The sequence below is a fragment of the Amycolatopsis sp. NPDC034160 genome, from assembly GCF_055575355.1.
This window is the reverse complement of sequence record NZ_JBVISU010000001.1, coordinates 598,875-654,268: the sequence shown is the minus strand read 5'-3', so window position 1 is coordinate 654,268 and position 55,394 is coordinate 598,875. Positions and strand designations below refer to the sequence as shown.

Genomic DNA, 55,394 nt, shown 5'->3' with positions numbered 1-55,394 from the left:
CAGAAACCCGCCGGAGGAACCGGTCGTCATGATGACTTCCTGCGGGCTCACGTCGACCGAATAGGTGCGGTTGTAGTGCGCCGCCACGGCTTCGCGCAGATCGAGGATGCCGAGTTGCTCGGTGTAGCCGAGAGTGTGGTCCTTCAAGGCCCGCTGGGCGGCTTCGAGCACCGGCCGCGGGGCGGGCGCGGACGGCTGACCCGCGACCAGCGGGACCAGGTCGCCGTGGCTGCGCTGCCGTGCCTGCGCGGCCGAAAGGACGTCCATGACATGGAACGGCGGGACGTCGGAACGGGCGGCGGGACCAGGAAAAGACATGGGGTGAGGCTAACCCGCCTTCGCGATGAGAACCGCGAAGCCGTCGAGGAGACGCTGAAGGCCGAACTCGAAGAGCGTGTCGAGGTCGAAGTCGAACGGGGCACGCATGACGACGTTGGTGAAGTTCGGGAACCGGCCACCGGAGACCAGATCCCAGAGGATCGGCTCGTGTTCGGCGAGCCAGTCGTCGGCCGTGCGCGCGGTGCCGGCTTCGGACTCCGCTTCGGCCTCGAGATTGAGGGCCGTGCCGCGGACGTGGTTGAAGATCGTGATGTGCGCGTACATGATCGTCGACGACGGGAGGCCGTGGCCGTCGAGGGCGCGGGTGGCCCAGTCGGCGTGGTGGAGCAGGTTCGGCAGCGGCTGCGGACGGGTGACCGAAAGCGCCTGCGCGAGCCATGGATGACGGCGGAACAACGCCCATTGGGCCCTGGCCATCAGCTCAAGTCGCGCCCGCCACCCAGACGGCGGGTCGGGCGGGAAACGGACTTCGCCGAGCGCGACGTCGGCCATCTCCATGATCAGGTCGTCCTTCGCGGAGACATGGCGATAAAGCGCCATCGTCGCGACACCGAGACCGGACGCGACGCGGCGCATGGAGAGCGCGCGGATGCCCTCGGCGTCGGCGATCCGGATCGCGGCCTTCACCACTCGCTCGCGTGACAACTCCGCTTCGGTCCTCGGCGCGGCCTTCTGAGCACGGCTCGCGACGACCGTGCCGGTACCGGGTTTGGCGATGACCAGGCCGTCGCGTTTGAGGGCGGCGAGCACCTTTGTCGCGGTCGCCATCGCGACACCCCACTCGGCGATGATCTGCCGCGTCGACGGGATCTTTTGGCCCTCGCGCAGCTCGCCGGTGACGATCCGGCGCCGGATCTCGGCGGCGATCCGCAAGTAGGGCGGATCGGTCATGGTCGACTCCTTGCCATAGTGCGCTTCACTCGCCGCGCACCCCATTTCAGTCGGCGCACTAGCCCTAGTGCACTAGTGCATCGGAGCGTGTAGGCGTCTTTTCCTGGAGATTCGTCGCAGCGATCATACGTTGTACGCAGTGCTTCAAACAGCGTACACAGGGGAGCTGACATGCAGCAGGTGCTGATTTCGGGGGCGGGAATCGCCGGGACGACGCTGGCGTACTGGCTTCGGCGACACGGCTTCGCGCCGACAGTCGTCGAACGGGCGCCCGCGCCACGCGTCGGCGGACACGCTGTGGACATCCGCGGCACGGCGCTCGGCGTCGTCGAACGGATGGGCGTACTCGGGCGGCTCCGGGAGCTGAGCACGGACATGCGCGGGATGTCGTTCGTGAACGCGGCGGGGAAGACACTGGTGAAGGTCACCGAGCACACGCTGACCGGGGGGCTCACCGACAGCGAAGACATCGAGATCCTGCGGGACGACCTGACCGGCGTGCTGGCTTCGGTCGCCCAGGAAGGCGTCGAGTACGTCTACGGCGACTGGATCACCGGAATCGCGCAGCGTCCCGACGGAGTGCGAGTCGCTTTCGCCAACGGCGAGGCACGGGACTTCGATCTCGTGATCGGCGCGGACGGGCAGCACTCGACCGTGCGTTCACTGGTTTTCGGGGCGGAGAAAGAGTTCTCACACCACCTGGACACCTATCTGGCGGTGTTCACCGTGCCGAACTTCCTCGAGCTGGACCACTGGCAGACCTTCCACATGACACCGGGGAAACTCGCCGGCCTCTACAGCGCGCGAGGGAACACAGAGGCGCGCGCGATGCTCGGCTTCCAGTCGCCGGAACTCGATTTCGACCGGCATGACCTTGACCAGCAACGAAAACTCATCGCCGACCGGTTTCTCGGCCAGGGCTGGGAAGTACCGAGGCTGGTGCGGGAAATGGCTTCGAGTGAGCTGTACTTCGATTCGATGACACAGATTCGGATGGACCGGTCTTCCGACGGGCGAGTCGCATTGGTCGGCGACGCGGGCTACGGACCTTCACCACTTTCGGGACAGGGCACGAGTTTGGCGCTGGTCGGGGCTTACGTGCTGGCGGGTTCACTTGCTGTCCACAGTGACCATCGCGCCGCTTTCGCTTCGTATGAGAGGGAAATGCGACCCTTTGTGCTGCGGAACCAGGCACTGGCCGCGTTGAACCAGCGGAAGCAGACGCGGTTCGCGCAGTGGAAACAGATCCAATCGATGCGGATGCTGCCGTACTTGCCGTTCCGGGACCGGGTGATGAAGGCGGTGATGCGGCCGTTGACGGAGGCTTCGAACGCGTTGGTACTAAAGGAATATCCGTGAGTGGCAATCCGTGTTCTATTGAGGGTTAAGACAAAAGCGGCGTTTCCGTGAAGGCTTCCGGTGAGGAGTGGGCTGGGTTGGTCGTGAGTGGCGATTCGGGTTCTAACCCGAATCGCCACCCACGACCACCTGGACCGACGGCCTACCGCCGCCCTCCCGCCCAAGTACCGGGGGAAGGCGTGAAGGTCGAGTTGCCTCGGCTGAGCCGAGGGAAGAGGGAGGGGCGAATGGGTCCCTTAGTAGCCCTGGTACCCGCCACCGCCGGCCATGGATTTCAGACCCGGGTGACCTTCGAACCCGCCGTACCGCGAGAACGTGTACCGCACGCCCGCGATGATGTTGTCGACCGGGTTGTAGATGTCGTCGTGCCCGGGAAGCTTGTGCGCGTTGAAGGTCGGGTCGATGCACTGCATCAGCCCCTTGGACGGGGTGCCCTTCGCCGCGTTGGAGTCCCAGTTGTTGATGGCGTTGGGGTTGCCACCGGACTCCTTCTCGATGATCGTCCAGATCTTTTGGATATCCGCCTCGGTCACCGGGATCCCGGCGGCCTGCAGGATCTTGATGGCCTCTTGGATCCACTGCTGGACGTTGCCGGGCGGCGTCGTCGACGGCGGACCGCCGCTCGGCCCGAGGCCGCCCCCACCGCCACCGCCGCCGCCTCCTCCTCCACCGCCGCCACCGCCGGTGTGGAGACCGCCGGTGCGCTTGGGGACGGTGCCGTCCTTGCCGGGCATCGGCACCTTCGAGTAGCCGCCCTCGATGTCCTTCTTCATCAGCTCTTGCGACTTCTGGATCATCTGATTGGCCTGATCGAGCAGGCCCTTGACCCGGGTGTCCGCGTCGCTGGTGATCTTGTTGATGTCGGTTTTGGCCTTCTGGATGATCTCCGCCGCCGACGGACTCGGCGCCGGTTTGTGATCCTTCTCGGCCTGCGCGGCGGCCTGGATCGCCGCGTTCTTGTCCGTCTCCGCCTGGGTGTTCCGTTTGTTGATCGCTTCTTCAGCGCCCTTGTAGGCGTCAGCGACCTGGGTCTTGATGTTGCCGAGATCGGTGTGGACACGATCGAGGTCGTCGACGACCTTCCCCAATTGGGCCTCGACGTTCTGGCCCGCCTTGGTGATCGACTTGACGTAATCGAAGAAGGCGTCCGCGGCGGGACCGACCCAAACGCCGCTGTTCAGCGCTTCGGTCGAACGCGAGAGCGCCGCGCTGTGGTCACCCGCGTTGTCGGCGGCCGTCTTGAACTGCTTCGAGGCATTCTGAATGGCGGCCAGGTTCACCTTGGCGACCTGGTCGGCCTTCCTGACGAGTCCATCCCAGCCGTCCGGCGTGCCGGCGCCGACGTTGTTCAAACCCACTGCTCAAGCCCCCTTGGTAGCCGGCCCCCAGGCCTGGCGGATCGTCACAGGTCTCCGTGCACCTTCAGGTTGTCCACGTGGACCGCTTCGGTCTCCTTGATCAACCCCGCCGCCTTGCGGAGCACGAAGGCCGTGGCCTCCATCAACTGACCGGCCGAATCGAATTCGTTGTGGACCCCTTGTTTGAACTTGCCGACGGCGCCCTGCGCGTCACCGTGCTCGTCCACTCCGCCGAAGGGGTTTTCCTTCTCGTCATCCATCCCGGTGACGCCTTCTTTGGTCTTCTCGAACTCGTCCTTGAGCTTCTCCACCTGACCGGCGGCGATCCCCATCGACTCCGGGTCGTACACAGGCACGGTTCGTCATCCCCTTCAACGGAAAAGTCGTATCCGTCCGATCAGACGCGCAGCCGATCAGGACGGTTCCCGCGCATACTGTAAGACCTCGACAGCGGGCCGTGTGCGTGTCCACGCCAACTTCCACCCGCCGATATCGACCTCGCGAAACAGTCGAACCGGACAAGTCAGAAATCGGCGACTTCCCGGATCCGCGTCGCCAGTAGCTGGTTGTCCGCCGGGGTGATGGTCGCCCAATCCCGCCCGTCGCGGTTGCGCGCGACCTGGAACAGGTAGCGTCCCGCGTCCGTGTCGTAGAAGGCGACCACGCTGTCCGCGCGGCGAGGGCGGCCGTCGCGGCCCGCGCGTTCGACGCCGAACTGGCCGCGTGCCTCCTGGCCGAGCAGCATGCCCGCCACTTCCTGGGCTTGCCACAGCGGGACGTCCAGGTCTTCCAGGGCGGTGACCAGTGCTTTCGCGTCGCCGCGGGCGGCGGCGTCGGCGTCGCGGAGGACGTCGTGCGGGATGCTGATCGACTGGCCGACGCCGGGGGCGAGATCACCCGCGACCGAGACGGCGGCCTCGGCGAGGGAGCTTTCGCGGGCGGGGATCAGCCACACCTGGCCGGAGTCGATGACGCCGAGCAGCGCCTGGTTGCCGACGCTGACGGCCTGTCCCTTGATCTCGCGGTCGGTCCACACCCAGATGTCGATCGCGACCCGGGGGTGCGCGAACAGGTTCAGCATGTCGACCAGCTCGCCCGACGCCTGGTGTCCCCGCGCGAGGCCTCGCGCGCGCAGGGATTCCCAGGCTTCTTCGATCAGTGCGGCCCGCTCCGTATGGGTCGTTCCGGGGCTCGGCACGTCGAGTGCGACATGACGGCGGGGCAGCCGTTCGGCTTCCCAGAGCATCTCGAACTCGAGTGCGGACAGCACGAGGCTGCCGGTGTTGTTCGGCACAGGTTCAGCGCGCTTCCCGGTTGCCGTGCTCACCGATCACGTCGGGCGAAACCATGCGCTCGTCGGTGAACAGATCCTTGTCGTCGACGCCGAAGCGGCGGATGTGTTCCGCGTCTTCTTCGACGTCCTGGGTGGCCGCGCGCTCCATGAACTTCGGCTCGGTCTTCGGCTGCTTCGCGCCGATCTTCTCCGAACGCCGCATGGCCTCCTCTTCGGGAAGCTCGCCGATCGGCAGCTGACGGGTCGGTTTGCCGCCGCCTTCCTGCCGCGGACGGCGATCGCGTTCCTTGTCCCCGCTCAGCGCGCCACCGGCGACACCGGCGCCGAGCGCGGCGGCACCGGCACCCAGGTCGCCGGCGGCCGGACCGGTGATCTTCGGGACGGCGGGGAAGCCGCGGCCGGCCTCGTTGCCGGCGGCCAGCGGCGCCTGCGGGCCGGAGCCGACCGAGCGGCCCTTGCCGAGCGCCTGGTCACCGCCGCCCACACCACCGCCGACGCCACCGAAGACGCCGGGGCCGGAGCTGGAGCCGGGGCCCTTGCCGAGGGCGCCGTCGACACCGGGACCGGTGCCGAACGACTTGCCCGGCGGCAGTGCCGACGTGGAGCTGCTGTTCGGCGGCAAGCTGCCGGTGGACTGGCCCGGCGGAACATACGTGGAGCCCGGAGGCAGGTTCGGCGCACCCGGCGGAACGAACGGCGGGGAAGAGGGCGAGCCGGTGCCCGGGTACGACGGCCTGCCCTGTTCGGGCTGCGGACCGGGCCGGTTCGGGGTCACCCAGCCGCCACCGGGGACGGGTGCGGGCCGCGAGGTGCCGGAGGGCGTCGTCGTGGCCGCGGCCGCGGGGGCCGTGGCACCGCCGTGCGGTACGGAGGCACCGGTCTTCCTGGCCACTCCGCCGCCACCGACGGCGACACCGTAGGCGGGAGTCGGCGCGTCGTACGAAGGCGCCTTCGGGTTGCTGATGGGCTGCGCGACCGGCGGCGGCACGTACTTCGACTCGACGGCGGCCGACGCGGGCCGGACGCTGCCGTCCGGGGTCAGCTCGGTGGCCGTACCCGCGAGGTCGAGCGTGCCGGAACCGCCACCGACCCCGGCCGCGGTCGTGTTCTGGGTCAGGTTCATCGACTGAGGGTCGGCCAGCGTGTCGGTCGACAGCAGGTTCTCGCCACTTGTCTTGGCGTAGTCGTTCAACGCCTCCTGCGCCTGTGCGCGCGCGTTGCTCGCCGCGTTGACGCTCTTGGCGTGGTCGGTCTCGAAGCCGATGAGGCTCAGCACGACGTCGCCGAGGGTCAACCCGCCCGCGCCCTTCCGGACCACTTCCGGATCCGGGAGCTTGTGCAGTGTCCGGTTGAAGGACTCACCCTGGGCGAAGATCATCTCCGCGGAGTGCGAGACCTTCGTGTTCGCGTCCTGGGAGAAGCCTGCCTGCTCGGTGAACACCTGGCCGGCGGCGCCACCCGCTTCGCTCTGCCATTCCACGCCGAGCTTGCCCAGCTCGTCACGCAACGTCTTGTCGGTGTCGGCGAGCGCGGACGCGACGGCCTTCAGCGCGTCGACGGCGGTGCCGATGCTGCCGGTGCCGTCGCCGCTGCGGAAGCGCTCGATCTCGGTCGCGATCCCGGTGTCGGTGTAGCCGTCGAACCGGAGATCGCGGAGCTTGCCCGCGAGGTCGGAAACGTTCACGGCGCCCTCCCTAGTTGCGTGCTTTTAAGGTCTGCAAAGCCAGATCGGCCGCCTGCGCGGACATCTCGCACAGCTGCGGCATGGTGAAGGCACCGGCGGTGACGGTGATGGCCCGCGCCGCCAGCGTCTGTCCTCGAGCGACCCCCACGAGCGTCTCGCAGTCGCCCGGTTTCCCGGCGTCGCGATAGCTCGTGATGGCGGGAAACCCGCCGATCGCCTTCGGTTCGGTCGTCATGCTGTTCTTGCGGCGCTCGCCGGTGATCCACTCTTCCACGTCCGCGGTGACCGTGCGGACGTAATAGGTGTGGAAGGGCTCCACCGCGTCCGAGTCGAAGACACAGGTCGGGCCGTCGATCGGTTCCGCGGCCGCGCGCGGTTTGCTGTTGATCTTGAGCTGGTCGAGCTGCGGAGCGGCCAGCAGGGCGCACGGATCGACACCTTGCAGGCTCAGCTCGGCGGGCCTGGTGGGAAGTGCGGACGCTTTGGCGTCCCGGGTGGCCGAAGCCAGCGCCGGTTCGTTGGGAAAGGCCTGCCCGCCCGCGTCCGTGGTGCAGCCGGCCAGCGCCAAGGTCAGCACCCCGCCGAACACCAGAACCCGGCCCTCACGCCGGGTGCGCACCGCGGTCCCCGAACGCCGCGGCCTTGTCGGCGTCGCTGGTCTTGTACTCCTTCGCCGCCGTGCGGAGCTGCTTGACCAGCCCCCGCAGTCCGGCGACATACGCCCGGACCTGCGCGGCGTACGAGGCGTCGCCGTCGGCCACGAGCTCGTTCCAGACGCTGGTCGCGTGCACGCTCACGGTGTCGTTGGCCGGGGTGTCGATCCGCAGCTGGTCAAGTCGCGTCAAAAGCTTGTCCTGCAGTGCGTCGACCTGCTCTTCGACGATCTTCGCCACTTCGAGCAGTTTCGACGGATCGACTCTGATGTCGGCCACCGACGGCGGCGCCGGAACCGCCGACGCGAGGTCTTGGACCTTGCTCGATGCTGCCATTCCCCACCCCTTGGACATTGCGCACGGTGACCGTTCGTCCTGCCTGAGGCTACCAACGCGGATGTATCGGCTGCCTAAGCTTTGCAGGAAATACCGGGTTGGACGCGCCCGGGAGCGAAACGGTTCCGCCGGAAATTCACGAGACCGGGGTGGCGATCTCTCCCTTGGCGGCGAGCAGGGCGATGTCGGTGCGGTGGTGCGAGCCGGCCAGGTGGACCTTCTCGACCGTCGCGTAGGCGTGCTTGCGAGCGGCCTTCAGGTTCTTGCCGGTGCCGACGACCGAGAGGACGCGACCGCCGGAGGAGACCACGGCGCCGTCGTCGCGGCGGCGGGTACCGGCGTGCAGCACGCCTTCGATCTCGCCACCGGTGATGACATCGCCTGTCCTCGGCTTGCCGGGGTAGCCGTCGGCGGCGATGACGACGGTGACCGCCGCGCCGGAGTCCCAGTCCAGCGGCGGCAGCTCGGCGAGCTTGCCGGTCGCCGTCGCGTGCAGGACCTTGCCGAGCGGGCTGCGCAGCAGCGCGAGGACGACCTGGGTCTCCGGGTCGCCGAAGCGGCAGTTGAACTCGATGACCTGCGGACCCTCGGAAGTCAGCGCGAGACCGGCGTAGAGCAGGCCGGAGAAGGTGGCGCCGCGGTTGTCGAGTTCGTCGACCACGGGCTGGACGATTCGCGCGACGACGTCGTCGACCAGGTCCTTCGGTGCCCACGGCAGCGGCGCGTAGGCACCCATGCCGCCGGTGTTCGGGCCCGCGTCGCCGTCGCCGACGCGCTTGAAGTCCTGCGCGGGCAGCAGCGGAACGACCGTACGGCCGTCGACGAAACAGAAGAGTGAGGCTTCCGGGCCATCCAAAAAGGACTCCAGGAGCACCGGGTGACCACCGTCGAGCAGCATCAGCGCGTGCTTGCGCGCGACGTCGACGTCCGTGGTGACCACGACGCCCTTGCCCGCGGCGAGACCGTCGTCCTTGACCACCCAGGTGGGGCCGAAGCGAGCGAGCGCGGCGTCGAGGCGGGCCGGGTTGTCGACCACCTCGCAGTGCGCCGTCGGCACGTTGGCGACCGCCATGACGTCCTTCGCGAACGCCTTCGAGCCCTCGATCCGGGCGGCGGACGCGGACGGGCCGAAGCAGGCGATGCCCGCCTTCCGGACCGCGTCGGCGACCCCGGCCACGAGCGGAACCTCCGGGCCGACCACCACCAGGTCCGCCTGCCACTGCTTGGCGAGGGCGGCGACCGATTCGGGGTCAGCCGCCTCCACACCGAGCTGCTCGGCCACCGAAGAGGTGCCGGCATTGCCCGGAGCGCAAGCCAGTGCGGTGACGGAAGGGTCTTCCGCGACCGCGAGGACAAGTGCATGCTCACGGGCGCCGGACCCGATTACCAGTACGCGCACGACGCACAGGGTAACCGTGCCGGTGAGCTACGAAGACGTCGCCGTCCTCGAGCGGGTGGTTCCATCCGGCGTTCACCCGGCGGTCAGCGCTCCGCCGGTCCCTCTTCGCCGCCTGGACGCCTCCTGCGTCAAGGGTTGCGCGGTACCCCGAGTTCAAGCGAAAGAGGTTATCCACCATGCGAAAGCGCCTGGGCGTGCTCGCCCTGTCCGGACTCGCCGTACTCAGCGTCACAGGGCTGGCCGGCGCCGCCGAGCCGAGCGTCCAAGATGTGTCGGCGTCGGCGAAGGGCCACGATGGGCCGGTGATCGTCGGACACCGCGGCGCCCCCGGTTACCGCCCGGAACACACGCTCGCCTCGTATGAGCTCGCCTACCGCCAGGGCGTCGACTGGGTCGACGTCGACCTCGTGCCCACGAAGGACGGCCAGCTGGTCGCGCGGCACGAGAACGAGATCGGCGGGACCACCGACGTCGCGAAGCACCCCGAGTTCGCGAACCGGAAGACGACGAAGGTCATCGACGGCACGTCGTTCACCGGCTGGTTCACCGAGGACTTCACCCTCGCCGAGCTGAAGACCCTGCGCGCGACCGAGCGGATCCCGCAGCTGCGGCCGAACAACAGGATCTACGACGGCCGCTACCAGATCGCCACCTACCAGGAGGTGCTCGACCTGACGCGCCGCCTTGGCCGCGAACTGCGCCGTGAGCTGGGGACCTACCCGGAGATCAAGCACTCGACGTACTTCTCCTCGATCAAGAACCCGACCGAGCCGAAGCTGGTCGAGCTGCTCAAGCGCAACGGGCTCAACCACCCGAAGGCACCGGTGATCATCCAGTCGTTCGAGGTGTCGAACCTGATCGCGCTTTCGCGGCAGGTGCGGGTGCCGCTGCTGCAGCTGACCTCGGCGACCGGCGCTCCGGCCGACTTCGTCGCGAAGGGTGACCCGCGGACATACGCCGACCTCGTCACGCCCGCGGGCCTGAAGGAGATCTCGAAGTACGCGGACTACCTGGGGCCGGAGAAGGCGCAGGTCATTCCGGTGGTGAACGGTGCGCTGGGGCAGCCGACCCGGCTTGTCACCGACGCGCACCAGGCCGGACTGAAGGTCGGGCCGTACACGTTCCGCAACGAGAACAACTTCCTGCCGCAGAACCTGCGCTCGTCGGCGAACCTCGCCGAGTACGGCAACGCGTTCGCCGAGCAGGAAGCGTTCCTCAAGGCGGGCGTCGACGGGTACTTCGCCGACCACCCGGACACGGCGCTGGAAGCCGTGAAGGCGTTCCAGGGGCGCTGAGCCTCTCTCGCCGAAGTGTCATGAGGGGTCCCCATCGGACAAATTTCGTCCGATGGGGACCCCTCATGACATCCGGGGGCACTTCCTGACGGGACCTTGACACCTGCAGGTCGGCGGGCCTAATTTCGGCGGATCTCAATGGTCTGTCCGCATACCTTTTAAGTGGGTGCCCGATGGATGTCCCAGCCAAGCAGGCCGCCGACCCCGCCGACGAAGACAGTGCCCGGCTCCACCAACTCGGCTACGCGCAGGAACTCCGGCGCACGATGTCGACCTTCTCCAACTTCGCCGTCTCGTTCACGATCATCTCGATCCTCTCCGGCTGCCTGACCCTCTACGGGTTCGGCATGAAGACCGGCGGTCCCGCGGCGATGATCTGGGGCTGGCCACTGGTCGGCCTGTTCGTCGTCCTCGTCGGTCTGGGCATGGCCGAAGTCTGCTCCAGCTATCCGACGGCGGGCGGGCTCTACTACTGGGCCGCGAAACTCGCCCCGCGCAACGGCGCGGCTTGGGCGTGGTTCACCGGCTGGTTCAACCTCATCGGGCAGATCGCGGTCACGGCGGGCATCGACTTCGGCGCGGCGCTGTTCCTCAACGCCTTCCTGGACCTGCAGTTCGGCTTCGAGGCGACGCCGGGCAACACGATCCTGTTGCTGGCGATCATTCTGCTGATCCACGGCCTGCTGAACACCTTCGGCGTCAAGATCGTGGCGCTGCTGAACACCGTCAGCGTGTGGTGGCATCTGGCGGGCGTGCTGGTCATCGTCGGGGTGCTGATCATCGTGCCCGAGAAACACCAGGACGCGTCGTTCGTCTTCGGCGAATTCGTGAACAACACCGGCTGGGCTTCCCCGGTCTACGTCTTCTTACTGGGTCTGCTGCTCGCGCAGTACACACTCACCGGGTACGACGCCTCCGCGCATATGACCGAGGAGACCAAGAACGCGGCGAAGGCCGGGCCTCGCGGCATCATCAACTCGATCCTCGTCTCGCTGGTCGCCGGCTGGGTACTGCTGATCGGCCTCACCTTCGCCATCCAGGACTACGAAGGCGCCATCGGTTCCGAAACCGGGGTGCCGCCCGCGCAGATCTTCATCGACGCGACCGGTGCGACGACCGGCAAGTTCCTGTTGCTGATCTGCATCGGCGCGCAGTTGTTCTGCGGAATGGCGTCGGTGACGGCGACTCGCGGATGATCTACGCCTTCGCCCGTGACGGTGCGATCCCGGGCTCGAAGTTCTGGCACCGCATCAACAAGCGGACCCAGACCCCGACCAACGCGGTCTGGCTGGCGGCGGGCGGCGCGCTCCTGCTCGCCCTGCCGTACCTGTGGAGCCAAACCGCCTACGCGGCGGTGACTTCGATCGCCGTCGTCGGTCTCTATGTCGCCTACGTGATCCCGGTGTTCCTGCGGGTGCGCAAGGGTGACGACTTCGAGCCCGGCCCGTGGACCCTCGGCCGCTGGGGGAAGCCGATCGGCATCGTCGCGACCATCTGGGTCTGCTTCATCTTCGTGCTGTTCATGCTCCCGCAGGGATCACCGATCACCATCGACAGTTTCAACTACACGCCGATCGCCTTCCTCGTCGTACTCGGTGGTGCGGCCGTGTGGTGGTTCGCTTCGGCACGCAAGTGGTTCACCGGCCCGAAGGTGCAGGGTTCCGAGGAAGAACTCGCCGCCGTGGAACGGGAACTCAAGGAACTGGGGTAGCGGGCTCCTGGGCGCGGCCGACGCGGACTCCGGTCACCGCGGCCGCGCCCAGCCCGCCGACCGCGGCGAAGGCGTAGAAGCCCCAGGGGTACGCGATCCCCGCGCTCAGCAAAGCGCCGCCGAGGATCGGGCCGCAAATCGCGCCGATCCGGCCGACCCCCGCCGCCCAGCCGATTCCGGTGGCTCGCATGGCGGCCGGGTACGTCTTGCCGATGTAGGCGTACACGAGGACCTGCGCGCTGAACACGAAACCACCGGTGAGGAACACGGCGACGTACAGCCCGACCGCGGGCAGCTTCACGCTCAGCAGGGCAAGGAAGACCGCCGCCCCGAGGAACCAGGAGATCACCGACGGCCGCACGCCGACCTTGTCCGCCACCCGGCCGGCGACGAGCAGACCGGCGACGCCGCCGAGGTTCAGCGTGAGCAGCAGGCCGAGCGCCGCACCGAGCGGATATCCGGCCTGACGCATGATCTCCGGCAGCCACGTGTTGAGCCCGTAGACCAGCAGCAGTCCCATGAACGACGTCACCCAGAACGCGATGGTGGCCCGCAGGAGGCCGCCGCGGAACAACCCGCCGACGACCTCCACCGCGGACTTCTCCTGCGTTTCCCGCGCCCGCTCGAAGGACTCGGATTCGGGCAGGTACTTGATCATCAGCGGTACCAGCACGAGCGCGGGCAACGCACCGGCGACGAACATCGCGCGCCAGCCGAGCGGCTGGATCAGCCAGATGCCGAGCAGGGCGGTGAGCACCGCGCCGACGTGATAGCCGGTCATCACCGTGGTGGTCGCACTGCCGCCCTTGCCTTTGCGGGCGTACTCGGTGACGAGCGCGATCGCCGTCGGAAGACAACCGCCCAAACCCAGCCCGGCGAGGAAGCGGAACAGCCCGAAGAAGAACGCCGATGGCGCGATCGCGCAGAGCGCGGTGCACGCCGAGAAGGCGGCGACCGCGATGATCAGCGCCTTCCTCCTGCCGATGACGTCGGTGATCGTGCCGATCGCCATCGCGCCGATCATCATGCCGATCAGGCCGAACGTCGAGATCACCGACGCCGTGCCCGGGGTCAGCCCCCAGACGTGGTCACGGAGCAGCGCGGGCAGCACCGTGCCGAGGACGACCAGGTCGAATCCGTCGAGCAGAACCGCCGTCCAGGCGAGCGGGACCACCCACGAACGGGCCGGGACAGGGGACATGGAGACCTCCAGCTGTGTTCGCAATGCGCACGAGTATGCACAATCCGAACGCTGTGAGCAAGGCCACTGGATAGTTCAGTGCTTCACGAGGTCCCCGAGCACGCGCCAAGTGCGGAGCCGCTCTTCCGAATTCCGGATGCCGGACTGGGTCGCGACGACCTCGGTCGCCCCGGCGTCGAAGTACCGGCGGATCTCGGCGGCGACGGTCTCCTCGTCCCCCGCGATCACCAGCTCCCCAGCGGAATCCACGCCCTGCGCGTCGAAGATGGCGCGGTAGGAAGGGATGTCGCGGAAGAACGCGTACTGCCGGTCGACGATGGCGCGGACGGCGCCGGGATCGTCGGTCACGACCACCGGCGCCATCGCGATGATCCGCGGCGCCGGACGACCGGCGGCGGCCTTGGTGATCTCCGGGACGATCAGTTCGGAAAGCGCCTTGGGTCCGGCGAGGAACGGGATCGTGCCGTCGGCGAGTTCGCCGGTCACGCGCAGCGCCTGCCGTCCCATCGCGGCGATGATCACCGGGATGTCCGAAGCCCCCGCGACAGAGAGCGAAGCCGCGAAGCCCTTGGCATGCGCCCGGACAGTCTCGCCGTGGAAGTCGACTTCGCCACCGTCGAGCACCTGACGGAGGATCGTGAGGTACTCGCGAAGGTGTTTGATCGGCGACGGGAACTCGATGCCGTACGCCGGTTCGAGCCAGTTCTTCGCGCCGGTTCCGAGTCCGAGGACGAACCGGCCCCCGGTGGCGGCCTGCGCCGTCTGCGCGAGCCCGGTGATCAGCAAGGGATGCCGCGGATAGATCGGGACGACGCCGGTCCCGACGGTGATTCCCGGGACGGCGCGGCCCGCGAGAGCCGCGACGGTGATCGCGTCGTGCTCCATCTGCTGGGAGAACCAGACTGACGTCAGACCGGCTTCGGCGGCTTGACCGGTCTGCGTGACGAGCTCGTCGACGATGTTGACGGCGTTGGCGGTATCCCCGGACGGGAGGGCGACTCCAAGGGTCATGTTCAACGCTAACCGCGCTGTCGAAAGGATATTTCGCCGTTCACCGGTTGGGATCACGCGCGCGATCTCCGCGTTTGGCGGACCCTGGGCGCTGTCCGACCCCCGACCATGGAGAAGCCGATGTCGCTGACCGATGTCATCGAAGGAACCAAAACCGCCGTCGACGCCGACCCGCGCAACGCCGCCGTTTCGTTCAGTGTCGCCAACGCGTTGAAACCCGGGACCGCGACGCAGGTGGACGTCCGCGTGCGCGACCACTCGCTTACCGTCGACGAACCCGCCGCGCTGGGCGGCACCGACACCTCGGCCAACCCGGTCGAATACGCGCTCGCCGCGCTCGGTTCGTGCCAGGTGATCACGTATCAGTTCTGGGCGGCGAAACTCGGGGTGCCACTCGACGGGGTCAAGGTGACCGTGGACGGCGACATCGACCTGCACGGGTTCTTCGGGTTCTCGGAGTCGACCCGGCCCGGTTTCGGCGATGTGCGGGTCTCGGTCGAGCTGAGCGGACCCGCCGGGGCGGAGGTCTACGAGGACCTGAAGCGTCAGGTGGACGAGCACTGCCCGGTGCTGGACCTGTTCCGGAACCCCACTCCGGTGAAGACTTCGCTCGCCTGAGACGCTATGAAAGGTCCTTTCCTTGCAAATTTTGCAAGGAAAGGACCTTTCATAGCGCGCGTAAGGGCGTCAGACGAACTGGTGCCGCACGATCGTCTGCTCTCGGCCCGGTCCCACGCCGATCGCCGAGATCCGCGCACCCGAAAGCTCCTCGAGGCGCTCGACGTAGGCCCGCGCGTTCGCCGGCAACTCCTCGAAGGTGCGGCAACCCGAGATGTCCTCGAACCAGCCGGGCAGCTCTTCGTAGATCGGCAGCGCGTGGTGCACGTCGGTCTGCGTCATGGGCATTTCGTAGGTACGGAAGCCGTCGACCTCGTAGCCCACGCACACCGGAATCTTCTCCAGCCCGGACAGCACGTCCAGCTTGGTGAGGAAGTAGTCCGTGATGCCGTTGACCCGCACCGCGTACCGCGCGATGACCGCGTCGAACCAGCCGGTGCGCCGCGAGCGGCCGGTGGTGACGCCGAACTCGCCGCCCTGCTTGCGCAGGTACTCGCCGGACTCGTCGTCCAGCTCGGTCGGGAACGGGCCGGAGCCGACACGCGTGGTGTAGGCCTTGAGGATGCCCAGCACGGTGTCGATCTTGCCCGGGCCGATGCCCGAACCCGCGCTGGCACCGCCGGAGGTCGGGTTCGACGACGTCACGAACGGGTAGGTGCCGTGGTCGACGTCGAGCAGCGTGCCCTGCGAGCCTTCGAGCAGCACGGTCTCGCCGCGTTCGAGGGCCTGGTTGAGTTGCAGACGCGTGTCGGCGATGCGGTGCGCGAACTTCTCGCCCGCGGCCAGCACCTCGTCGGCGACCTGGTCGGCGTCGAGCGCCTTGCGGTTGTAGACCTTGACCAGCACCTGGTTCTTGAACTCCAGTGCCGATTCGACCTTCTGCCGGAAGATCTTCTCGTCGAGCAGGTCCTGCACACGGACGCCGACGCGGGCGATCTTGTCCTGGTAGCAGGGGCCGATGCCGCGGCCGGTCGTGCCGATCTTGCGGCTGCCGAGGTAACGCTCGGTGACCTTATCGATGGCGACGTGGTACGGCATGATCAAGTGCGCGTCGGCGGAGATGAGCAGCTTGCTGGTGTCGACGTCGCGCTCCTCCAGCCCGGCGAGCTCGTCGAGCAGCACGGCGGGGTCGATGACGACGCCGTTGCCGATGACGTTGGTGACGCCCGGGGTGAGGATCCCGGACGGGATGAGGTGGAGCGCGAAGTTCTGCCCGTCGGGAAGGACTACGGTGTGGCCCGCGTTGTTACCGCCTTGGTAACGCACGATCCACTGGACGCGGTCGCCGAGCAGGTCGGTGGCCTTGCCCTTGCCCTCGTCCCCCCATTGGGCCCCGATCAGCACGATGGCCGGCATGTGACACTCCAGGTGTTCGGCGACTTGTGGTTTGGCGCTGGTAAATGCCGGTGCATGAGCGTAACGGAGGGCCTTCGGGTGCGCGGAATAGTGGTGGTCTGTCCGGCGGGCGAGCCCACCCTGCCGGAGATCGACGACGTCGAAATGGTGCGCGTCCCGAGCCGTCCCGGCAAGGCGGATATCGACCCCTTGCTGGGCGAACACGATCACCTCGTGGTCGCGGGCACCGACGCCGATCTGGCGGCGGTCGCACTTCGACTGTTACGAAAGGAACAGCTCTCCGGCGTGTCGCTCGGCTTCGTGCCGTCGTCCCCGGACTCCGACGTGGCCCGCATCTGGAGCCTGCCGACCCAGCCGCTGCGCGCCCTCGGGCTCGCGCTGCGCGGCGAGGTCGACCCGGTACCGCTGATCCGGGACGACACCGGCGGCGTGCTCGTCGGCCGGGGCGTGGTCGGCATGGTGCGCGGCGTGGCCTACTGCGACGAGCACACGGTGCTGCGCGGTCCGGCGCGTTCGATCGAGGTCGAACCGGACGCGAGCGGGCCGGGGCTGATGGTCCGGGTGACCAAGGGGACGCTCTTCAAGCGGCCCTCGACGCAGTACGCGCGGGCGTTCCAGCTCGGGTGCATCCCGACCCGGCCGAGCAGCGACGGCGTCATCCACCCGCGCGCGATGAGCCGGTGGACCTGGTACCGGCACACCGAGGACCTCCGGCTGGTCCGCGGGCTGGTCTAGCTCGTTCGCCCGATCGGCCCAGAACCTTCCGCTGGACTTCCGAAACACTTTCACGCGACACCTCAGTCCTCCCGCGCTCTGGCCACCCTGTGCGGCGCGAGCCCCTGGCCTGCGAATTTCGTCCTCTAAATGCGGTACTTGCACACGCAAGGACCGCATTTAGAGGACGAAACGCAGCATGGTGGTCACTCGACGTTCACAAATGTCCAGCAGGGTGTCACTCGACGGTGTTGCGTGGGCCATTTCCGTCCCTCAAGGTGACCAGGTCCCCAAACCTGACACGGAGGCAGCAATATGCCGACTGCGCTTGCTGTTCGTCGCTCCTTCACCGTTCTCGCCGTCTCGGCGATCGTCTCGGCGATCGTCTCGGCAGGCGTCGTCGGCGTCGCCGAAGCGACCCCGCCGGGCATCCCGTCCGCCGACACCGCCAAGACGCAGCTCGCCGCGCTGACCGTCCAGCCGGACGGCTCGTCGACCGGGTACAGCCGCGACAAGTTCCCGCACTGGTCCGACCAGGGCAACAGCTGCAACACCCGCGAGGTCGTGCTCAAACGGGATGGTACGAACGTGCAACAGGACAGCAGTTGCGCCGCCGTCTCCGGCAGCTGGGCCAGCCCGTACGACGGCGCCACCTGGACCGCGGCGTCCGATGTGGACATCGACCACGTCGTGCCGCTCGCCGCCGCGTGGCGCACCGGGGCCTCGTCGTGGACCACCTCGCAGCGGCAGGCGTTCGCGAACGACCTCAACGCGCCGCAGCTGATCGCCGTCACCGACAACGTCAACCAGGAGAAGGGCGACAAGTCGCCGGACGCCTGGAAACCGCCGACCGTCGGCTACTGGTGCACCTACGCGAAGATGTGGACCACGGTGAAATACAAGTACAAGCTCACCATCAAGTCGGCCGAGAAGACCGCGCTCACCGACATGCTCAACCGCTGCTGACCTGATCGCCTTCTTCCCTCGGCTGAGCCGAGGGAAGAAGGCCTTCACACGCATTCCTCGGGTCGGCGCGGGCACGAGCGCGCCCCGTTCCCCGCTGGAGGTCACCCGGTGTCCCGTACCGCCGCGGTGGGACGACGGGCGCCGACGCCGGTACACCCAAACCCGGCGGCACGCTGCGGCTGGGAATACCGTGGCTGGCCAAGCAAAGCAGCCTGGACGCGGTCAAGGCGCTCGGCCCGAAATCCCAGCTCGGTTCCGGCTATCTGGCCTTCTGCAAAGGCGTGAGGTCGCGGCCAAGCCGCGGCACGAGATCGCCGCCATGTCGTGCGGAGACTGGAGAAGTTCGCCGCACGCAAGGGATAAGCGCGCCGGCACGGATCGGTCGAGCTGGCCGCGAGTGGTGATTCGGGTTTCTGTTGAGGGTGAGGCCCCGTGTCGTGTCTCGGCGGAGAAGGGCTGTTGCGAGGAGACTCCACACGGCTCAGCCGGACTAACTCAACCTTCACACCCTTTCCCAGGCGCGAAGGCGCCTACGCACTCTTCGCGTCTTGTAAATTTGTTGCTCCGCGCAGTTGCTTGGCCGCAGTTTGACCTCTATCGGGTGCAATGATCCCGGGCCGACCGCTACGCAAATCGAACTAGCACACGTGTTCGATCTTCGGTATCGTTGAGTTCGTGGCCAGCGAAAACAGTCCTCAAGTACGCTCCGAGTGGTGGCGTGCCGATACTGCGACGCTGCATGCCCGCAAACAGGAAATCGAAGTACTCAAGCGCCGGTTGGATGCGGAGCAGAATGCGATTCTCGCGGAAATCAATAATCGTGGGGTTCGTGGATGTTCTGGTCATTCGACGCTGTCGGCGCTGATCTTCGAGGACTTCCGTGTGACCGACAGGGAAGCCAATGCCCGCGCCGACCGGGTCCTGGCTTTGCATCCCGGGGTGGTGGTGGGTGGCGAGGTCGTGCCGCCGCTGGCGCCCTTGACCGCCGAAGGCGCCGCCGAGGGCGCGATCGGCGGCAGTCGGATCGACGCGATCATCCGCACCCTCGCCCGCATCCCCTCCACCGTCCCGGAAGAAGACGTGCGCGGTGGAGAAAAGATCCTCGTCGAGCTGGCTCGCCGGGCCGGGCCCCGGCAGATCGCCCGCGCCGGACGACGCCTACTCGACAAGCTCGACCCCGACGGGAAAGAACCCCGCAATGAGGACCCGAAAGACATGCGGCCGGAGTTGCGGTTCGTCAAACACCGTGACGGCACCCTCGACCTCGAAACCTATGCGCGGTTGAATTCCGACCTCGACCCCATGGCCAAACCCCACAAAGCCATCGACGGGATCCGCGACTCCCGCACCCACGACGAACGCTACGGCGACGCCTTCACCGACTACGTCCGACTCAAGACCACGAGCCGAAATCTGCCCGGCCAGGCCGGGGAAGCCACCCACATCCTCGTCACCATGTCCTACGACGACCTGATCAACGATCTCGGTGAGGCGCATCTGGATCTGGTCGGGCCGATCAGTGCCACCGACGCGCGGATCTTGGCCTGTGACGCCCGCGTTCGGCCTGGTGTTCTCGGTACTGCTGGTGAACCGTTGGACATCGGGCGGTCCAAACGGACGGTGTCGTTGGCGCAGAAGTACGCCCTGACCATCCGCGATGGCGGCTGCGCGTTTCCCGGCTGCGATATGCCGGTACCCCGCTGCACCGCACACCACATCGTTTTCTGGCGACATCATGGTGAGACGAAAATCGACAACCTCGTGCTGCTGTGCACCAAGCACCACCGGCTGATCCACCACAGCGAATGGAAGGTACAGATCGCGCAGGATGGGCTGCCGGAGTTCACTGCACCCGCTTACCTCGACCCCACCGGGACTCCGAGGCGCAACACCATGCACCTCAAGGCATAGGCCGAAGCACCGAACGCGACGGCCCGATTCCTCTACGACCTCGGCGTCGACATCCTCTCGGCGCGTGGCTACGACCTGCTGGGCGACACGATCGACTTCGGCCGCTACGTCATCCCGATCGTGCGCGAAGAGGTCGCCAAGCTCGATGCCGCGAAGACGGCCTCGGCGCGGGAAGGGCTCCCAACGATGGCTGAGTTCGAAATCAGGCCGTTCGCGGTCGGATCAACCGCTACCCAGCTGGCTTGTTCACTCCACCGGATGGCGGCTTGCTCATCCTTTTGGCGGATGGCGTCAGCGTGGCCGACCGCGCGTTCAAGCGTTATGACGATCACACAGCGAAGTCGAAAACGCGTCTGGACCCACTCCGCGCACCGGCGTCGCGGGTTCGCGCGGCTCATTGTCGCGGAGCTGAAATCCGAAGCCAAACGACGTGGCTACACCCGGATTTTCCTGACGACAGGCCCTAAACATCCCGAAGCCGCAGGTCTGTACCGCAATACCGGTTACCGGGACGCCACCACGGACACAGTCGATCCCGGCGGCGTGGAGCTTCTCGCCTTCGAAAAAGATCTCTAACCCCAGAAACCCGGCGAAAGAACCTAGCCAATCACCAACAGTCAGGAGACACTTACGTGAACGAATGACGCTTCGTGACGAGCTCGTGACCGCGTTACTCTCGGTCACGAGTTTGTCGCATCATAAGGACCCTATTGGGGGCAGCATGGCTTCGGCCGGACGGGTCACTTACCGCGAGGTGTTCGGGGTAGCCGAGTTCCGTTCGCTCTGGTTCGCCGAACTCTTCTCGATCTTCGGTGATCAGCTCGCCAGAGTCGCGCTCTCGGTCCTCGTCTTCACCGAAACCCGCTCGGCGACCCTGACCGGCCTCACCTACGCGCTGACCTACGCGCCGTCGTTGCTCGGCGGCATCTTCCTCACCGGCTTCGCGGACCGCTTCCCCCGTCGGACCGTGATGGTGGTCGTGGACCTGCTGCGGGCGGCGCTGATCGCGTTGGTCGCCGTTCCAGTGCTGCCGTTCTGGGTGCTGTGCGTCCTCGTCGGCGCCGTCTCGCTGCTGAACCCGCCGTTCAAGGCCGCTCAGCTGGCGCTGCTGCCCCAGATCCTCGAAGGCGACCGGTTCGTCGTCGGCATGGCCATCCGCAGCATGACCGTCCAGTCGGCGCAGCTGGCCGGGTTCGCCGGTGGTGGTCTCCTGCTGACCGCGCTCGAACCCCATATCGCCCTCGCGCTGGACGCGGTCACGTTCCTGATCTCGGCGTTGTTCGTCCGGCTCGGGCTGGCCGCCCGGCCCGCCGCGGCGACGGGCGAGAAGCGCAAGTCGTTCTTCGCGTCGATCGGCTCGGGCGGGAAGATCATCTTCGCCAGCTCGGGGCTGCGCGCGTTGCTGCTGTTCACCTGGCTGATGGGCCTGCTGCCGGTGTACGAGGGCATCGCCGCGCCCTACGCCGAGGCCTCGGGCGGCGGGCCGCAGGTCATCGGCCTGTTGCTGGCGGCCGATCCGCTCGGGAGTGTGATCGGCGCATACATCTACTCGCGCTGGGTGCCTGCGCACATCCGGCCGAAACTGATCGGACCGCTTTCGGCGCTCACGGCGATCCCGCTGCTGCTGTGCTTCCTGCAGCCGGGCCCGGCGACGTCGATCGTGTTGTTCGTCGTCTGCGGCGCTTTCGGCACCGTCGCGCTCATGCAGGCGACAGCGTCACTGACGCTGGCGGTGCCGGACGAAAGCAGGGCTCAGGTGATGGGCCTTTCGAACACCGGCCTGACCACGACCATGGGCCTCAGCCCGCTGATCGGCGGCGTCCTGGCCGATCAGATCGGCCCGCCGTCGACGGTCGGCGTCTTCGGCCTTGCGGGATTGGTGCTGACGATTCCGCTCGCGCTGAGCTGGGGCCGGAACCTCACCAAGGACCCGGACAGATGGCAGGAGAAAGACGCCGCACGCGCGGAACATTGAGGTGTTCCACGCGCCGGCTCACACGCGCGGCCCGCGGGCTGCGCCCCAGTTCACTGATCCCTACCGGCCATCGCTGGCACCTTTCCCTCGACCCTCTCAGAGAAAAGTACACACCTAGGGAGCTTGTCGACAGCCCGCAAGTCGGTGGAAGCTGTCGGTAAGTAGGGGGTTTCGGAGAATCACGCAAGAGTCAGGGGGAAAGATGATCACATCGGAGGAACGCGCTGGACATCGTTCGGCTCTCACGGTAGCGACGTGGGAGCTGTGGAAGAGGCCTGAACACTGGATCGCCTACACCGGGCTATCCGTGGCGGCGATGCTGGCGCTGACGGGGGTCTTCGCCGCATCCATCTCCATTACGTCTTCGCAGGTCCTGTTGTGTTTTCTGCTCGCGGGCCTCGCCATCGCGCACACCGAGGCGACCCGGCGGATCGAGCGGCAGCGGCGCAGCATGAGCGTCACCCCGCACATCAACATGACCTCGGTCTGGGTGCTGCCTGGCGCGATCCTGCTCCCGCCGCAGCTCACCGCGCTTCTCGTGGCCGTGATCTATCTGCACCTCGGATACCGCAGCTGGGCGGGTCTCCGGACGGTCAACCCGCACCGAACTGTGGCGAACGCCACATCGATGACGCTGACCGCCTTCGCCACCTGGGCCGCCGTGCAGGTGGTCGGGGCCGCCCCGGAGTCGGTGACGTCGATCTGCGCCGCCGGACTGGCGTTCTTCCTGACGAACGCCGTCTTCACCGGGGCCGGCCTCTATTTCGCGGCGCCGGCGAAGGCTTCGGTACAGACTCTTTTCGGCTCTTGGGACGACAACATCCTGGAAGCCTCCACCGTCTGCATCGGCGCGCTGGTGCTCGCCGTGCTGCCGCATCAGCCGGTGCTCGTCCTGCTCGTCTTCCTGCCGCTGTACCTGCTGCAGCGTTCGGTGCTGATCAAGCAGCTCGAACAACTCGCCACCACCGACCAGAAAACCCAGCTGCTCAACGCCACCACCTGGCAGCAGGGCGCCGTCCGTGAGGTCGCCCGCGCCGAGCGCGAGAACGGTCAGTTCGGCGCGTTGATGATCGACCTCGACCACTTCAAGAGCATCAACGACACCTACGGTCACCTGGCGGGCGACGACGTGCTCAAGGGGGTCGCGGCGCTGGTCAAGTCCGAAACCCGGACGCAGGACCTCGCCGGCCGGTTCGGCGGGGAGGAGTTCGTCGTGCTCCTGACATCGTCGTCGAAGCAGGAGTCCGTCGCGGTCGCCGAGCGCATCCGCCAGCGGATCAGCGAGATGGTGATCAAGACCCACGACAACGAGGGCAACCACGTGGTCATCGAGCAGCGGACCGCGTCCGTCGGCGTCGCGACCTTCCCGCTCGACGGCAGGACGATCGAAGAGGTGATGGCTTCGGCCGACGCTTCCGTCTACGCGGCGAAACGCAACGGGCGCAACCGCGTCGTGTCTTCACCGGACCTGACGGCGACCGTCGAAGAGCCCGCGCTGGAGGCCGTCGCTTAGTTACCTCAGTCGTTCCATCACGTCGGCGGCCGCGGTCCGAAGGCGGACCACGCCTCCGACGGTGAATTCGGTGAGCAGGTCGATGAGCGCGTCCGCGTCGGGCGGCTCACCGTCCCAGCTCGCCTGGACGAGCGCTTCGGTCATCGCGAAGAACAGGGTGACCAACGCTTTGTCCGCGCGGCCCGACTCGACGCCGTGGCTGGCCCAGCGCTGCCTGCTCGCCTCGGTGTAGACGCCCGCGAGCCGCTCCCGCAACCGCGTCAGGGCCGGATCGCCCATGCGTTCCGCCTCGCGCAGGACCGGGAACGCCTCGGGGTTCGCCGCGACGAAAGCGAACATGTTGGCGTAGTTGGCGCGCGCCCACGACCGGAGTTCGGGCTGCGAAGAGTCGAGGGCGGGCGCGCCGATCGCCTCGAAGGCGCGTTCTTCGATATCCGCCACGACCTGGGCGAACAGCGTCGTGCGGTCGCCGAACTGCTCGTAGACGGCCTGCCGGGACACGCCTGCCCGGCGGGCGATCTGCTCGATCGTCGCGGCCTGCGCGCCGTGCACCGCGAAGACCCCGGCAGCCGCACCCAGCACCCGGGCGCGTTGCTCGCCGATCGGGAGTTTGCGGGGTCGCCCTCTCGGCGCCGGACTTGACATTGTGCGCCACCTCACTGACTCTCTTTTTCGACACCTCTGTCGAAAATGTTTGTGCTCAACGAGGAGCAAGCATGCGTTCAGGATCCCGGCGCGGTGTGTCCGCCGCCGTCTCAGCGGCCACCGTCGCGGCACTGCTGACCTTCGGGGCACCGCAGGCCGTCGCCGCCCCGTCCTTCTACGACCCCCCGTCGCCGCTGCCAGCGGGTGCTCCCGGCGACATCATCCGGCACGAACCGTCCACGTTCTACGTCGATCCCGTGAAACTCATCAAGGCCGACGCCGACGTCCAGCGGATCATGTACCGCAGCACCGACACCCACGGCAGGCCCAACGCCGTGACCGGCACCGTCCTCACCCCGAAGAAGGCGTGGACCGGCCCCGGCGAGCGGCCGGTCGTCGGCTACGCGGCCGGAACGCAGGGCGTCGGCGACCAGTGCGCGCCATCGAAGGCCCTCGCCGCGGGCACGGAGTACGAAGGGCCCTTCATCGCCGGGCTGCTGCTTCGCGGCTACGGCATCGTCGTCACCGACTACGAAGGCCTCGGCACCCCCGGCGTCCACACCTACGTCAACCGCGTCGCCGAGGGCAACGCCGTGCTCGACTCGATCCGCGCGGCACAGCGCCTGCCCGAAGCGAACCTTCCCGACAACGGCCCGGTCGCGACCGCGGGGTACTCACAGGGCGGCGGAGCGTCGGCGTCGGCCGCCGAACTGCAGCCGTCGTACGCCCCCGAACTCAAGCTGAAGGGCTCGTACGCGGGCGCCGTCCCGGCGGATCTGGCCGAAGTCGGCAAGAACATCGACGGGCACTACGCGTTCGGATTCCTCGGGTTCACGCTGGTCAGCATGGACGCGGCGTATCCGGAGCTGAACCTCCCGAACCTGCTCAACGCCAAGGGCAAGGAGGCGTTCGAGAAGGTCAAGCAGGAGTGCACGGCCGACGCGATCTTCGCGCACGCGTTCACCCAGTCGAAGGACCTGACCAACGACGGCAGGCCGCTGACCGCGTATCTCGGCGAGGAGCCGTACAAAACGCGGGTCGGGGAACAGCTGATCGGGGCACGAAAGCCCGGTGCGCCGACGCTGGTCGTCCACAGCGCACTGGACGACATCGTGCCCTACCCGCAGGGGCGGACCATGGCGCGCTCGTGGTGCGCGAAGGGGGCGAAGGTGCAGTTCTCGACTTCGCTGGTTCCGACGCATGTCGGTGGGGCCATCCGCGCTTTCCCGGAGGCTTTCGCTTGGCTTGAGGGACGCTTCGCGGGGCTGCCTGCTCCGGGGAACTGCGGGCTGTTCTAGGGGTCACCAAGTGCCATGAAAGGTCCTTTCCTTGCAAAATTTGCAAGGAAAGGACCTTTCATTGCGCGCTACTTGAGGCCGGTCGCCTCCGAGGCGGCCGGGTCCGAGTCGCTGAGGAAGGTCCGGCAGCGGTCGTACTCCTCGGTCTCGCCGATCTTGCCGGCGGCCTTGCCGAGGACGGCGAGGGCGCGCAGGAAGCCCTGGTTCGGGCGGTGCGCCCACGGCACCGGACCGTGTCCCTTCCAGCCCGCGCGGCGGAGCTGGTCGAGGCCGCGGTGGTAACCGGTGCGGGCGTACGCGTAGGCGGCGACGGTCTCACCGGCTTCGAACGCCTTCTCGGCGAGCGCGGCCCAGGCCTCGCTGTAGTCGGGGTGCTCGGCGGCGACGGCGGCCGGGTCGCTCCCGGCGTCCAGCGCCGCTTGCGCGGCGGTGTGCTCGGGAAGGTGCGTCGGCTGGGGGCCGAGGAGGTTCGTCATGCTGGCCATTGTGCCGACAGCCTCTGTCTAGAAGAACAGGCTCCCGAGAATGCCCGCGCCGGCCAGCACCAGAGCGGCGACGAGTACCGCCGCGACAAGTCGTTTCGGCATCATGGCGGCACACCTTGCCCTGCTTCGCCCGCTGATCGCAAATCCGCCACCCCTACGGGTGAACCCCGATTTTCGACCCCGAATGCCCGTCCCGTGATCTGGAGCAGGGAAGATGTCCGTATGACAAAGGCGACAGAAGTGACCGGGGACCTTTCGCCGGGTGTCATCCCCCGCAGCCCGATCGCGAAGACCAGGCTGTTCTTCAAGCTCCACTGGCACCGCGGCGCGCCGGGACAGGCGACGCCGGACTGGGTGCTGAACTTCTGCTACGGCATGTGGCTCGCCGCGTTCGCCTTCAAGATGGTGGGCTCGTCCTGGGACATGTCGTGGCATTTCATGTGGCTCCGGGACGACCTCGCCCCGCCGCACCTGATCAACACCGTCGGCACGGTGATCATCATGGTGCTCGTCGCGATCCACAGCTACACCGGGATGGGCGCCGACCGGCGTTCGCTGCGGCTGATGCAGGTCGGACTCGTGGTCTTCCTCATCGCGGCGCCGCTGGACGTCATCAACCACCGCGTCAACGGCCTCGACCTGACCGCGTGGAGCCCGTCGCACATGATGCTCTACATCGGCACGGGCATCATGCAGGCGGGCGTGATCATGGGCTGGCTGAAGTACGCCAAGCCCGGCCGGACACGCACCGGGGTCCTGATCGGACTGTGGGTGTTCTTCCTGGAGAACACGTTCTTTCCGAACGGCCAGCAGGAATACGGCATCCTCGGCCTGCGCGCCTGGGAGCGCGGCACGCCCGAGGCCGAAGCCGAACTGCTGAACTTCGCCGCCAATCAGATCGGGCATCCGGTCGACCGGGTGGCCGTCGAGTACTTCACGATGCCGATCGACGACTGGGTCTACCCGCTGTGGGGTATCGGCGTGATGGCGCTGATCTTCGCGCTGGCGCGGTACACGACCGGTTTCCGCTGGGCCGGGACGACGGTCGCCGCCCTCTACCTCGGCTACCGGCTGGTGATGTGGCCGCTGCTGCTCGGGATGGGCTTCCCGATCTCGGTCGTGCCGTTCTACCTGCTCGCCGTCGGCCTCGCGGTGGACCTGGCGTTCCGCATCGGCCGTGGTCATCCGCTGCTGACGGCGGGTGTCGGCGCGCTGCTGGTGACGTCCTTCGGCTACGGGATGCTGTGGGTGCAGTCGCAGTTCCGGCCGTGGTTCCTCGGCGACGCGCACACGGAATCGGCGCCGCCGGTCGCCTACTGGACGGCTGCGGTCTGCCTGGTCGGCGTCGGCGCGCTGTGGGCCGCCGCCGGGCCGGGGACGCGCGCGGTGAACTCGGTGCTGGAGCGACGTCGCGAGCGCTCGGGGCTTCCGACCGCCTGACCCTTCTCCTCCGGGTGTCATGAGGGGTCCCCACAGGACAAATTTCGTCCTATGGGGACCCCTCATGACGTACCGAAGCGGGTCAGGAGAGCTTGTTGCCCGCCGAACCCAGCGACTGCGCGGCCTCGACGACGCGCGCGGCCATGCCGGCCTCGGCGGCCTTGAGGTAGCTGCGCGGGTCGTAGACCTTCTTGTTGCCGACCTCGCCGTCGATCTTCAGCACACCGTCGTAGTTCTTGAAGAAGTGGTCCGCGATCGGGCGGGTGAAGGCGTACTGCGTGTCGGTGTCGACGTTCATCTTCACGACGCCGTAGGACACCGCCTCGCGGATCTCCTCCGGCAGCGAGCCGGAACCACCGTGGAAGACCAGCTCGAACGGCTTCGAGCCGGCCGGGAGGCCGAGCTTCTTCGACGCCGCTTCCTGGCCGCCCTTGAGCACGTCCGGGCGCAGCTTCACGTTGCCGGGCTTGTAGACGCCGTGCACGTTGCCGAAGGTCGCGGCCAGCAGGTAGCGGCCGTTCTCGCCGGAGCCGAGCGCGTCGATCGTCTTCAGGAAGTCGCCTTCGGCGGTGTACAGCTTCTCGTTGATCTCGGCCTCGACGCCGTCTTCCTCGCCACCGACGACGCCGATCTCGACCTCGAGGATGATGTTCGCGGCCGCGGCCTTGGCGAGCAGTTCCTGCGCGATCTCGAGGTTCTCGTCGAGGTCGATCGCGGAGCCGTCCCACATGTGGCTCTGGAACAGCGGGTGCTGCCCGTTCTTGACCCGCTCGGCCGAGATCTCGATCAGCGGGCGGACGAAGCCGTCGAGCTTGTCCTTCGGGCAGTGGTCGGTGTGCAGCGCGACGTTCACGTCGTACTTGGCGGCGACGACCTGGGCGAACTCGGCGAGCGCGACCGAACCGGTCACCATGTCCTTGACCTTCTGGCCGGAAGCGAACTCCGCGCCGCCGGTGGAGAACTGGATGATCCCGTCGCTCTCCGCCTCGGCGAACCCGCGGATCGCGGCGTTCAGGGTCTCCGACGAAGTCACGTTGATGGCCGGGTAGGCGAATTCGTTCGCCTTCGCCCGGTCGAGCATCTCCGCGTAGACCTCGGGGGTGGCGATGGGCATCGTTTACTCCTCCTCGAAGCAGGCTGGTGCACCTCTCGGCCGCATCGTACGAGGTCGGCCGGGAGGTGCCTACAGCCGTCGTGTCAGAGAAGGACGCCGGCGAGCGCCCGGTAGACCGGCAGCGGGTCGGAGTTCAGTACCTGGATGTTCACGTGGTCCGCTCCGGCTTCGAGGTGCGCGGTGACGCCGCGAGCGACCGTCTCGGCGTCGCCGTGGACGGCCAGCGCGTCGACCAGCTTGTCGCTGCCCTCGCCTGCCAGGTCCTCGTCGGTGAAACCGAGTTTGCGCAGGGAGTTCGTGTAGTTGACCAACCCCAGGTAGAACTTGACGGTCTGCCGCCCGACCTCACGCGCCTTCGCCGGGTCGGTCTCGAGGACGACCTTCTGTTCGGGCGCGAGCAGCGGTCCTTCGCCGAGGATCTCGCGCGCCTGACGGGTGTGCTCGGGGGTCATCAGGTAGGGGTGGGCTCCCGCGGTGCGGTCTCCTGCGAGTTTGATCACCTTCGGGCCGAGTGCGGCGAGCGCGCGGCCCTCGACGGGCACTCCGGCGGCGTCGAGCGCGTCGAGGTACTCGACCAGCGCCGTGTACGGCTTCTTGAACTCGGCGGTCTGCTCCCGGTGCCCAGCACCGATGCCGAGCAGGAACCGGTCCGGATGCTTCGCGGCGAGACGCTGGTACGACTCGGCGACCGTGGCCGCGTCGTCCTGCCAGATGTTAACGATGCCGGTGGCCACCTTGATCGTCTTCGTCGCGTCGAGGAGCTCCTCCGCCTTCGCGAGATCACCCGATGGCGAGCCGCCGATCCAGATGGCGCCGTAGCCGAGTTTTTCCACCTCACGCGCGAGCTCAGTGGTGAGCACGCCTTCGATCTGCCAGATGCCGATCCTGCCGAGTTCGATTCCCATGTCCCGAGCCAACGCCTGCTTTCGCCGATGTCTTCCCTTAAGTTCGAGGTATGGCGAAACTCGGCGGCACCGACCTCGATGTCCAGGGGATCAACCTGGGTGGGAACGTTTTCGGCTGGACCGCGGACCAGGAGCAGTCCTTCGCCGTCCTCGACGCCTACACGGCGGCGGGCGGCAACTTCATCGACACCGCGGATCTGTACGCCAAGGGCGGTTCCGAGACGATCATCGGTGACTGGCTGGCCAAGCGCGGCCGTCGCGACGACGTCGTCATCGCGACCAAGACCGGGATGTGGGACGAGCGGAAGGGGCTCTCGGCGGCGAACATCGCGGCGGCGGCCGAGGACTCGCTGCGACGGCTCCGGACCGACCACATCGACCTCTATTATGCGCACATCGACGACCCGGAGACCCCGATCGAAGAGACGCTGCGCGCCTTCGACGAGCTCGTGCGCGCGGGCAAGGTGCGCTACATCGCGGCGTCGAACTACTCCGCGGAACGGCTGGGCGAAGCACTGTCCATTTCGGACCGCGAAGGTCTGGCGAAGTTCGTCGCGCTGCAACCGCACTACAACCTCGTGGAGCGGGACTACGAACGCGACCTGGCGCCGACGGTCGAGCGCGAACGCTTGACCGTCCTGCCATACTTCGCGCTGGCCAAGGGTTTCCTCGCCGGGAAGTACCGTTCGAAGGAGAACCTCGGCGACAGCCCGCGCGCCGCCCGCGCTTCGTCCTATTTGGACGAACGTGGCGAGCGGGTCCTGTCGGCGCTCGACGAGGTCGCGGCCTCGCGCGGCGTCTCCGTCGCGGCGTCTCCGTCGCGGCGGTTTCGCTCGCGTGGCTGTTCGCCCAGCCGACCGTCACCGCGCCCATCGCGAGCGCCCGCTCGGTCGAGCAGCTGAACGATCTCCTGCCCGCCGTCGACCTGGCCCTCACCGCCGACGAGGTCGAGGCCCTCACCTCCGCCTCGGCCTGAGGCCCCCGCGTTTCGTCCTCTGAATGCGGTGGTTCGCATTACCAACTACCGCATTCAGAGGACGAAACGCATACTTACTTGTGGGTAGCTTACTCCGGGTAGGTTGCGGTACCGTCCGAAAGCCGTAGGACTCGGACGAGGAGGCAACGTGGCCAAGAACAGCGTGAACGGCAAGGTCGTCCTGATCACCGGCGCCGCCAGAGGCATCGGCGCGGGGCTCGCCGAGCGCCTGGCCGCGCAGGGCGCGAAGGTCGCTTTGGTCGGCATCGAAGCCGGGGAACAGAAGGCCGTCGCCGAGAAGATCGGCCCCAGCGCTCACGCCTGGGAAGCCGACGTCACCAGCTGGGACGACCTCGAACGCGCCACCGCCGGCGTCGTCGAACACTTCGGCGGGATCGACATCGTCATCGCGAACGCCGGCATCGCGACCTCCGGTTTCGTCCGGTCGGTGGATCCGGCCGCCTTCGAGAAGGTCATCGAGGTCGACCTGCTTGGCGTCTGGCGCACCTTCCGCGTCACCCTTCCGCATGTCATCGACCGCAAGGGTTACCTGCTCGCGATCTCGTCGCTGGCCGCGATCACCCATGCTCCCGGCATGTCCAACTACGCCGCCGCGAAGGCGGGCGTCGAAGCGTTCTGCAACAGCTTCCGCGCCGAAGTCGCCCACCTCGGCGTGAAGGTCGGCGTCGCACACCCGACCTGGATCCGCACCGACCTCGTCGAGAGCGCCGACAAGCACCCGGTTTTCGGCAAGCTCCGCACCGGTATGCCCGGCCTGCTCGGCAAGACCTACCCGCTGTCCGTCGCGCTCGACCACCTGCAGGCCGGGATCAACAAACGCGCCCGCACGGTCCACGTGCCCCGCTGGGTCGGCGGCCTCAAGCTGATCCGCGCGTTCCTGCCGCCGATCATCGAGATCGGCGCGAAGAGCCGGATCAAGAAGGCCGACGCGGCCGCACTCGTGGACATCGAGCGGCGTGGCGCGTACGAATCTTCCATAACCGGTCAGGCAGGCCGGGCCGCCACAGCGTCCAAACCGAAGGGTTGACCACGTATGTCCCGTCGCGACCAGATCCGCATGACGCCCGACGAGCTCACCGCGTTCCTCGACGAGCAGAAGGTCATCAACGTCGCGACGATGGGCCCGAACGGCCGTCCGCATCTGGCGCCCCTCTGGTACTACCCGCACGAGTCCGGCGTCGCAACCTGGACTTATGGCACGTCGCAGAAGGCGAAGAACCTGGAGCGTGACCCGCGCGCCACCGTGCTCATCGAGGACGGCGACAGCTACGACAAGCTGCGCGGGGTCTCACTCGAAGCCGATGTCGAGATCGTCACCGAGACGGCCGTGGTCACGCAGATGGGTGTCAACCTCATGCAGCGCTACGCGGGCGCGAAGCCGGGGGACCCGGTTCCGGACGAGCTCACGGGCTTCATCGGCAAGCAGGCCCCGAAGCGGATCGGGCTGATTTTCACGCCGACCAAGATCGTGAGCTGGGATCACACGAAGCTCGGCGGGACGTACTGACAGGTAGGTAGTACTAGCAAGTAACTGTTACTTCCGGTAACGTCATCTGGGCACGAACGCCTCGAAGTGGAGGATTGCCAGATGACCGAGCGAGTCAAGGTCGTGATCGTGGGCACCGGGTTCTCCGGGCTCGGCCAGGCCATCCAGCTCGAAAAAGCCGGAATCCGGGACTACGTCATCCTGGAGAAGGCGGACGAAGTCGGCGGTACTTGGCGGGACAACTCGTACCCCGGCTGCGCCTGCGACGTGCAGTCCCACATGTACTCGTTCTCCTACGAGCAGAACCCCGACTGGTCGCGGTCGTTCTCGCCGGCGCCGGAGATCTTCCAGTACCTCAAGGACGTCACCGACAAGTACCGACTGCGCCGCAAGATCCGGTTCGGCGTCGAACTCACCGGCGCCACCTGGGACGACACCACGCGGCGCTGGCACGTCCACACCAAGGCGGGCAAGGACATCGAGGCCCAGTTCGTCGTCTCCGGCGTCGGCGGCCTGCACATCCCGCAGCTCCCCACGCTGCCCGGGATCGAGAACTTCAAGGGCCAGACCTGGCATTCCGCGCAGTGGAACCACGAATACGACCTGCGCGGCAAGAAGGTCGCCGTGGTCGGCACCGGCGCCAGCGCGGTCCAGTTCGTCCCGCGGATCGCCCCCGAGGTCGACGAGCTGACGCTGTTCCAGCGCACGCCGCCGTGGATCATGCCGAAGCCCGATCACGCCATGCCTCGCTGGGCCAAGACCGCGTTCCGCCGGATTCCCGGCGTACAACGGCTTTACCGCAACGCGCTCTACTGGTTCCTCGAAGTGCGCGCCGTCGGCTTCAACGGCCACCCCGCGATCATGAAGGCGGGTGAGGTGATCGCGAAGCGCCACATCGGCAAGGCCATCAAGGACCCCAAGCTGCGCAAGAAGGTCACGCCCGACTACACCATGGGCTGCAAGCGGGTACTGATCTCCAACGACTACTACCCGGCGATCAATCAGTCCAATGTGGACGTCAACACCGACGGCGTTCGCGAGGTCAAGGCGCACAGCGTCGTCGACGGCGACGGCGTCGAGCACGAGGTCGACGCGATCATCTACGGCACCGGGTTCAAGGTCACGGATGCCTTGGAATACCTGGACATCACCGGGATCGACGGCCGCGACCTCGCCAAGGAATGGGCGACCGAGGGGATGCGCACGCACAAGGGCATCAGCGTCTCCGGCTTCCCCAACCTGTTCTTCCTCCTCGGCCCCAACACCGCGCTGGGCCACAACTCCGTGGTGTTCATGATCGAATCACAGGCGCGCTACGTCGTCGACGCGATCAAGCTCGCCGACTCGCGCGGCGCCGAGGCGCTCGACGTCCGTGCCGGTGTCCAGGAGAAGTTCCAGCGCGAGATCCAGGACAAGCTCGTCAAAGGCGTGTGGACCCAGGGTGGCTGCAAGAGCTGGTATCTCGACGCCAAGGGCGTCAACCGCACGATCTGGCCCGGGTTCACCTGGCGCTACTGGCTCGAAACCCGCAAGGTCGACCCGAGCGACTTCGAACTCAGCGGGCGGGCGTCATGACGGACCACGAGCAGATCGTCCTGCACGCACGCGACGTCAAGTTCGACTGGGGATCGTTGCCGATGCACTGGATCCCCGGCGAACCGCAGGCGACGCACACGATCAATGTGCTGCATCTGGCGCTGCCGGAAGGCGAACGCTGGTTCGTCGAGGTGTTCAAGCAGGCCGTACCGCTGATCCGCGACGAACGACTCAAGGAAGACGTCCTCGGCTTCATCGGCCAGGAGGCCATGCACGCCGAGGCACATGACGGCGCCGCCGAACACCTCGAAGCGGCCGGCGTGCACGTGCGGCCGTTCATCGCGCAGATGGAATGGATGTTCCGCCGCCTGCTCGGTGATCGCCCGCTGTCCGCCAAGCGCCGTGAGGAATGGCTGATCGAACGGCTCGCCATCGTCGCCGCGATCGAGCACTACACCGCGTTCCTCGGCCAATGGATCCTCGACGCCGAAGCACTCGACGCCGCCGGTGCCCACCCGACGATGCTGGATCTCCTGCGCTGGCACGGTGCCGAAGAGGTCGAGCACCGCTCTGTCGCCTTCGACCTGTTCATGCACCTCGACGGTCGCTACGGCCGCCGCGTCCGCAGCATGATCGTGGTGACCCCGGTGCTCGCCTGGGTCTTCTTGCGAGGCACCAGGTTCCTCATGAAGAACGATCCGACGCGGCCGGGCAAGACGAGTTTCCGGACCTATCTGCGCGTCGCGAAGCTCGGGCTGCTGCCCTCGGGAAGGCAGCTGCGGCGCGAAATCCTGCCGTATTTCCGGAAGTCCTATCACCCGACCGAAACCGGCGACACCGATCAGGCCGTCGCGTATCTCGCGAATTCCCCGGCCGCGCTGGCCGCCGACGGACCACGATGACGCGCCCGCTGCGGCTCGACGGCAGCGGGCGGACCGACCGCGCGATGGCGTCGCTGACCGGTGTCGTCGCGCTGTATCGCAGGCTCAGCGGGATGAGCGGGCGCCGTCGTCCCCCGGTACTCGCCGTCGACCGTGCTCTCCCGCTGGTGGTCGACGACGTCCGCACCGAAGCCGAAGGCGTCGTCAGCCTCCGGATGGTGCACGAACGCGGCGAGGTTCTGCCGCGCTGGCGGCCCGGCGCGCACGTCGACCTCTCGCCGCGGCCGGGGCTGGTCCGGCAGTACTCACTGTGCGGCGACCCGGACGACCGCTCGGTCTACCGCGTCGGCGTCCGGCTGCTCGGCGAGGGATCCACGGCGGTGCACGGATTGAAGAAGGGCGCGCGGATCACCGTGCGGGGACCGCGCAACGCGTTCCCGTTCGTCGCGAGTCCGTCGTATCTGTTCGTCGCGGGCGGCATCGGGATCACGCCGATCCTGCCCATGGTGCGGCAAGCCGCCGCCTCCGGCGCGGACTGGCGCTTGGTCTACACCGGCCGCGATCGGGCCTCGATGCCGTTCGTGGAGGAATTGGCCCAGATCGAGGCACTCTTTCCCGCCGAGAGCTCATCTGCGCTGTCCGGCGACCGCGTCTGGATCCGGCCGGACACCGAATACGGCATCCCCGCCTCGGGCGCGGAACTCCTCGAAGGCATGCCCGAACAGGCGCCGATCTACTGCTGTGGCCCCGTTCCGATGATCGTCGGCGTCCGGACGGACGCGGCACCGCGCACGTCCGGTCCGGTCTTTTTCGAGCGGTTCTCGACGCCACCGATCGTCGGCGGCGAACCGTTCCGGGTCACCTTGGCCCGCAGTGGCGTCACGCTGGCCGTGCCTGCCGACCGGACGACGCTCGACGTCCTGCGCGAAACCGTGCCCGGTATCGCGTATTCGTGCCGTCAGGGGTTCTGCGGGACCTGCGAGCTGCCGACGGTGACCGGCGACCGCGTCCGAATCTGCGTCGAACGCGAGCCGGTCGCCCTCGATCTCTGAGCCGTCAGGATTCCTTGGGGATCCAGGAGCCGATCACCGGCTTGAACTCGCGCACGGACCGCTCCGCGACGACACCCTCGAGGTGGTACGGATCCTGGTCGATGATCTCCCGCAGTGCCGCCTCGTCCGCCGCCTGGTACATCGAGATGCCGCCGGAGCCGTCGCCCAGCGGGCCGCCGAGCGCGACGACGCCCTGGTCGGCGAGGCGGGAAAGGAATTCCCGGTGCCGGGGACGCACGTCCGCCAGCTTCTCCTGCACGTACGTGATCTCCACCAGGAACCAGGCCATCGACATCTCCAAGGTCGTTCCAACAGACGCCTCAGCTTCTCAGGATCCGATCAGGCAGGACTCCCGCCCCACCCGATACGCTGATCGAGCGCCACGCACAGGTTGTGCTTCAAAGGGGTAAATGAACAGGTAGGGGTACATGCTCGAGGGCAACGCGGAACGCAGTGTCGAGGTGACCCTCGGCCATCTGCGCACCATGGACGGACCGGTCACGCCACCGCCGCCTGCGGCACCACTGACCCTCGAGGATCTCTATCGCCAGCATCGGATGCGGCTCGTCCGGTTGGCCATCCTGCTCGTGGACGAACCGGCCACCGCCGAGGACGTCGTGCAGGAGGCGTTCACCGGGCTGCACCGCAACTGGGGACGGCTGCGCGACGCCGCCGCGGCCGTCGGCTACCTGCGCACCGCCGTGGTCAACGGATCACGCAGCGTGCTGCGCCGCCGCAAGACCGCTCGCGAGTACGTCGCGCCGCACGCGGTCAACGCGCGTTCGGCCGAAAGCCTCGCCATGCTGTCGAGTGAACATCAGGCCGTGGTGAGCGCTTTGTCCAAACTGCCCCCGCGTCAGCGTGAAGTTCTGGTACTCCGTTACTACGGTGGGCTGAGTGAGGCCGAGATCTCCGAGGCCGCCGGTATTTCCAAAGGTACCGTGAAGTCAACCGCCAGCCGGGCGCTGGAGGCACTGCAGAAAGCGATGCAGTCGCCGAACTGACACCCGGCCTCACTCTCGAGCGCTGGGTTGTGCCGCCATGCTTGGTCCAGACCAATATATGCTGGGGGGCGTGAGAGGCGCCGGAGATTTCGTGATCGTGGGCGGCCGGGTCGTCGCCCCGGACCGTGTACTCGACGACGGCTGGCTGGCTATCGCCGGCGGCAAGATCGTCCAAGTCGGGTCCGGGACACCCCCGGACATCGACCGCGTCCCTGTCGACGGGTGCCTGGTCGTGCCGGGTTTCATCGACACCCACTGCCATGGCGGCGGGGGCGGGTCGTTCTCCAGTGCGAACCCCGAGGAGCTGTATCGCGCCGTCCGCGCGCATCGGCGACACGGGACCACGACCATGCTCGGCAGTCTCGTCTCGGACCCCATTCCGGTGCTGCGAGACCAGATCGCGGCCCTTCGAGAGCTGGTCCAAGAGGGTGAACTTGCCGGCATTCACCTCGAAGGACCCTTCATCTCGAAGGCGCGCTGCGGGGCACACGATCCGGCGACGCTGATCGAACCGGACACGGCGACGGTCAACGCGCTGCTCACCGCGGGCCGCGGTGACATCCGGATGGTCACCCTCGCCCCCGAACTGCACGGCGGGATCAAGGCGGTCCGGCAGCTGGCCGAATCGGGCGTCATCGCCGCCATCGGGCACACCGACGGCGTCGAGGACCAGATCATCCCGGCGATCGACGCCGGCGCCTCCGTCGCGACACACCTCTTCAACGCCATGCGCCCGCTCCACCACCGCGAGCCGGGCCCGATCGGCGCGCTCCTGGACGACGAGCGGATCACCGTCGAGCTGATCTGCGACCTCGTCCACGTGCATCCCACGGTGCTGCGGCTGGCCGCGCACCACGCGGGCAAGGGCCGGACGGTGCTCATCACCGACGCCATGTCGGCCACCGACGCCGCCGACGGCAGCTACATCCTCGGCCGCCTCGAGGTCGACGTCCGTGACGGGGTCGCCACGCTGGCCGGGAACGGCTCGCTGGCGGGCAGCACGCTGACCATGGACGCGGCCTTCCGCAACCTCGTCCGCGGCGCGGGTATCGACCTGCTCGACGCCGTCCGCGCGACCTCCGGCAGGCCTGCCGAACTGCTCGGCATCGCCGACCGGACCGGGTCGCTGCGCGCCGGTCTCGCGGCCGACGTCGTGGTGCTCGACCGCGACCTGCGACCGGCCAAGGTGCTGCGCCAGGGCGAGTGGGTCAAGGACGAGGCGGCGGCTACATTGAGCGCCACGGCCCCGCTGAGCGGCGCGGTCGAAGGTGGTGTGTCGGTCAGCGACGGGTAGCGGCGAGAGGAGTCCGGATGAGCGAGCCCAAGGACCCGGAAAAGCTCCTGGCCGACGCCTTGCGCGCTCAAGCCGTCTTCGCGCCTTCCACTGAGCGGATCACCGAGACTTCTACCGAGAAACCGGTCGAATCGGACACCGAGAGTAGTTCCGACGGCTCGGAGAATCCCGACTCGTCTCCGGGAGAACACGAACTTCCGCTGCAGTACGGGTTGCTGTCCGGCGCGAGTGCCGACTCGCTCGAACGCGAGCGCGTCGCATTGGAGGACGCGGAAACGGCCAGGCTGACGGAGCGGCCGACGCCGCCTCCGGCCCCTTCGCCCGGCAGTGCGCCCCTGCCCGCGCACTGGGTGTTGCTGCTGGCCGTGCTGCTGGGACTGGCGGCCGGTTCGGTGATCGGGCTGCTCACACTGATCTGAGCCGCCTTCCCCGTCGGGTCAAGCCACTCAGCGTCACCCTGTACCGTTTTGGTGTGATCCTGGCGCAGAACAACGTGACGACGATGGGGCTCCTGCCCGAGTGGCTGGACCCGATGCACCTGCTGAACGGGCTGACCGTCCCGGTCATCACCGTGCTCTGCCTGATCATCTTCATCGAGAGCAGCGTCTTCCCGGTGCTGCCCGGTGACTCTCTGCTGTTCACCGCCGGCCTGCTGATCGCCTCGGACAAGATCCAAGCCCCGCTGTGGCTGGTCTGCTTGCTGGTCACCGTCGCGGCCCTGCTCGGCAACCTGCTCGGCTACGGCCTCGGCTGGAAGGTCGGCCCCTGGCTGTTCCGCAAGCCGGACTCGAAGTTCTTCAACAAGAAGTACGTCGACCAGACCCACGCCTTCCTGGAGAAGCACGGGCCGAAGGCGGTCGTGCTGGCGAGGTTCGTGCCGTTCGTGCGGACGTTCATCACCTGGATCGCGGGCATCGGCAAGATGGACCCGAAGAAGTACTTCACCTACACCGTCATCGGCGGCATCCTGTGGGCCGCCGGGATCACCGCGCTCGGCCACCTGCTCGGCGACATCCCGTTCATCCGGGACAACATCGACGCGATCTTCATCCTGATCGTGCTGGTGTCGGTGGTGCCGATCGTGCTCGAGTACGTGAAGTCGCGCCGCGAGAAGAAGCACGGCGCCACCGCGACCGGCATCGTCGCCGACACCGCCGAGGACATCACGCAGCAGATCCCGCGGATCCGCGACTGACCCGCTCGGTCGCCCCGTTCACGCAATGAAGGGGCCTTTCATCGCAAATCTTGCGATGAAAGGCCCCTTCATTGCGCTAGAGGGAGAACATCGAGCCCGGGTTGAAGAGGTTCCCCGGGTCCAGCGCCTGCTTGATCTGGCGGTGCACCTTGAGCCCGACTTCGCCGATCTCCTTGGCGAGCCACTCGCGTTTGATCCGGCCAATGCCGTGCTCGCCGGTGACCGTCCCGCCCAGTGACAGGCTGACGTCCAGAATCGCGTCGAAAGCCTTCTGAGCGCGGGCGAACTCGTCCTCGGAGTCCGGCGCGTAGACGATCGTCGGGTGCATGTTGCCGTCACCGGCGTGGCCGACGACGGCGATCCGCAGCCCCACCTCTTCGCTGATCCGCTCGCATCCGGCGATCAGTTCGGCGATCCGGGTGCGCGGCACGCAGACGTCGTCGGTCAGCCAGACGCCGTACAGCTCCAGCGCGGTGAGCACGACCCGCCGCACCTGCAGCAGCATCTTGCCCTCTTCGAGATCGTCGGTGGCGTAGGCGAGATCCGCGCCGCAGTCGACGCAGATCTGTTCCAGCGCCGCGAGTTCCCGCCGCGCGACCTCGCCGCCGGAGTCGGATTGCGCGAGCAGCAAGGCCTTGCAGTCCGTTCCCGCGCCGACGTCGGCCTTGAGATAGGTCTCGGCGGCTTTGATGGACGTCGCGTCCATGATCTCCAGCAGCGACGGCACCAGCCCCTCGCGCACGACTCGCGCGACGGCTTCCCCGGCGGCTTCCGTGCTGCTGAAGCCCGCGACGAACGTGGAAGGCAGCTGCGGCAACGGTTTCAGCGCCACTGTCGCCTGCGTGATCACGCCGAGCGTGCCTTCGCTGCCGACGAAGAGCCGGGCGAGGTCGTAGCCCGCGACGCCCTTCACCGTGCGGCGCCCGGTCTTCAGCACCGACCCGTCGGCGAGCACGACTTCCAGGCCCAGTACGGAGTCCGTGGTGACGCCGTACTTCACACAGCACAGGCCACCGGCGTTGGTGGACAGGTTGCCGCCGATGGTGCACCAGTCGTAGCTGGACGGGTCCGGCGGGTAGAACAGGCCGTGCTTCTCCACCGCGTTGCGGAAATCGAGGTTCACCACGCCGGGCTGCACGACGGCGAGCCGGTTGGCCGCGTCGATCTCGACGACCTGGTCGAGTTTGGTCAGCACCAGCATGACGCAGCCGTCGATCGCGTTCGCGGCGCCGGACAGGCCACTGCCGGCGCCGCGGGGCACGATCGGCACCCCGAACTCCGCACAGGCCTTGACCACGGCCTGCACACCCTCCACATCGGACGGCAGCACCACCGCGAGTGGCTTGCCCGCCGAGGCCAGCGGCATCATGTCGCGCGAGTAGGCGTCCGTGACGTCGGAGTCGGTGAGCACCGCGGCCTTTCCTAGGTGCTCACGGAGGCGGGTGACCAAGGCTTCGTTGCTCATACCTCCATCGTAAGCGCATCAGATCCGCACTGCGGAATTTTTCTTCCGGTTAAGGAGAATGAAGGCCTGTACCCCTGTATAGACGAGCACGGCGACGCCTGCCCATGCGGTGACGTGCACACCCTGCGTGAAGGCTTCGCGAGCCGACTCCAGGAGCGCTTCCCCTTCCGCGGGAGCGAGCTGTTGCGCCGTGGCGACAGCACCACCGAGCGTGTCCCGCGCGGATTCGGCCGTACCCTCCGGCAGGCCGGCGCGGTAAACCGCGGTCGCGACGCTGCCCAGGATCGCGGTGCCGAGCGCACCGCCCAGCTCGAACCCGGTCTCGGAGATCGCCGACGCCGCGCCGGCCCGCTCGGCCGGAGCGGCCGAGACGACCAGGTCGTTCGTCAGCGTTTCCGACAGGGCGACACCGCCCCCGAGCAACGTGAACGACACCACTACGTAGGCGAGTCCGCCGCCGGACGAGACCTGGGTCAACGCCAGGAACCCGACCGCGGCGACCAGCAGGCCGCCACTGACCAGCACGGAAACCCGGATCCGCTTCGCGAGCCAGGCCGCGAGAAGCGCACCGGCGACACCGGCGACCGTCGCCGGGAGCAGCCACAGCGCGGCGACGACCGGGGTCAGTCCCAGCACCAGCTGCAGATACTGCGGCACCAGGAACAGCAGACCGACCATGGCGAACACGCCGAGCATGTTCGTCACGACGGAGGCACTGAAGGCCCGGTTAGAGAACAGTTTCAAATCGAGCATCGGCTCGTCGAGGTGGTTCTGCCTGCGCACGAACACGACGCCGAGCGCGAGACCGATCAGGACACTGATCGCGGCTTTCCCGGTGAAGCCGTGTTCGGCGATCAGCTTGATGCCGTAGACCACCGGCAGCATCGCGGCCAGTGACAGCAGCGCCGACAGCGGGTCGAAGCGGCCCGGCTTCGGGTCACGCGCCTCCGGCAGCACGAACGGCCCGACGATCAGCAGCACCAGCATCACCGGGACGTTGATGAGGAACACCGAACCCCACCAGAAATGCTCCAGCAGCCAGCCGCCGAGCACCGGCCCGACCGCCATCCCGCCGGAGAACCCGGCGCTCCACACGCCGATCGCGATCCGGCGCTGTTTGGCGTCGAGGAAGATGCTGCGGATCAACGACAACGTCGACGGCATCAGCGTCGCACCGCCGACACCGAGCAACGCGCGGGCGATGATCAGCATGAACGCGCTGGTGGAGAAGGCCGCGAGGACCGAGGCGGCACCGAACGCGGCGGCGCCGGCGAGCAGCAGCTTCCGGCGGCCGATGCGGTCACCGAGGGTGCCCATCAGCACCAGCAGCCCCGCCAGCATGAACGAGTAGATGTCGACGATCCACAACTGTTCGGCACCGGTGGGCGCCAGATCCTCGGACAGGAACGGCAGCGCGAAGCCGAGCACCGTCATGTCCACGCTGATCAGCAGCACCGGAAGCACCAGTACCGCCAACGCCCACCACTGCTTGCGCCCCGCCATGGCGCACTCTCCTCAATTAGGTAAACCGTCTGGACGGTACAGTTACCGCCCTGATCGAAAGTAAACCGTCCAGACGGTATAGTCAACTGATATGGCGAAGCCCTCAGCGAAGGAACGGATCCTCGACTCGTACGAGGAGATCCTCATCGACCAGGGCCCCGGCGTGGTCACGCTCGAAGCCGTCGCCGCGAAGGCCGGGGTGTCCAAGGGTGGCCTGCTCTATCACTTCGGCTCGAAGGACGCCCTGGTCGAAGGCCTGATGGAGCGACTGCTCCGGCTCACGGACGAGGACATGGCACAGGCAAGGCAAGCGCCCGAGGGCGTCGTGTCGTACTACCTGCGCACCGCGATCACCGACGTCACGATGCGCAAGCCGCTGCATCGCACGAGCATGGCGACGATCCGGATCCTGCTGAACGAACCGCGGGTCACCGAGGCCGTGAAGGTCTGCAACCAGAAGGTCCACGACATGATCAGCGAGCACGTCGACGATCCGCTGACCGCGGAACTGGTCATCCTGGTGGGCGATGGCCTCTACCTGCGGGCCGCGATCGACGGCGAGGACCCGAGTCACCTGCTCGACCGGGTAGACGAGATCATCGCCCGCATCCACCCCTGACACCCCGCTCCTTCACGCATTTAGTCCTCTGAATGCGGGTCACATCTGAAGGCCGTAGACGCGCTCGATCGGGATAGTCAGCAGGACACGCTGGTCGGCGACCATGGCGTCGCGGAACTCATCCCAGTCCAGGTGCTCGCCGCGAGCCCGCCGGTAGTGATCCACCAGCGCGTCGACGGTGGCGTCGTCCCGGGCGGCGGCGGTCGGTGTCAAGACGGCGGGACCCTCGACGACAACGTAGCCATCGCCGCTTTCGGTCGACACATGGAAGGTCGCCCTCGGGTCGCGGCGGAGGTTCTTGGTCTTGGCGCGCGGCGCGGTGATCGAGATCAGGATCGCGCCGGCGTCCGCGTCGTAGAGGTAGTTGACGGTCGACAACTGGGGCCTGCCGTCGCGCTTGATGGTGGCGAGGGTGCCGAAGTCACGGTCGGCGAGGATCGCGTAAAGCGCGGAGTCGGTCATGACTCCATCAAAGCGCGACGAGCCTGACTTGTTCCAAGCCGGACAAAAGCCCTGCTCAGCGGGCCAAGACGGGCGAATCGGACAAACATGCACGAATAAATGTGCTTGCATGCGGCAACTAAAGTGTTGTCCGACACACAAGGTCACTTTCTCCTTGCGAAGCACTCTCGAGAGGAACATCCTTGCTCTAGGCAACTAGTTGCAGTGACCAAGCAACCGGCGAGAGAGACCCCCATGACACCCACGACACCCGGCACCAGGTCGAAGGCCGACCTCGATCTGGCCGACACCCTCGGGCATGAGCTCGTGCGGCTCGTGCGCCTGGTCAACCGGGCGAAGTCCCAGGTGTCCAAACAAGGGCCGGACGGCATCGAGCGGGCCGCGTACGCGATCCTCTTCTGCCTCATCCACGTCGGTCCCCAGCGGACCAGCAAGCTCGCCGAGTTCCTGCACTCCGAGATCTCGACCATCAGCAGGCAGTCGAGTTCTCTCGTCCAGCACGGGCTGGTCGAGCGCCTGGCCGACCCCGAAGACGGCCGCGCCTGCCTGCTCGCACCGACCGCCGAAGGTCTCCGGGTCTTCGAGGAGAACCGCAAGCAACGGAATCAATGGCTCGCCGAGGTACTCGGCGAGTGGTCCGACGCCGACCGCGAAACCCTCAACTCGCTGTTCCACCGGCTGAACGACGACCTCGAAAAAACATCTCCACAGTTCGCCGACCCCGCGTCGGCGTCGAAGGCCAAGGGGGCCTGAAGCAATGAGTTCCACCGTAGAAAGTCCGCCAGCCATCCAAGAAGACGGTCCCCGGCTCAGTCACCGTCAGATCGTCACGATCCTGATCGGCCTGATGTCGGGCATGTTCCTGGCGGCACTCGACCAGACGATCGTGGGCACCTCGATCGTCCGGATCGCGAACGACCTCAACGGGTTCGACCTGCAGGCCTGGATCACCACGGCCTACCTCATCACCTCGACGATCGTCACGCCGATCTACGGCAAGCTGTCCGACATCTACGGGCGCAAGCCGTTCTACATCGCCGCGATCTCGATCTTCCTGATCGGCTCGATCGCCTCGGCGTTCGCGACGTCGATGTACGAGCTGGCCGCGTTCCGCGCGATCCAGGGGCTCGGCGCAGGCGGTCTGATGTCGCTGGCGATGACGATCATGGGCGACATCGTGCCGCCGCGGGAACGCGCCCGCTACCAGGGTTACTTCCTCGCCGTGTTCGGTATCTCCACCGTGCTCGGCCCGGTGCTCGGCGGGTTCTTCGCCGACTTCGACAAGCTCGGCAGCGTCTTCGGCTACGACATCGCCGGCTGGCGCTGGGTGTTCCTGATCAACGTGCCGATCGCGATCGTCGCGCTGTTCGTCGTCGCCCGCGTCCTCAACGTGCCGCACCAGCGCCACGATCACAAGATCGACTGGTGGGGCGGGCTCGCGCTCGTCGTCGCCGTGGTGCCGTTCCTGATCGTCGCCGAGCAGGGCAACAAGTGGGGCTGGGGCTCGCAGAACGCGATCATCTGCTACGTCATCGGCTCGATCGGCGTCGTCGCCTTCATCTTCATCGAGAAGCTGATGAAGGACGCCGCGCTGATCCCGCTGCGGCTGTTCAAGAACTCGACCTTCACGGTCGCGATCATCGGCGGCGTCATCGTCGGTGTCGCGATGTTCGGCGCGATCATGATGATCCCGCAGTACATGCAGGTGGTTCTGGAGTTCTCGCCGACCGAGTCGGGGCTGCTGATGATCCCGTTGATGGCCGGCATCATGAGTGGTTCGATCATCTCGGGCCAGATCACCAGCAAGACCGGTCGCTACAAGGTGTTCCCGGTGGTCGGCACGCTGCTGATCGCGGCGGGCTCGTTCTTCTTCGCGCAGGTCGAGTACAACAGCGCGCTGTGGCACCCGCTGGTCGCGGCCGCGATCATCGGTCTCGGCCTCGGTGCCTGCATGCAGACGCTGATCATCGCGGTGCAGAACGCGGGCCCGCGCAGCGACATGGGCGTCTCGACCGCTTCGGCGACGTTCTTCCGGCAGATCGGTGGTACCGCGGGGGTCGCGGTGTTCCTGACGATCCTGTTCAACGTCCTGCCCGGCAACATCACCAAGGCGTTCGGCGGCAACGCGCCGACCGGACCCCAGGCGGCGGCGCTCGGTGACCTGCAGTCGAACACGAGCGGTATCGCGAGCCTGCCCGAGGCCATCAAGACCCCGGTGCTGATCGGCTTCACCGAGTCGATCACGACGGTGTTCTACGTGGCGGGCGCGGTCGCGCTGCTGGCGACGCTGGTGCTGATGTTCATGAAGGAGATCCCGCTGCTCGGCGGCTCGGCGCCCTCCGCGGCTTCGGCCCTCGAAGGCGGCGAAGCCCTCCTGGAAGAGGACGAGACGCCTGCCGAGAAGACGGTCGTGACCGCGCCTGCCGAGCCCGGCAAGCACGCGCTGACCAACGGCAACGGCAACGGGGTGTTCCGGGCGGGATCCGCCCAGATCACCGGGCACGTCCGCCGGGACGACGCCACGAACGTCGCGGGTGCGGCACTGACCCTGATCGACCACAACGGCAATCAGGTCGCCAGGACGCACACGAACGAGAACGGCGTGTACTCGTTCACCGGCATCGTCGGCGGGCGGTACACGATCGTCGCCAGCGGTCGCTGGTTCCGGCCGGTCGCGGCGACGCTGACCGCCACCGGCGCCGGCGTGCTGCGCCACGACGTCGAACTGGTCAGCACGATCCTGCTGAGCGGGGTCGCCCGTACCGACGGGGACCGGGTGGTGCCGGACGCGCGGATCACCGTGCTCGATTCCTCGGGCGGCGTCGCCGCCGTGGCGAGGACCGACGCGGAGGGCAACTACACGGTCAGCGACCTGCCCGCCGGGACGTACACGGTGATCGCGAGCGGCTACCCGCCCGCCACCAGCCGGGTGGACCTGCTGGGCGGTGACCAGGCCGAACACGACGTCCGGCTGGGCTACGACCAGGCGCTGGACGAACTCGTCGACCACTCCTGAGGCTGAGATGAAGGGGCCTTTCATTGCGAAATTCGCGATGAAAGGCCCCTTCATCGCGCTTGAGGGAAGCGTGACCGGGCCTTTCGGACACCCCGATTCCATGGTTCGGCCGCGTGTGGTTCGCCGGGAACACGTAGGCTCGCGTCGTGAGTGAGGTGTACACCGAGGCCGCGGGCATCGGCGTGAGCTGGCTCGACACCGCCGGGCCAGTGCTCGTCTGGGTGATCGTGCTCAGCTTCATCTTCGTGGAGTGCGCGCTGATCATCGGGCTGTTCCTGCCCGGCGACTCCCTGCTGTTCGCGGCCGGGGTCGTCCTCGCGCAGCACGGCTCCGACCTGAACGCGTGGCTGCTGTCGGCCGCCGCACTGCTCGTCGCGATCCTCGGCAACCAGGTCGGCTATTACATCGGCCGGTCGACCGGCACGAAACTGATCGCGCGGCGCGGCGGCAAGGTGCTGAACCGGCACAATCTCGACCGTGCCAGGGCGTTCCTGGATCGCAAGGGTTTCTTCGCCATCGTGGCCGCGCGCTGGATCCCGTGGATCCGCACGCTGGCGCCGCTGATCGCGGGAACCGCGCGGATGGATCCGCGCCGGTTCGCGCTCGCGACGGCGCTCGGCGGGCTGCTTTGGGTGCCGACGCTGGTGTTGCTCGGCTACTACGGTGCCGGCCTGCTGGACGAACTGCCGTGGGTCAAGACCGTCGCGCTCTGGGTCAGCGTCGCGTTCTTCGTGGTGGGCACGGCTTACGGCGTGATCCGCTATCGCCAGGAGATGCGGCGCCCCGCCGAAGAGGTCGAAGACCCCGCCACCACCTAGACCTCGGGGTCGGCCCAGATCTCCAGCTGGATGCCGTCGGGGTCGCGGAAGACGATGACCGTGGAGCCCTCAAGCGTCCGTGAGCCCTTCGACGGCGTGTAGACGACGCCGTATTCCGAGAGCCGCGCCTCCCACTCAGCCAATTCCGACCGCGAAGAGACCTTGAACGCCACGTGGTCCAGACCGGTGCGCCGTTCGTCGAATCGCGGCCGCTCGGTGTCCTGGTGCTCGACCAGCACCACCGCGAAACCCTCGCTCGGCGAGCGCAGCACGACCTTCCGCAGACCCGTCTCCGGGTCTTCGCGACGCGTGAACTCCTCGAGTTCGAGCACTCGGGCGTACCAGGGCACGCTCCGGTCCACGTCGGTCACGGTGAGTGCCAGGTGGTGCACAGACATGAGCTTGGACATCGGGGATGACCGTCCTGATCAAGAAGCTGGGGACGCCACCAGGGTGACACAGGCGCATCGGACGCCGAGGTGATCCGCCGACTTCCCACATGAATCGTGATATCGACCGGGAAACAGTGTTAAAACGTGGCTGAACCGCACGCGGACCCGATATCGCCCCGTGACCGCTCCGTGGCCCGGGTCGTCAACGCCCGCCGCCGACGGTCAACACCGTCCCGGTGGTGTAGGAAGCGACCGGGGAAAGGAGCCACAGCACGGCTTCCGCGACTTCGCTCGGCTCGCCGGCGCGTCCCATCGGAATGGTCGGGGCGATCCGGTCCATCCGGTCGGGCAATCCCGCCGCGGCGTGCAGTCCGGTATGGATCATCCCCGGTGCGACCGCGTTGACCCGGATGGATTCTTTCGCGACTTCTTGCGCCACGCCGTAGGTCATCGTTTCGACCGCGGCCTTGGTTCCCGCGTAATGGACCCATTCCCCGGGTGATCCGGTCCGCGCCGCGGTGGAGGACACCGTGACGATCGCGCCGCCCGCGCCGCCGTACCGGGTGGACATCCGGCGGATGCCCTCGCGGACGCACAGGAAAACGCCCGTGATGTTGACATCGACCACGCGACGGACGACGTCCACGTCGTACTCGTCAAAACGGCCGGGAGTGTTGCCGGTGATGGCCGCGTTCGCGACCACCCCGGCGAGCGGGCCGAGTTCGACGGCCGCGTCGAACAGGCCGACCACGTCCTCTTCGGACGCGACGTCACCACGCCGGGCGATCGCCTGGACGCCGTGCCGCCGGACGCGCGAAGCGACGTCTTCGGCCGCTTCGGCGTCGCCCGCGTAGTTGACGACGACGTCGTAACCGCGCGCGGCGGCCAGTTCGCAGACCGCCGCGCCGATGCCCTTGCTGCCGCCCGTCACGACGAGAACGCCGGTCATATGGCGAAGTTGACCAGCGGAAGGTTCTCCAGGACCAGGTCAGCGCGGCCGCTGGTCGACGCGATCAGATCGGCGTTGCGCTGATCGGAGCCGAGTGCGCGGCGACGCGCTTCGACCAGCGAGCGGCCGTAACGACGGTGCCGCGACACGAGCCGCTCGATGCGCTCGGGTTCGTCCGGCGCGAGGAACCACGACTCGGCGAGGATCGGCTTCACGCCGCTCCACGGGTCGTCCTGCAGGAGAAGATAGTTGCCCTCGGTGATGACCAACGGGACGTCCGGGGTGACCGCGACGGCACCGGCGATCGGCTCCTCGATCTCACGGCGGAACTCGGGCGCGTAGACCGTCTCGCGGCCTTCGGCGAGCCTGCGCAGCAGGTGCACGTACCCGGCGGCGTCGAAGGTGTCCGGCGCGCCTTTGCGCTCCGCCCGGCCGAGCCGCTGCAGTTCCACCTGCGCCAGGTGGAAACCGTCCATCCCGACCACGGCCGCCCTCGTGCCCAGCGCCTTCGCCAGGCCCCAGGCCAGCGTCGTCTTACCGGACGCGGGGGCGCCGACGATCCCGAGCACGCTGCGCTGTCCCGGCTTCGCCAGCGTCTGAGCCCTGCTCAACAGGTCCTCGAACACCGATGGCATGGCTGTCATGGCAGTCCCTCTCCCCTCTTCGCGACCGAAGCCGTCCACGACCTCGGTCCTTCATGCCGCACCCGTTCGGCGGCCACCTCGTTGGCGAACTCGATCCAAGCCTGGAGGCCTCCCAGGCCCCTGGCGACCGCGTACGCGAAAGCCCCGTGCCAGACGTCGCCCGCGCCAAGCGTGTCACGCGCCCGGGTGACGGGGACGGGAACCGCACCGGATCCTTCCGCCGTCGTCCAGCGCACCGGTTCCGGTCCCGCCGTGGTGATCACGACCGGTACGCCGTACTCGCGAGGATCATCCCCACGGTAGAGAGACGAGCACGCGGCGATGTCGACCAACGGCAGGAGTTCGCCGAAAACCGGCTTCCAGCTCCCCGCGTCGAGCACCACCGGCACCTTCCGCTCCCGCGCCCAGCGCGCCACGTCGAGGGCGACCTCCGGATGATGCCCGTCGAGGAGGACACACCTGGGCATTTCGTCCTCTAAACGCGGTAGTTGCGCGTGCAAGGAACGCATCGAGAGGACTAAACGCGACGAAGCGTGGGCGTTGCGCGAGACGACGGTGCGCTCACCGTCGGACTCACGGACGACGATGGCGCTGATCGCCGGCGGATCGGGCTGTTCGGGATCGAGGTCGACGAGGTCGACGCCGTGCGCATCGAGGTCGGCGCGGGCGAGTGCGGCCAGCGGGTGCGCACCGGCGACCGTGAGGAGCGTCGCCTCGGCGCCGAGCGCGGCCACGGTCACCGCCGCGTTCGTCGCCGGCCCCCCGGCGGCGACGTCCATCGACAGCGAACGCACCTTCTCACCCGGCGCCGGGATCTCGGCGACACGCTGAACCTGGTCGACGGTGCACAGGCCCGCCAGCAGCACTCTCACTCGCTACAACCCGGTGTGCACAGCCGAAGCGACCTCTTCAACCTCGCCGTTCTCGCCGATCTTCAACGCGCCGGTGAGCAGGCCGACGACCTGGTTCATCGTGTGCGTCTTCGGCGAGACGACCGCGACGCGCTTGCCGAGACGGTGCACGTGGATGCGGTCCGCGACATCGAACACATGCGGCATGTTGTGGCTGATCAGCACCACCGGCAGGCCGCGTTCGCGGATCCGGTTGATCAGGTCGAGCACCTTGCCGGATTCGGCGACGCCGAGCGCGGCGGTGGGCTCGTCCATGATCACCGCCTTGGTGCCGAACGCGGCCGCCCGCGCGACCGCGACACCCTGGCGCTGCCCGCCGGACAGCGTCTCCACCGGCTGGGCGATGGATTTGATGTTGATGCCGAGTTCGTCCAGGATCCGCTGCGCCTCGTCCCGCATGGCGGTCCGGTCGAGCTTCCGGAACACCTTGCCGAAGATGTCCTGACGCCGTTTTTCCCGGCCGAGGAACATGTTCGACGCGATGTCGAGCGCCGGCGCGACGGCGAGATCCTGATACACCGTCTCGATCCCGTAGTGGCGAGCGTCCAACGGGGATTTGAAGTGGACGGTCTGACCGTCCACTTTGATCTCACCGGCGTCCGGGATCACCGCGCCCGAAAGGGCTTTGATGAGGCTCGACTTCCCGGCACCGTTGTCGCCGACGACGGCGAGCACCTCGCCGGGGAACAGTTCGAAGTCGGCGCCGTCGATGGCGGTCACCCGGCCGTAGCGTTTGACCAGTCCCTGTGCGGACAACGTCGGTGTCGTCATGACTGCTGCCTCCTCGCGAAACGGTCGACGCAGACGGCGCCGATGAGCAGGGCACCGGTGGCGACGTCCTGGTAGAGCGCGTCCACGCCGAGCTGGGTCAGCCCGGACCGCAGTACCGCGACGACCAGCGCGCCCATCATCGTGCCGAGAACCGAACCCCGGCCGCCGAACAGACTCGCGCCACCGAGCACCACCGCGGTGATGGAGTCGAGGTTGCCGAGCTGGAACGCGTTCGGGTCGGCGTTCGGCACGCGGCCGAGCGCCTGCCAGGCGGCGATCCCGACGATCACCCCGGCGACGATGTACACCGAAAGAATGGTGCGGTTGACCTTGATCCCGGACAGCCGCGCGGATTCCGGCGCGTTGCCGACCGCGTACACGTGCTTGCCCCACGGCGTCCGCGTGAGCGCGTACCAAAGCCCCAGGTACATCAGGAAAGCCAGCGTCATGCCGTAGGTGATCGGGATGCCGCCGAACAGGTACCGGCGGGTGCCGAGCCATTTGAGCAGTTCGTCGGCGACCGGGACGGCCTGACCGCTCGCGAACAGTTTCGCGGCCGCGGTGAGCACCGTCAGCAGACCGAGCGTGACGATGAACGGCGGCAGTTTGATCCGGGTGACCAGGGAGCCGGTGACCATCCCGATCACCACCGTCGCCACGATTCCCAGCAGTAGCGCCCAAATCCCGGAGACGCCGTCGACAACGAGCTTCGCCATGATCAGCGTCGCGAGCACCATCGCGGCCGCGTTGGCCAGGTCGATACCGGCGGTCAGGATGATCAACGTCTGCCCGAGCGCGAGCGTGCCCACCACCAGGGACTGTTGCACCACAAGGGAAAGGTTGTCGAGGTCGAGGAAGGTGTCGGTCGAAAGCGAGAACACCACGATCGCGACGAGCAGGGCCAGCGCGGGCCCGACCGCGGGCGCGCGCAGGAAGAACTCACCGATGGTCGGGCGTTCGTTCGTCTTGAGGGTCGCGGTGGTCATTTCGTCCCCCAGCAGTTCTCGAGGCCCCACTTGGTGTCCTGGCTTTCCACGCCGGGAATCGGCTTGTCGGTGATCACCGCGGAACCGGTGTTCACGAATCCGCTCGGCTTCTTGCCGGTCTTGGCGTACTCGACGGCGGCGAGCACACCCTGCTCGGCCATCTTCTTCGGGAACTGCATGACCGTGGCGGCGTACTGGCCGTCGCGCACGTTCTTGACGCCTTCGCAGCCACCGTCGATGGAGCCCATCACGACCTGGTTCACCAGGCCGCGGGCCTGGAGCGCGGCGTAGGTGCCTCGGCCCATCGGCTCGTTCATCGTGTAGACGGCGTTGATGTCGGTGGTGCGCTGCAGCAGGTTCTCGACGCCCTGCTGGGCGAGGCTCTGGTCACCGTTCGCGGGTGTCTTGCCCTTGATCTCCGGCGAGGCGTCGGTCAGCCCGATGCCCTTGAGGAACCCGGTGTGCCGCTGAGTGTCCACTGTGGATCCGGCGGTGCCGTCCACCATGAACAGCTTCGGCGGCTTGCCCGCGAGCGCGGCCTTGACGTACGCGCCTTGCTGACGTCCGGCCTCGAAGTTGTCCGTGGCGAAGGTGGCGTCGACGGCGGTGTCGGGTTCGGTCGCGGTGTCGAGCGCGATGACCAGCACCCCGGCCTTGCGGGCGCGGTCGATGGCGTCGAGCACACCGGTCGAGGAACTCGGCGTGATCAGGATGGTGTTCGCACCCTGCTGCATGAGGTTCTCGATGGCCCGGACCTGGCCGTCGTTGTCGCCGTCGAATTGGCCGGCAAGAGCGCTGAAGTCCGCGCCGTTCGACTCGGCGGCGGCCTTGGCGGCCGCTCTCAACTCGACGAAGTAGGGATTGGTGTCGGTCTTGGTGACCAGGCCGACCTTGGCCTTGCCACCGCCACCGGTCTTCGACCCGCCACCCCAGTGGCGTTCGACCGTGCACCCGGCCGTGGCCACCGTAAGCGCGGCTGCCAGGGCTAGCGCTAGGAGACTGCGCTGTCTCATGGGGGATGCCCTCCGATTCAAGGCTATCGGCGATGGACGGGAAGGTAGACAGGGTTATGCTCACTCGCAAGCGTTTGCGCAAACGCTTGCAGCAGACCTGATCGAGGATTGGTAATGCCGCCGTCACGCTCCTCCCGTCCCACCCAACGCGACATCGCCGAACTGGCGGGCGTCTCCATCACGACCGTTTCGCATGTGGTCAACGGGACGAGGGCGGTCGCCGAGGAGACCAAGGCCGCGGTGCTCCGGGCGATCGAGCAGACCGGCTACACCGGTGACGCCATCGCCCGTTCGCTGGTCACCGGCGGGACGCGGTCGATCGGCGTCGCGATCTCCCTCCTGGCGAATCCGTATTTCGCGGTGCTCATCCAGGCGATCGAACGCGAAGCCGCGGCGGCGGGGTACACCGTCCTGCTGGCGGACACCCACGACACGGTCGACACCGAGCGTGAGACGGTCCGGACACTGCGTTCCCGCCGGGTCGACGGGCTGCTGATCACGCCCTCGCCCGGCGACGGTTCGGTGATCGGCGAACTCGTCTCGCTCGACGTCCCGACCGTGCTCATCGACAGGCTCTCCACGCGCACCGACGTCGACCAGGTCGGCGCGGAGAACATCCAGTCGACGTCGGCGCTGACGGCGCATCTGGCGTCGCTCGGGCACCAGCGGATCGGCATGATCAGCGGCGCGGCCGGGCTGAGCACCAGCGAGGAGCGGATCCTCGGCTACCGGCTGGGACTCGGCCGTTCGGGGCGGACCTGGTCGGAGGAACTGGTCGCCTGCGGGCAGTCGTCGCGGGCGGGCGGAGCGCTGGCGTTGAGCACGCTGCTCGCGCTGCCGGAACCGCCGACGGCACTGGTGGTCGGCAACGACAGCATGATGGTCGGGGTGCTGCACGAGCTGAGCCGCCGAGGCATGCGAGCCGGGATCGACCTGCCCGTCGTGGTCTACGACGACGTCGAGTGGGCAGACCTGGTTGATCCGCCGCTGACCACGATGGCGCAGCCGATCGAGGAGATCGGCACGCAGGCCGTCCGCCTGCTGCTGTCCCGGATCAACGACCCCACACGCAAGGCCCAGACGCTCCGGATTCCGCCTACGCTCCGCCACCGTGCGTCCTGCGGCTGCGCGCACGTTCACTCACATTGATGATTGTTGGGCGACTTTCCGGTCTCGCGGCCGAGCGACGCCCCGTCAGCCGTTACCTTCATTCAAGCTCGGATGAAGGCGTGGATCGATGACGGCATTGTCCCCGGCGTTACCCCTGTGGGAGGACACCCCTGTCACCCACCGGTTCGGGGTGGCCATGGCGATGCACGCGAACCCCTATTCGGGTGAACTCATCCGCGCCATCCGCCGCGCCGGGCGCCGTCACGGCTGCGAGATCACCCTCGCCGACACTGGCGACAGCGTCGCCAACGAGGCCGCGGTCATCCGCGAGCTGCGGGCGGACCGCGTCGACGGCGTCCTGCTGGTTCCCGCGGCGGGCGACGAGGCGGTGATCAACGGATTGGTCCGGATGGGCGTGCCGACCGTCCTCGTCGACCGGATGGCCGGACGCAACGACGTCGACCAGGTCGGCTCCGAGAACATCCAGGCCGTCTGCGCGCTCGTGCGGCATCTCGCGGGGCTGCGGCACCGCAAGATCGGCTTCATCGCGGGCGAAGAAGGCATGACCACCTACGAGGAGCGCGCGCTGGGCTACCGGCTCGGCCTCGGCCGCTCCGGCATCCGATGGACGTCGCAACTGGTCGCATGCGGGCAGTCGACCCCGGGTGGAGCGGCCGCCGCCACCGCGAAACTGCTCGACAGCTGGCCCTCGCCGACAGCGCTGGTGGTGGCGAGCGAGGCGATGATGATCGGCGTCCAGTACGAGGCGCACCGGCTCGGCATCCGGATCGGGCGCGACCTCGCGATCGTCGGGTACGGCGACATGGAGTGGGCGGGCCAGGTGACCCCTGCGGTGACCACGATGGCGCAGCCGATCGAGGAGATCGGGCGCAAGGCCGTCGAACTCCTGCTCGCCCGGATCACCGACCCTGAGCGACGACCCGAATCCGTACGGCTCGCGCCGCGCTTCATACACCGTCAGTCCTGCGGCTGCTGAGTCACAAGTCGCTGGTCAGAACGCCGCCGCCGGGTGAAGATGGCGGAATGACCGAGCTGTGGACCGTGCACACCGCCGACCTCGACGCCGCCGTGCTGGAAGCAGCGCGCGCCCTGCTCGACGACGCCTTCGACGGCGATTTCAGCGACAACGACTGGGAAAACGCCCTCGGCGGCATGCATACGCTGATCTGGGAGGGCGGCGAGCTGATCGGGCACGCGTCACTGGTCCAGCGACGGCTCGTACACGAGGGCCGGGCACTCCGGACGGGGTACGTCGAGGCGGTCGCCGTCCGCTCCGACCACCGTCGGCGCGGTCACGGCGCCGCGATGATGGACGCGCTGGAGCGGGTCCTGCGGAAGGCGTACGACCTCGGTGCGCTTTCGGCGTCCGAAGACGCCCTGGAGTTCTACGAGTCGCGCGGCTGGCTGCTGTGGCGGGGACCTTCGTCGGCCATGACACCTTCGGGCGTGAAGGCGACGAAGGAGGACGACGGGTCGATCCACGTGCTGCCGGTGGGGGTCACCCTGGACCTGGACGGGGAGATCACCTGCGACTGGCGCTCCGGCGATGTCTGGTGACCCGCATTTAGAGGACTGAATGCGGGAGACGAACGGGTACTCGCTCACGAGGCCCCGCCCGCTTTTCGCGAGGTAGGCGTAGGTGCTCTTCGCTGAGTTCCGGAAGGCCATCACGAGCCTCCGCAGCCCCACCAGTCACGCGCTCCCCGGTACTTGGACGGAAGGGCGGCGGTGGGTCGTGGGGGGAGGGGGGGGTTAGGGGGTGGGTTGGGGGGGGGAAAGAGAAACACGCCCCAACCAA

The 55,394-nt window shown here is 67.5% G+C and carries 54 protein-coding genes and 3 pseudogenes (1 of these 57 only partly in view); 30 read left to right on the top strand and 27 right to left on the bottom strand.

Annotated elements, in window-relative coordinates; translation table 11 throughout:
- Together ACZ54P_RS03175 and ACZ54P_RS03170 are read right to left on the bottom strand one after the other, a co-directional pair.
- Nucleotides 1-318 carry the beginning of a pyridoxal phosphate-dependent aminotransferase gene (locus ACZ54P_RS03175; RefSeq protein WP_465459897.1) on the bottom strand. Its footprint begins 849 nt before the window's first position, so only the first 318 of its 1,167 coding nucleotides appear in the window; its start codon is at nt 316-318; its stop codon lies beyond the left edge, outside the window.
- A 9-nt stretch (nt 319-327) separates the two neighbouring features.
- Nucleotides 328-1,230, bottom strand: a complete 903-nt coding sequence (locus ACZ54P_RS03170) for a TetR/AcrR family transcriptional regulator C-terminal domain-containing protein (protein WP_465459896.1) — start codon at nt 1,228-1,230, stop codon at nt 328-330.
- A gap of 171 nt (nt 1,231-1,401) precedes the next feature.
- On the opposite strand from ACZ54P_RS03170, the gene ACZ54P_RS03165 reads away from it, so the two are divergent.
- Nucleotides 1,402-2,589, top strand: coding sequence for an FAD-dependent monooxygenase (locus ACZ54P_RS03165; RefSeq protein ID WP_465459895.1), 1,188 nt, complete (start codon nt 1,402-1,404; stop codon nt 2,587-2,589).
- Nucleotides 2,590-2,825: 236 nt separating this feature from the next.
- On the opposite strand, the gene ACZ54P_RS03160 is transcribed toward ACZ54P_RS03165, so the two are convergent.
- The 7 genes from ACZ54P_RS03160 to purD all read right to left on the bottom strand — a co-directional run bounded on the left by ACZ54P_RS03160 (nt 2,826) and on the right by purD (nt 9,313).
- On the bottom strand, nt 2,826-3,947 hold the full coding sequence (locus ACZ54P_RS03160; RefSeq protein ID WP_465459894.1) for a transglycosylase SLT domain-containing protein: 1,122 nt from the start codon (nt 3,945-3,947) through the stop codon (nt 2,826-2,828).
- A 44-nt stretch (nt 3,948-3,991) separates the two neighbouring features.
- A complete protein-coding gene (locus tag ACZ54P_RS03155) occupies nt 3,992-4,297 on the bottom strand; it encodes a hypothetical protein (RefSeq protein ID WP_465460228.1) in 306 nt (101 codons plus the stop codon).
- A gap of 173 nt (nt 4,298-4,470) precedes the next feature.
- Entirely contained in the window at nt 4,471-5,241 is a 771-nt protein-coding gene (locus ACZ54P_RS03150; protein ID WP_465459893.1) for an ESX secretion-associated protein EspG, read from the bottom strand.
- A 4-nt stretch (nt 5,242-5,245) separates the two neighbouring features.
- Entirely contained in the window at nt 5,246-6,925 is a 1,680-nt protein-coding gene (locus tag ACZ54P_RS03145) for a hypothetical protein (RefSeq protein WP_465459892.1), read from the bottom strand.
- A gap of 10 nt (nt 6,926-6,935) precedes the next feature.
- Entirely contained in the window at nt 6,936-7,544 is a 609-nt protein-coding gene (locus ACZ54P_RS03140; protein WP_465459891.1) for a DUF3558 domain-containing protein, read from the bottom strand.
- Nucleotides 7,528-7,914 (bottom strand): PE domain-containing protein, encoded by a 387-nt coding sequence (locus tag ACZ54P_RS03135; protein ID WP_061981866.1) that lies wholly within the window; start codon nt 7,912-7,914, stop codon nt 7,528-7,530. Before ACZ54P_RS03135 ends, ACZ54P_RS03140 begins: the two co-directional genes overlap by 17 nt.
- A gap of 136 nt (nt 7,915-8,050) precedes the next feature.
- Nucleotides 8,051-9,313 carry a phosphoribosylamine--glycine ligase gene (purD, locus tag ACZ54P_RS03130; RefSeq protein ID WP_465459890.1) on the bottom strand — a complete coding sequence of 421 codons (1,263 nt, stop codon included), beginning with the start codon at nt 9,311-9,313 and terminating at the stop codon, nt 8,051-8,053.
- Between the two features lie 176 nt (nt 9,314-9,489).
- Between purD and ACZ54P_RS03125 the strand changes: the two genes are divergently transcribed.
- Entirely contained in the window at nt 9,490-10,608 is a 1,119-nt protein-coding gene (locus ACZ54P_RS03125) for a glycerophosphodiester phosphodiesterase (RefSeq protein WP_465459889.1), read from the top strand.
- Nucleotides 10,609-10,781: 173 nt separating this feature from the next.
- Nucleotides 10,782-12,319: pseudogene (locus ACZ54P_RS03120) on the top strand (amino acid permease).
- On the opposite strand, the gene ACZ54P_RS03115 reads toward ACZ54P_RS03120, so the two are convergent.
- Nucleotides 12,303-13,520 (bottom strand): MFS transporter, encoded by a 1,218-nt coding sequence (locus ACZ54P_RS03115; protein WP_465459888.1) that lies wholly within the window; start codon nt 13,518-13,520, stop codon nt 12,303-12,305. The pseudogene ACZ54P_RS03120 and the gene ACZ54P_RS03115 overlap by 17 nt on opposite strands.
- A gap of 75 nt (nt 13,521-13,595) precedes the next feature.
- Nucleotides 13,596-14,531 carry a TIGR03564 family F420-dependent LLM class oxidoreductase gene (locus ACZ54P_RS03110; RefSeq protein ID WP_465459887.1) on the bottom strand — a complete coding sequence of 312 codons (936 nt, stop codon included), beginning with the start codon at nt 14,529-14,531 and terminating at the stop codon, nt 13,596-13,598.
- A 120-nt stretch (nt 14,532-14,651) separates the two neighbouring features.
- Here ACZ54P_RS03110 and ACZ54P_RS03105 point away from each other — a divergent pair, with 120 nt between their 5' ends.
- Nucleotides 14,652-15,149: an OsmC family protein gene (locus tag ACZ54P_RS03105; protein WP_465459886.1), complete on the top strand. Its 498-nt coding sequence runs from the start codon at nt 14,652-14,654 to the stop codon at nt 15,147-15,149.
- Nucleotides 15,150-15,218: 69 nt separating this feature from the next.
- On the opposite strand, the gene ACZ54P_RS03100 is transcribed toward ACZ54P_RS03105, so the two are convergent.
- Entirely contained in the window at nt 15,219-16,505 is a 1,287-nt protein-coding gene (locus ACZ54P_RS03100) for an adenylosuccinate synthase (RefSeq protein WP_465459885.1), read from the bottom strand.
- Nucleotides 16,506-16,559: 54 nt separating this feature from the next.
- Between ACZ54P_RS03100 and ACZ54P_RS03095 the strand changes: the two genes are divergently transcribed.
- The 7 genes and pseudogenes from ACZ54P_RS03095 to ACZ54P_RS03065 all read left to right on the top strand — a co-directional run bounded on the left by ACZ54P_RS03095 (nt 16,560) and on the right by ACZ54P_RS03065 (nt 23,584).
- Entirely contained in the window at nt 16,560-17,240 is a 681-nt protein-coding gene (locus tag ACZ54P_RS03095) for a hypothetical protein (RefSeq protein WP_465459884.1), read from the top strand.
- Between the two features lie 294 nt (nt 17,241-17,534).
- Nucleotides 17,535-18,185, top strand: a complete 651-nt coding sequence (locus ACZ54P_RS03090; protein WP_465459883.1) for a GmrSD restriction endonuclease domain-containing protein — start codon at nt 17,535-17,537, stop codon at nt 18,183-18,185.
- 675 nt (nt 18,186-18,860) lie between these two features.
- The gene (locus tag ACZ54P_RS03085) at nt 18,861-20,096 is read left to right on the top strand and encodes an HNH endonuclease signature motif containing protein (RefSeq protein WP_465459882.1); all 1,236 of its coding nucleotides are present in this window, start codon (nt 18,861-18,863) and stop codon (nt 20,094-20,096) included.
- A gap of 33 nt (nt 20,097-20,129) precedes the next feature.
- Nucleotides 20,130-20,276, top strand: a pseudogene (locus ACZ54P_RS03080) (LLM class flavin-dependent oxidoreductase); the annotation flags it as partial.
- 6 nt (nt 20,277-20,282) lie between these two features.
- Nucleotides 20,283-20,672, top strand: a complete 390-nt coding sequence (locus ACZ54P_RS03075) for a GNAT family N-acetyltransferase (protein ID WP_465460227.1) — start codon at nt 20,283-20,285, stop codon at nt 20,670-20,672.
- A gap of 145 nt (nt 20,673-20,817) precedes the next feature.
- On the top strand, nt 20,818-22,071 hold the full coding sequence (locus ACZ54P_RS03070; protein ID WP_465459881.1) for an MFS transporter: 1,254 nt from the start codon (nt 20,818-20,820) through the stop codon (nt 22,069-22,071).
- Between the two features lie 202 nt (nt 22,072-22,273).
- Nucleotides 22,274-23,584 carry a sensor domain-containing diguanylate cyclase gene (locus ACZ54P_RS03065; RefSeq protein WP_465459880.1) on the top strand — a complete coding sequence of 437 codons (1,311 nt, stop codon included), beginning with the start codon at nt 22,274-22,276 and terminating at the stop codon, nt 23,582-23,584.
- Here ACZ54P_RS03065 and ACZ54P_RS03060 read toward each other — a convergent pair whose 3' ends face one another.
- Nucleotides 23,585-24,166: a TetR/AcrR family transcriptional regulator gene (locus tag ACZ54P_RS03060; RefSeq protein ID WP_465460226.1), complete on the bottom strand. Its 582-nt coding sequence runs from the start codon at nt 24,164-24,166 to the stop codon at nt 23,585-23,587.
- Between the two features lie 134 nt (nt 24,167-24,300).
- Here ACZ54P_RS03060 and ACZ54P_RS03055 point away from each other — a divergent pair, with 134 nt between their 5' ends.
- Nucleotides 24,301-25,527, top strand: coding sequence for a lipase family protein (locus ACZ54P_RS03055; protein ID WP_465459879.1), 1,227 nt, complete (start codon nt 24,301-24,303; stop codon nt 25,525-25,527).
- Nucleotides 25,528-25,595: 68 nt separating this feature from the next.
- On the opposite strand, the gene ACZ54P_RS03050 is transcribed toward ACZ54P_RS03055, so the two are convergent.
- Complete coding sequence (locus ACZ54P_RS03050; RefSeq protein WP_465459878.1) at nt 25,596-26,003, bottom strand: DUF3151 domain-containing protein; 408 nt, start codon at nt 26,001-26,003, stop codon at nt 25,596-25,598.
- 231 nt (nt 26,004-26,234) lie between these two features.
- On the opposite strand from ACZ54P_RS03050, the gene ACZ54P_RS03045 reads away from it, so the two are divergent.
- Nucleotides 26,235-27,452: a hypothetical protein gene (locus ACZ54P_RS03045; RefSeq protein ID WP_465459877.1), complete on the top strand. Its 1,218-nt coding sequence runs from the start codon at nt 26,235-26,237 to the stop codon at nt 27,450-27,452.
- Between the two features lie 82 nt (nt 27,453-27,534).
- Here ACZ54P_RS03045 and fbaA read toward each other — a convergent pair whose 3' ends face one another.
- Together fbaA and ACZ54P_RS03035 are read right to left on the bottom strand one after the other, a co-directional pair.
- Nucleotides 27,535-28,566 carry a class II fructose-bisphosphate aldolase gene (fbaA, locus tag ACZ54P_RS03040; RefSeq protein WP_465459876.1) on the bottom strand — a complete coding sequence of 344 codons (1,032 nt, stop codon included), beginning with the start codon at nt 28,564-28,566 and terminating at the stop codon, nt 27,535-27,537.
- A gap of 83 nt (nt 28,567-28,649) precedes the next feature.
- Entirely contained in the window at nt 28,650-29,471 is an 822-nt protein-coding gene (locus ACZ54P_RS03035; RefSeq protein ID WP_465459875.1) for an LLM class F420-dependent oxidoreductase, read from the bottom strand.
- 50 nt (nt 29,472-29,521) lie between these two features.
- Here ACZ54P_RS03035 and ACZ54P_RS03030 point away from each other — a divergent pair.
- The 6 genes and pseudogenes from ACZ54P_RS03030 to ACZ54P_RS03005 all read left to right on the top strand — a co-directional run bounded on the left by ACZ54P_RS03030 (nt 29,522) and on the right by ACZ54P_RS03005 (nt 35,423).
- Nucleotides 29,522-30,447: pseudogene (locus ACZ54P_RS03030) on the top strand (aldo/keto reductase).
- A 148-nt stretch (nt 30,448-30,595) separates the two neighbouring features.
- Nucleotides 30,596-31,495 carry an SDR family oxidoreductase gene (locus ACZ54P_RS03025; protein ID WP_465459874.1) on the top strand — a complete coding sequence of 300 codons (900 nt, stop codon included), beginning with the start codon at nt 30,596-30,598 and terminating at the stop codon, nt 31,493-31,495.
- A 6-nt stretch (nt 31,496-31,501) separates the two neighbouring features.
- On the top strand, nt 31,502-31,975 hold the full coding sequence (locus ACZ54P_RS03020) for a pyridoxamine 5'-phosphate oxidase family protein (protein WP_465459873.1): 474 nt from the start codon (nt 31,502-31,504) through the stop codon (nt 31,973-31,975).
- An 81-nt stretch (nt 31,976-32,056) separates the two neighbouring features.
- Complete coding sequence (locus tag ACZ54P_RS03015; RefSeq protein ID WP_465459872.1) at nt 32,057-33,529, top strand: flavin-containing monooxygenase; 1,473 nt, start codon at nt 32,057-32,059, stop codon at nt 33,527-33,529.
- Nucleotides 33,526-34,392, top strand: coding sequence for a metal-dependent hydrolase (locus ACZ54P_RS03010; RefSeq protein WP_465459871.1), 867 nt, complete (start codon nt 33,526-33,528; stop codon nt 34,390-34,392). The genes ACZ54P_RS03015 and ACZ54P_RS03010 overlap by 4 nt, the downstream gene beginning before the upstream one ends.
- Nucleotides 34,389-35,423 carry a PDR/VanB family oxidoreductase gene (locus ACZ54P_RS03005; protein ID WP_465459870.1) on the top strand — a complete coding sequence of 345 codons (1,035 nt, stop codon included), beginning with the start codon at nt 34,389-34,391 and terminating at the stop codon, nt 35,421-35,423. Before ACZ54P_RS03010 ends, ACZ54P_RS03005 begins: the two co-directional genes overlap by 4 nt.
- 4 nt (nt 35,424-35,427) lie before the next feature.
- Here the strand turns inward: ACZ54P_RS03005 and ACZ54P_RS03000 are convergent, their stop codons facing one another.
- On the bottom strand, nt 35,428-35,712 hold the full coding sequence (locus ACZ54P_RS03000; protein ID WP_465459869.1) for a YciI family protein: 285 nt from the start codon (nt 35,710-35,712) through the stop codon (nt 35,428-35,430).
- A gap of 139 nt (nt 35,713-35,851) precedes the next feature.
- Here ACZ54P_RS03000 and ACZ54P_RS02995 point away from each other — a divergent pair, with 139 nt between their 5' ends.
- The 4 genes from ACZ54P_RS02995 to ACZ54P_RS02980 all read left to right on the top strand — a co-directional run bounded on the left by ACZ54P_RS02995 (nt 35,852) and on the right by ACZ54P_RS02980 (nt 38,916).
- A complete protein-coding gene (locus tag ACZ54P_RS02995) occupies nt 35,852-36,427 on the top strand; it encodes a SigE family RNA polymerase sigma factor (RefSeq protein ID WP_061981841.1) in 576 nt (191 codons plus the stop codon).
- Nucleotides 36,428-36,518: 91 nt separating this feature from the next.
- Nucleotides 36,519-37,721 (top strand): N-acetylglucosamine-6-phosphate deacetylase, encoded by a 1,203-nt coding sequence (gene nagA / locus ACZ54P_RS02990; protein WP_465460225.1) that lies wholly within the window; start codon nt 36,519-36,521, stop codon nt 37,719-37,721.
- A 17-nt stretch (nt 37,722-37,738) separates the two neighbouring features.
- The gene (locus ACZ54P_RS02985) at nt 37,739-38,140 is read left to right on the top strand and encodes a hypothetical protein (protein WP_465459868.1); all 402 of its coding nucleotides are present in this window, start codon (nt 37,739-37,741) and stop codon (nt 38,138-38,140) included.
- A 53-nt stretch (nt 38,141-38,193) separates the two neighbouring features.
- Entirely contained in the window at nt 38,194-38,916 is a 723-nt protein-coding gene (locus ACZ54P_RS02980) for a DedA family protein (RefSeq protein ID WP_465459867.1), read from the top strand.
- 76 nt (nt 38,917-38,992) lie between these two features.
- Here the strand turns inward: ACZ54P_RS02980 and ACZ54P_RS02975 are convergent, their stop codons facing one another.
- Both ACZ54P_RS02975 and ACZ54P_RS02970 read right to left on the bottom strand, forming a co-directional pair.
- Nucleotides 38,993-40,381, bottom strand: a complete 1,389-nt coding sequence (locus ACZ54P_RS02975; protein WP_465459866.1) for an FAD-binding oxidoreductase — start codon at nt 40,379-40,381, stop codon at nt 38,993-38,995.
- A gap of 18 nt (nt 40,382-40,399) precedes the next feature.
- Entirely contained in the window at nt 40,400-41,884 is a 1,485-nt protein-coding gene (locus ACZ54P_RS02970; protein WP_465459865.1) for an MFS transporter, read from the bottom strand.
- A 91-nt stretch (nt 41,885-41,975) separates the two neighbouring features.
- Here ACZ54P_RS02970 and ACZ54P_RS02965 point away from each other — a divergent pair, with 91 nt between their 5' ends.
- Nucleotides 41,976-42,503 (top strand): TetR/AcrR family transcriptional regulator, encoded by a 528-nt coding sequence (locus ACZ54P_RS02965; RefSeq protein ID WP_465459864.1) that lies wholly within the window; start codon nt 41,976-41,978, stop codon nt 42,501-42,503.
- Nucleotides 42,504-42,542: 39 nt separating this feature from the next.
- On the opposite strand, the gene ACZ54P_RS02960 is transcribed toward ACZ54P_RS02965, so the two are convergent.
- Nucleotides 42,543-42,965 (bottom strand): PPOX class F420-dependent oxidoreductase, encoded by a 423-nt coding sequence (locus ACZ54P_RS02960; protein ID WP_465459863.1) that lies wholly within the window; start codon nt 42,963-42,965, stop codon nt 42,543-42,545.
- Nucleotides 42,966-43,199: 234 nt separating this feature from the next.
- Here ACZ54P_RS02960 and ACZ54P_RS02955 point away from each other — a divergent pair, with 234 nt between their 5' ends.
- The 3 genes from ACZ54P_RS02955 to ACZ54P_RS02945 all read left to right on the top strand — a co-directional run bounded on the left by ACZ54P_RS02955 (nt 43,200) and on the right by ACZ54P_RS02945 (nt 46,799).
- Complete coding sequence (locus ACZ54P_RS02955; protein ID WP_465459862.1) at nt 43,200-43,718, top strand: MarR family winged helix-turn-helix transcriptional regulator; 519 nt, start codon at nt 43,200-43,202, stop codon at nt 43,716-43,718.
- Nucleotides 43,719-43,722: 4 nt separating this feature from the next.
- Entirely contained in the window at nt 43,723-45,981 is a 2,259-nt protein-coding gene (locus ACZ54P_RS02950; RefSeq protein ID WP_465459861.1) for an MFS transporter, read from the top strand.
- A 146-nt stretch (nt 45,982-46,127) separates the two neighbouring features.
- Nucleotides 46,128-46,799 (top strand): DedA family protein, encoded by a 672-nt coding sequence (locus tag ACZ54P_RS02945; protein ID WP_465459860.1) that lies wholly within the window; start codon nt 46,128-46,130, stop codon nt 46,797-46,799.
- Here ACZ54P_RS02945 and ACZ54P_RS02940 read toward each other — a convergent pair.
- The 7 genes from ACZ54P_RS02940 to ACZ54P_RS02910 all read right to left on the bottom strand — a co-directional run bounded on the left by ACZ54P_RS02940 (nt 46,796) and on the right by ACZ54P_RS02910 (nt 52,465).
- Nucleotides 46,796-47,209 (bottom strand): VOC family protein, encoded by a 414-nt coding sequence (locus tag ACZ54P_RS02940; protein ID WP_465459859.1) that lies wholly within the window; start codon nt 47,207-47,209, stop codon nt 46,796-46,798. The genes ACZ54P_RS02945 and ACZ54P_RS02940 overlap by 4 nt on opposite strands.
- Nucleotides 47,210-47,393: 184 nt before the next feature.
- Entirely contained in the window at nt 47,394-48,140 is a 747-nt protein-coding gene (locus tag ACZ54P_RS02935; protein ID WP_465459858.1) for an SDR family oxidoreductase, read from the bottom strand.
- Entirely contained in the window at nt 48,137-48,784 is a 648-nt protein-coding gene (locus ACZ54P_RS02930) for a nucleoside/nucleotide kinase family protein (protein WP_465459857.1), read from the bottom strand. Before ACZ54P_RS02930 ends, ACZ54P_RS02935 begins: the two co-directional genes overlap by 4 nt.
- Nucleotides 48,781-49,650 carry a PfkB family carbohydrate kinase gene (locus ACZ54P_RS02925; protein WP_465460224.1) on the bottom strand — a complete coding sequence of 290 codons (870 nt, stop codon included), beginning with the start codon at nt 49,648-49,650 and terminating at the stop codon, nt 48,781-48,783. The genes ACZ54P_RS02930 and ACZ54P_RS02925 overlap by 4 nt, the downstream gene beginning before the upstream one ends.
- A gap of 9 nt (nt 49,651-49,659) precedes the next feature.
- On the bottom strand, nt 49,660-50,466 hold the full coding sequence (locus tag ACZ54P_RS02920) for an ATP-binding cassette domain-containing protein (RefSeq protein WP_465459856.1): 807 nt from the start codon (nt 50,464-50,466) through the stop codon (nt 49,660-49,662).
- Complete coding sequence (locus tag ACZ54P_RS02915) at nt 50,463-51,452, bottom strand: ABC transporter permease (protein ID WP_465459855.1); 990 nt, start codon at nt 51,450-51,452, stop codon at nt 50,463-50,465. The genes ACZ54P_RS02920 and ACZ54P_RS02915 overlap by 4 nt, the downstream gene beginning before the upstream one ends.
- On the bottom strand, nt 51,449-52,465 hold the full coding sequence (locus tag ACZ54P_RS02910) for a substrate-binding domain-containing protein (RefSeq protein ID WP_465459854.1): 1,017 nt from the start codon (nt 52,463-52,465) through the stop codon (nt 51,449-51,451). Before ACZ54P_RS02910 ends, ACZ54P_RS02915 begins: the two co-directional genes overlap by 4 nt.
- A gap of 114 nt (nt 52,466-52,579) precedes the next feature.
- Between ACZ54P_RS02910 and ACZ54P_RS02905 the strand changes: the two genes are divergently transcribed.
- The 3 genes from ACZ54P_RS02905 (at nt 52,580) to ACZ54P_RS02895 (ending at nt 55,153) form a co-directional block, all read left to right on the top strand.
- A complete protein-coding gene (locus ACZ54P_RS02905) occupies nt 52,580-53,614 on the top strand; it encodes a LacI family DNA-binding transcriptional regulator (RefSeq protein ID WP_465459853.1) in 1,035 nt (344 codons plus the stop codon).
- 88 nt (nt 53,615-53,702) lie between these two features.
- Nucleotides 53,703-54,572, top strand: coding sequence for a LacI family DNA-binding transcriptional regulator (locus ACZ54P_RS02900; RefSeq protein ID WP_465459852.1), 870 nt, complete (start codon nt 53,703-53,705; stop codon nt 54,570-54,572).
- 47 nt (nt 54,573-54,619) lie between these two features.
- Nucleotides 54,620-55,153 carry a GNAT family N-acetyltransferase gene (locus ACZ54P_RS02895; RefSeq protein WP_465459851.1) on the top strand — a complete coding sequence of 178 codons (534 nt, stop codon included), beginning with the start codon at nt 54,620-54,622 and terminating at the stop codon, nt 55,151-55,153.
- Nucleotides 55,154-55,394: the final 241 nt, after the last annotated feature.

Bases quoted from the DNA above. Each gene is read 5' to 3' on its own strand.
- ACZ54P_RS02970 (WP_465459865.1), bottom strand. From the start codon at position 41,884: ATGGCGGGGCGCAAGCAGTGGTGGGCGTTGGCGGTACTGGTGCTTCCG.
- ACZ54P_RS03090 (WP_465459883.1), top strand. From the start codon at position 17,535: ATGCCGACTGCGCTTGCTGTTCGTCGCTCCTTCACCGTTCTCGCCGTC.
- ACZ54P_RS03115 (WP_465459888.1), bottom strand. From the start codon at position 13,520: ATGTCCCCTGTCCCGGCCCGTTCGTGGGTGGTCCCGCTCGCCTGGACG.
- ACZ54P_RS02940 (WP_465459859.1), bottom strand. From the start codon at position 47,209: ATGTCCAAGCTCATGTCTGTGCACCACCTGGCACTCACCGTGACCGAC.
- ACZ54P_RS03020 (WP_465459873.1), top strand. From the start codon at position 31,502: ATGTCCCGTCGCGACCAGATCCGCATGACGCCCGACGAGCTCACCGCG.
- ACZ54P_RS02905 (WP_465459853.1), top strand. From the start codon at position 52,580: ATGCCGCCGTCACGCTCCTCCCGTCCCACCCAACGCGACATCGCCGAA.
- ACZ54P_RS03000 (WP_465459869.1), bottom strand. From the start codon at position 35,712: ATGGCCTGGTTCCTGGTGGAGATCACGTACGTGCAGGAGAAGCTGGCG.
- ACZ54P_RS03170 (WP_465459896.1), bottom strand. From the start codon at position 1,230: ATGACCGATCCGCCCTACTTGCGGATCGCCGCCGAGATCCGGCGCCGG.
- ACZ54P_RS03135 (WP_061981866.1), bottom strand. From the start codon at position 7,914: ATGGCAGCATCGAGCAAGGTCCAAGACCTCGCGTCGGCGGTTCCGGCG.
- ACZ54P_RS03005 (WP_465459870.1), top strand. From the start codon at position 34,389: ATGACGCGCCCGCTGCGGCTCGACGGCAGCGGGCGGACCGACCGCGCG.
- fbaA (WP_465459876.1), bottom strand. From the start codon at position 28,566: ATGCCCATCGCCACCCCCGAGGTCTACGCGGAGATGCTCGACCGGGCG.
- ACZ54P_RS02995 (WP_061981841.1), top strand. From the start codon at position 35,852: ATGCTCGAGGGCAACGCGGAACGCAGTGTCGAGGTGACCCTCGGCCAT.
- ACZ54P_RS02910 (WP_465459854.1), bottom strand. From the start codon at position 52,465: ATGAGACAGCGCAGTCTCCTAGCGCTAGCCCTGGCAGCCGCGCTTACG.
- ACZ54P_RS03125 (WP_465459889.1), top strand. From the start codon at position 9,490: ATGCGAAAGCGCCTGGGCGTGCTCGCCCTGTCCGGACTCGCCGTACTC.
- ACZ54P_RS02900 (WP_465459852.1), top strand. From the start codon at position 53,703: ATGACGGCATTGTCCCCGGCGTTACCCCTGTGGGAGGACACCCCTGTC.
- ACZ54P_RS03015 (WP_465459872.1), top strand. From the start codon at position 32,057: ATGACCGAGCGAGTCAAGGTCGTGATCGTGGGCACCGGGTTCTCCGGG.
- ACZ54P_RS02935 (WP_465459858.1), bottom strand. From the start codon at position 48,140: ATGACCGGCGTTCTCGTCGTGACGGGCGGCAGCAAGGGCATCGGCGCG.
- ACZ54P_RS02895 (WP_465459851.1), top strand. From the start codon at position 54,620: ATGACCGAGCTGTGGACCGTGCACACCGCCGACCTCGACGCCGCCGTG.
- ACZ54P_RS02930 (WP_465459857.1), bottom strand. From the start codon at position 48,784: ATGACAGCCATGCCATCGGTGTTCGAGGACCTGTTGAGCAGGGCTCAG.
- ACZ54P_RS03045 (WP_465459877.1), top strand. From the start codon at position 26,235: ATGACAAAGGCGACAGAAGTGACCGGGGACCTTTCGCCGGGTGTCATC.
- ACZ54P_RS03100 (WP_465459885.1), bottom strand. From the start codon at position 16,505: ATGCCGGCCATCGTGCTGATCGGGGCCCAATGGGGGGACGAGGGCAAG.
- ACZ54P_RS02960 (WP_465459863.1), bottom strand. From the start codon at position 42,965: ATGACCGACTCCGCGCTTTACGCGATCCTCGCCGACCGTGACTTCGGC.
- ACZ54P_RS02965 (WP_465459864.1), top strand. From the start codon at position 41,976: ATGGCGAAGCCCTCAGCGAAGGAACGGATCCTCGACTCGTACGAGGAG.
- ACZ54P_RS03110 (WP_465459887.1), bottom strand. From the start codon at position 14,531: ATGACCCTTGGAGTCGCCCTCCCGTCCGGGGATACCGCCAACGCCGTC.
- ACZ54P_RS03010 (WP_465459871.1), top strand. From the start codon at position 33,526: ATGACGGACCACGAGCAGATCGTCCTGCACGCACGCGACGTCAAGTTC.
- ACZ54P_RS02950 (WP_465459861.1), top strand. From the start codon at position 43,723: ATGAGTTCCACCGTAGAAAGTCCGCCAGCCATCCAAGAAGACGGTCCC.
- ACZ54P_RS02915 (WP_465459855.1), bottom strand. From the start codon at position 51,452: ATGACCACCGCGACCCTCAAGACGAACGAACGCCCGACCATCGGTGAG.
- ACZ54P_RS03035 (WP_465459875.1), bottom strand. From the start codon at position 29,471: ATGGGAATCGAACTCGGCAGGATCGGCATCTGGCAGATCGAAGGCGTG.
- ACZ54P_RS03065 (WP_465459880.1), top strand. From the start codon at position 22,274: ATGATCACATCGGAGGAACGCGCTGGACATCGTTCGGCTCTCACGGTA.
- ACZ54P_RS03095 (WP_465459884.1), top strand. From the start codon at position 16,560: ATGAGCGTAACGGAGGGCCTTCGGGTGCGCGGAATAGTGGTGGTCTGT.
- ACZ54P_RS03105 (WP_465459886.1), top strand. From the start codon at position 14,652: ATGTCGCTGACCGATGTCATCGAAGGAACCAAAACCGCCGTCGACGCC.
- ACZ54P_RS02920 (WP_465459856.1), bottom strand. From the start codon at position 50,466: ATGACGACACCGACGTTGTCCGCACAGGGACTGGTCAAACGCTACGGC.
- ACZ54P_RS03165 (WP_465459895.1), top strand. From the start codon at position 1,402: ATGCAGCAGGTGCTGATTTCGGGGGCGGGAATCGCCGGGACGACGCTG.
- ACZ54P_RS02985 (WP_465459868.1), top strand. From the start codon at position 37,739: ATGAGCGAGCCCAAGGACCCGGAAAAGCTCCTGGCCGACGCCTTGCGC.
- ACZ54P_RS02955 (WP_465459862.1), top strand. From the start codon at position 43,200: ATGACACCCACGACACCCGGCACCAGGTCGAAGGCCGACCTCGATCTG.
- ACZ54P_RS03070 (WP_465459881.1), top strand. From the start codon at position 20,818: ATGGCTTCGGCCGGACGGGTCACTTACCGCGAGGTGTTCGGGGTAGCC.
- ACZ54P_RS02975 (WP_465459866.1), bottom strand. From the start codon at position 40,381: ATGAGCAACGAAGCCTTGGTCACCCGCCTCCGTGAGCACCTAGGAAAG.
- ACZ54P_RS03055 (WP_465459879.1), top strand. From the start codon at position 24,301: ATGCGTTCAGGATCCCGGCGCGGTGTGTCCGCCGCCGTCTCAGCGGCC.
- ACZ54P_RS03075 (WP_465460227.1), top strand. From the start codon at position 20,283: ATGGCTGAGTTCGAAATCAGGCCGTTCGCGGTCGGATCAACCGCTACC.
- ACZ54P_RS03050 (WP_465459878.1), bottom strand. From the start codon at position 26,003: ATGACGAACCTCCTCGGCCCCCAGCCGACGCACCTTCCCGAGCACACC.